This is a genomic window from Saccharopolyspora oryzae (genome assembly GCF_027853915.1).
Lineage (GTDB): Bacteria > Actinomycetota > Actinomycetes > Mycobacteriales > Pseudonocardiaceae > Saccharopolyspora > Saccharopolyspora oryzae.
On the sequence record NZ_JAQGLA010000037.1, the window covers coordinates 1 to 56,878 of the forward strand.

Genomic DNA, 56,878 nt, shown 5'->3' on the forward strand with positions numbered 1-56,878 from the left:
ATGCGCCGCAGGCGCATAGCCCACCCTCGGCGCTTGCACCGCCGCGGGTTCTCAGCGTTCGCCTGGCGAGGACGGCCCAGCCGCCGTGTATTGGCATACATAAGGGTGGGCACCCGGAGTCCAGGCGGGCGCTGAGGTTCCGCTACCGGCACCGCCACGCAAAACGAGTGCGTCAGACAGTCTTTGAAAACATGGAGGCATGTTGACGAGTTTGTTGCCCTCCACCCAGCGCGCCCTGCTGCGGCGTCTGGCCGTGGAGCAGCGCGAGAACCGGATCCCGTCGCTGATCGCGGGGTTGGTCCGGGACGGCGAGACGATCTGGGTCGACTCCCGCGGCAAGGTCGGCGGCGGGCCGTCCACGACCGACACCCAGTACCGGATCGGTTCGATCACCAAGACCTTCGTCGCCGTGATGGTGATGCGGCTGCGCGACGAGGGGAAGCTCGACCTGGCCGACAAGCTCGACGAGCACGTGCCGGGCACCGCGATCGGCAACCGCAGCATCGGTTCGCTGCTCTCGCAGTCCAGCGGCCTGACCGCGGAGCCGGCCGGCGAGTGGTGGGAGCGGACTCCGGGCGGCAGCGCGGAAGAACTGCTGAAGAGCATCGACGAATCCGCCGTGCGCCCCACCCCGCACCACGGCTTCCACTACTCCAACGTGGGCTTCGGCGTGCTGGGCGAGCTCGTGGCGCGGCTGCGCGGCGCGCCGTGGCACGAGGTGGTGCAGCGCGAGATCTTGGATCCGCTGGGCATGAAGCGCACCACGACGGCGCCGGTCGCCCCGCACGCCGAGGGACTGGCCGTGCACCCGTGGGCGGACGTCGTGCTGTCCGAACCGGCCGAGGACGCGGGCGCGATGGCCCCGGCGGGCCAGCTGTGGTCGACCTTCGACGACATGGTCCGGTGGGTGCGGTTCGTCGGCGGCGACACCGGCGAGGTCCTGCACCCGGCCACGGTCCTGGAGATGCGCTCGCCCGGCTCGGTCGACGACGGGCCGGAGTGGCGCGGCGGCTACGGGCTCGGCCTGCAGCTGATGCGGCACCGCGGGCGGCGGCTGGCCGGGCACACCGGCTCGATGCCCGGGTTCATCGCGAACCTCTGGGCGGACCCGGAGGACGCCACCGGGGTGATCTTCATGGCCAACACGACCGCGGGTGTCGGCGCGCTGTCCACCGACCTGCTCGACCTGCTCGCCGAGCACGAGCCGCGGATCCCGGAGGCCTGGGAGCCCAGCGCGGACGTGGACATGGCGCTGCTCGAGCTGACCGGGCAGTGGTACTGGGGTCCGAGCCCCTACGTGCTGCGGATCCTCCCCGACGGTCTGCTCGACCTCGCGCCGTCGCGGGGCCGGGGCCGGGCGTCGCGGTTCCGCCCCAACGCCGACGGCACCTGGACCGGCCTGGACGGCTACTACTCGGGCGAGCCCCTGCGGATCGGGCGGGACGCGGACGGCGTTCCCACCCACCTCGACCTGAACACCTTCATCTTCACCCGCACCCCGTACGCACCAGAAGCCCCGGTACCGGGCGGTGTCGCGGGCTGGCGGCCCGGCCAGTGATCTGAAGCACGGGAACCTCCCCGTCGTCGAAGGTGGGGAGGTTCCCGCGCGGCAAATCGGTGGTGAGCGGCGCAGGGGGTTGAGGCATGCTGTTCTGCATGTCCGGAGACCTCCGCATCACCAGCCGCTGGCAGATCCCCGCGGCCGAGCTCTCCGAGCGCTTCTCGCGATCGTCCGGGCCCGGCGGCCAGGGCGTGAACACGACCGACTCCCGCGTCGAGCTGTCCTTCGACCTCGCGGGCTCGGCCTCCGTGCCCGAGCCCCTCCGGGAGCGGGCCGCGGACCGACTTGCGAAGCGGCTCGTCGGTGGTGTGATCACTGTCGTGGCGTCCGAACATCGCGCGCAGCTGGCCAACCGCGAGGCGGCGCGGGAGAGGCTGGCCGCGCTGCTGGCCGAGGCGGTGGCCCCACCGAAGCGCGCCCGGCGCAAGACCAAACCGACCCGGGGCTCCCAGCAGCGCCGCCTGAACAGCAAGAAGCAGCGCTCGCAAGTGAAGCGCCAGCGCCGCCGCGGAGATCCGGGGGATGGCTGAGCCGTCGATGATCAACAGCACAACCAGAGTGGGAGGGCACTGCTGATGCGCACAGCGTGGGTTCTGCCGGGTGGTTCCACCTTCGGCGCGATCCAGGCCGGACTGGTCACCGCGCTCTTCGAGGCCGGGGTGGAACCGGACCTGCTCGTCGGCACTTCGGCCGGTTCGCTCAACGCCGCTTGGCTGGCGGGCGACCCCACCCCGGGCGGCGCCGAGAAGCTGCGCGAGATCTGGACGTCGATGCGGCGGACGGACGTGTTCCCGATCCAGCCGACGCGGATCCTCGCCGGCAAGCTCGGCCTGTCCAACCACGTGATGGGCAACCACGGGCTCGCCCGCTGGCTGCACAACAACCTGCCGTTCCGGCGGTTGGAGCAAGCGCAGATCCCGGTGACGGTGACCGCGACCGACATCGACAGCGGCGACGCCGTCTACTTCGAGTCGGGGCCCGCGCTGCCGCCGCTGGTCGCGTCCTGCTCGATCCCGGGGATGTTCCCGCCGGTGAAGATCGGCGACCGCTGGCTCGTCGACGGCGGCCCGGCGGTGTTCATGCCGATCAGCCGCGCCGTCGAGCGCGGTGCGGAGCGGGTCTTCGTGCTGCCGTGCGGCGGGACCGAGCGCTTCGAGTACAACCAGACCAGGCGCGGCATCGGCTCGATCGCGACCTGGCCGGCGCCGCGGGTCCCCCCGCGTTCGGTGGGCGGCGTGAACGGTGCGGCGCTGGGTTCGGCGATGGTGTCGGCCGCGCGGCTGGACATGCAGCTGAACGCGACGCGCTGCGAGCTCTACGTCCTCCCGGCGCCGTCGGTGGTGGGGCTTTCGCCTTACTCCTTCGGGCACGCCAGCGCGCTGATCGACGCGGCGTGGGAGATCGCGCGCCGCTGGTACCCGTCGGCGAAGCCGGTGCCGGAAGGTCCGGTCGACATCGGCGGGAACCCGATCGCGAGCGGCCAGTTCGGCGTTTCCGCGGTCGCCCCGCCGATGCCGTGACGCGGCGCTGAAGCCGGACGTCACACCCCCGCGCCGGAAGATCGGGTCTCGGCCAGCTCGTCGACCGCCAGCCGCTCGGCAGGTGCCGTCGCCGGGCGGGCCAGGCTGATCGCCACGTTCACCGCGACGTTCGCCGCGAGCCCGATCAGACCGGCGTTGATGCCCAGCCACGGGTCGTTCCCGGTGGCGACCAGCACCGACACCACGACCACGCCCACCGCGAGCCCGCCGGCCGCACCGGCGACCGTCATCCGCTTCCACAGCAGGCTGATCAGCACCACCGGCAGCAGCTGCGCCAAACCCTGGTACGACAGCACCGAGAGCTGCACCAGCGTGGTCGGCGAGACGAAGGTGAACAGCAGCGCGACCAGCCCGACCAGGAACGTGACCAGCTGCGAGAGCTGCTTCTGGCGCGGCGCGGTCCTCGGGTGCACGCCCAGCACGGAACGACCCCACATCGTCCCGATCACGAGCATGAACACCGCCATCGGCACGATCGACGAGAGCGCCCCGGCAACACCGACCAGCCCCACCATCCACGCCGGCATCGAGTGCACGACCAGCTCGAACATGGCCAGGTTCGAGTCGGTCAGACCCGGCACCACGAACACCGCGGCCAGCCCCAGCAGGATCGGGACGAACAGCAGGACCTGGTAGAACGGCATGATGATGGCGTTGCGCCGCAGCACACCGGGGTTCTTCGCGCCGAGGTAACCGGCGACGGTGGTCGGGAAGATCGTGTAGACCACGCCGTTGAGCAGCCCGGTGGTGGCGAACCACATCATGCCCAGCGACTCCTTGCCCTGACCGGGCAGCACCAGCCACTGCGGGCGCTCCGCGACGAGCCGCTCCAGCATCGGCCCGACCCCGCCGAAGTAGTGCACCGGCACGTAGGCGAACACCGCCAGCAGCGTGATGATCACCAAGCTGTCCTTGAGGATCGACACCCAGGCGCTGCCGCGCAGCCCGGAGAAGATGATGAACGCCTCGGTCACCACGAACGCGATCACGTACCCCGCGCCCAGCCCGATCGTCCCGTAGCTGATCGTCGAGACGACCACGCCCATCCCGGTGATCTGCAGCTGGATGTAGGGCAGCAGGAACGCGGTGGTCAGGATCGCCACCGCCGCCCCGAACCACGGCGAGTCGAACCGGAAAGCCGTGATGTCGGTGATGTTGTGCAGGTTGTTGCGGTGCGCGTAGTGCCACAGGACCGGACCGACGACGTAGCCGACGGCGAACCCGATCGCCAGGTAGGCCAGCAGGTAGAACACCGGCATCCCGTAGTCGTAGGACCAGCCGGCCGCGCCGAGGTAGCTGAAGCTCGTGTACGTCTCACCGGCCATCAGCACGAAGATCAGCACCACGCCGAGGCTGCGGCCGCCGATCGACCACTCGGCCAGGTTCGCCCGGTCCCGGCCGCGCAGCGAGAGCAGGCCCAGCACGATCGCGCCGAGCATGAAAACACCGAAGATGCCGATGGAAACCGCTGCGTCGGGGCTCATCCCGCATCACCCCGCTCGCGGTCCCGGTCGGCTCGCCACAGCGGATCCCGGCGCGCGGCCAGCCAGATGCAGACCGGCGTGAGCAGGGTCGCCAACAACGTCCAGAACATGAAGAACGGCAGGCCCAGCACCACGGGCTCGACCCGGTTGTACAGCGGGAGCGCCACCACGTAGAGCAGCACCGGCCCCAACAGCCACCACAGCGATCTGCGTTCCTTCAGCACTGGCCACCCCGCAACGGTGTGAGGAAACAAGAGGACCCTCCCATCAACGACAGGAGGGTCCTCATGGTTGCAGCCGAGATCAAGCGGTGCGCTGGAGCCACCACTTCATCGCGACGGCGCCGAATTCGTCGCTCCACGTCGTGAGCAATGAGGCACACCGCACACGCGGCGTCATCTGCCGGAAACACCGGTCGATCTCCCGCGCAACATCGATGACCAACACTCCGACTCGCATGCCCCGGCATGGGAGGGAGCTTTCGATGGTCGTCCAGAGTGTGCGCGGAGCGCCGAAGAACCAGGCGGTGCAGGAGACGCTGGAGGACTACACCCTCCGCTTCGCCCCGCGCAGCTACCGGCGCTGGAAGCCAGCGGTGGTGGGATCGACGGCGCTCGGCGGCATCGCCTACCTCGCCGACTTCTCCATCGGCGCGGGCATCGGCCTGAGCTACGGCACGCTCAACGCACTGGTCGCGATCCTGGTGGCCGCGATCATCATCTTCGTCACCGGCCTCCCGCTGGCCTACTACGGCGCGCGGTACAACATCGACCTCGACCTGATCACCCGCGGTTCCGGGTTCGGCTACTACGGCTCGGTGCTGACCAGCGTGATCTTCGGCAGCTTCACGTTCATCTTCTTCGCCACCGAGGGTGCGATCATGGCGCAGGGCCTCAAGGTCGGCCTCGGCGTGCCGCTGTGGCTCGGCTACCTGATCACCACGCTGATCGTCGTACCGCTGGTCATCTACGGCATGAAGGCGCTCAGCCGCCTGCAGGTCTGGACGACGCCGCTGTGGCTGCTGCTGATGGTGGCGCCACTCGGATATCTGGTCGTGGTCGACCCGGACTCGGTGTCGTCGTGGCTGGCGTTCGCGGGCGAAGAGGGCGCCGGGCTGAACGCGGCGTCGGTGATGCTCGGCGCCGGGGTGGCGCTGTCGCTGATGGCGCAGATCGGCGAGCAGATCGACTACCTGCGGTTCATGCCGCCGCGAACTGCGGAGAACAAGCGGTCGTGGTGGGCGTCGGTGATCACCGCCGGTCCGGGCTGGGTGTTCTTCGGCGCGATCAAGCAGGCCACCGGCGCGTTCCTGGCCTTCTACATCATGGGTGCGGCCGGTGCCGCGGCGACCGAGCCGGTGCAGCAGTTCATGGGTGTGTACGAGCTGTTCATGCCGGTGTGGCTGGCGATCCCGCTGGCGGTGGTCCTGGTGGTGCTCAGCCAGGTGAAGATCAACGTCACCAACGCGTACTCGGGCTCGTTGACCTGGACGAACTCGTTCACCCGGATCACCCGGCGCTACCCGGGCCGGATCGTGTTCGTGCTGCTCAACCTCATCGTGGCGCTGGTGCTGATGGAGGCGAACATGTTCGCCTTCCTCAATTCGGTGCTCAGCTTCTACGCCAACTGCGCGATCGCCTGGGTCGTCACGGTCGCCGCCGACATCCTGATCAACAAGTACCTGCTCAAGCTGTCGCCACGGGAACCCGAGTTCCGCCGCGGCATGCTCTACCCGGTCAACCCGGTGGGCGTGGTGGCGTTCCTGGCCGCGGCGATCATCTCGATCGCGATGTACTTCGGCGCCCTCGGCCCGGTCGTGCAGCCGTACTCGCCGATCGCCGCCGTGGTGATCGCCGCCGTGCTGACACCGGTCATGGCCATCGTGACTCGCGGGCGCTACTACCTGCGGCGCACCGACGACGGCATCGAAGAACCGAGGTTCGACGCCGAGGGCACCCCGGTGGCCACTGTGTACACCTGCCACGTCTGCGAGCAGGACTTCGAACGCCCGGACGTGCTCGCCTCCGGCTCCACCGGCGAGGTCATCTGCTCCCTCTGCCTCACCACAGACCGCACGGGCGAGCACGTCCTCCCCGCGTAGTCACATGCCTGTGGTGCGTTCTGGGTGAAACGTCCTCCAGGCGCTAGAGGACCCTCCCGTCAACGACAGGAGGGTCCTCGTGGTTGCAGCCGAGATCAAGCGGTGCGCTGGAGCCACCACTTCATCGCGTACTCGACGAGGGTGATCAGCGCCTGCTTGGTGGAAGCGCGGTCGCGGGCGTCGCAGGGCACGATCGGCACGTCCGGCGGGATCGCGATGGCCTCGCGGACCTCCTCGATGCGGTGGCGCAGCGTGCCGTCGAAGCAGTTCAGACCGATCACGTACGGCAGCTGGCGGTCCTCGAAGAAGTCGATGGCCGAGAAGCAGTCCGCCAGCCGCCGGGTGTCCACCAGCACCACGGCACCGATCGCGCCGCGCACCAGGTCGTCCCACATGAACCAGAAGCGCTGCTGACCGGGCGTGCCGAACAGGTAGAGGATCAGGTCGGCGTCGAGGGACAGCCGGCCGAAGTCCATCGCCACCGTGGTGGTGTTCTTGTTCGGGGTCGCCTTCAGGTCGTCGATGCCGCTGCTGGCCTCGGTCATCACGGCCTCGGTGGTCAGCGGCACGATCTCCGACACCGAGCCGACGAACGTCGTCTTGCCGACGCCGAAGCCGCCTGCGACGACGATCTTCGCCGAGGTCGCGGTTGCGGGCCTGGTGGAGGAGGGGTGACCAGGTCGGGAACGCGTTTCGGGGGTCATTTCTGCCAACCTCAGGTGTCGAATGAGCTGGTGTCCTGCGCGCGGGGTGGATGCGCGGGGGAGAGGTCAGAGGCGCCGGAGCCCGCTCAGAACCCTCTCCATCAACATGAAGTGAGATGTGCTGCCGGATTCGCTGACCGTTCGGTGCACCGTGACCAGGCCCAGATCGGCCATGTCGCCGAGCAGGACCTTCGCCACCCCCAGCGGAACGCCGAGCAGCGCGCCGACCTCGGCCACCGAGCGGGGGTGGCGGCAGATCTCGGCGATCGAGTGGTGCTCGATGCGCTGCAGCCGGTTCGGCTGGCAGAACTCGCTGGTGGAGACCAGGGTTTCCAGCTCCAACCGGTGGTTCGAGCGAGTCCGCCCGCCGGTCCAGGCGTACGGCCGGATGTAGGTGGCCGTGCCGCCGTCCGGGGAGTCACCGTCCTGGACCGGTGCCTGGTCGGGCACCTCCGCATCGGATTCCCGCGGCCAGGGCGGCGGTTCCGGCGCGGGGGGCTGCGCCGGTTCGGGCTGCTCGGGCACGGGGGGCTGCGCCTGAGCTCGCTGCTCGTCCTGTTCGCGGGCGCGTTTGCGCCTGCGGCCGCGTCGTCCGCTGTCGAGGGTGAAGCGGTTGAAGACGTCGGCGAAGGCGTCCGCCTCGGGTGACCCGTGGTCGTCCCAATGGTGTCGCCCGGATGAGTCCGGACCTGTGCTCATGGAGTCCTCACACCGACTGGCCGGTCATCACCCGACTCGATCCTTGCAGCTGGGAGCGCAGTTCGGGGGTCAGGATCTGTCCGACTCGTTCGACCAGCAACGCCATCTCGTAGGCGATCAGCCCCATGTCGCACTGCGGGGCGGCGAGCACCGTGAGGCACGAGCCGTCGCTGATCGCCATCTGCAGCATGAGGCCGCGTTCCATCTCGACCACGGTTTCGTTGACCGCACCGGCTTCGAAGCACCGCGCGGCTCCTTGCGTCAGGCTGAGCAGCCCGGACGCGACGGCGGCGAGCTGGTCGGCGCGGTCGGTGGGCAGCTTCGCCGACGCCGTCAGCAGCAGGCCGTCCGCCGAGACGACCACGGCGTGCGCCACCCCGGGGACCCGTTCGGTGAAATCGGTGACCAGCCAGCCGAACTGGTTCGGTTGGGAGTTGTTGGTGTTCATGGGCGTTTCCTGTCCTCCTCACTGACGCGGAATGTCACAGCCGTTCGTCGGCCGAACGCTGTGGGTCGCGGAGGCTGTGCTTGCCCTCGCGGACACCGCGTTGGAAGCTGGCCAGTCGGCCGCGCATCAGGTCTGCGTCGCGGCGGGGCTGGGCGTCCTCGGTGACTGTTCCCGGTAGTACCTGGGTTCTGGGGACCCGTCGGGGCAGTCCGGCGGGGGTGTAGTCGGGGGTTTCCGGTGCGGGCGCGGGAGGTCCGGCCGGTTCGGGCGGCTGGTCCTCCTGCCCGTCCTGCCTGCGGTGGTGCCTGCCGCGCTGGATCCCGGCCTGGAAGCTGGCCAGCCGACCGCGCGCGACTTCCGGGTCGCGGGTCGGCCGCGGCCGGTCGTCGCCGGAGGTCTCCGCGCTGCCCGCGAGCAGGTTCGCCAGCGGAACCCGTTGCGGGAGCCCGGCGGAGGTGCGGCCGGCCGGTTCCGCCGACGCGATCTCCTGCGCGCGCTGCCCCGCTTCGTCGCTGGGGAAGGACCAGACCTGCCCGTTGCGGCTGCCGGGATTCCCCTGCGCAGGCGGGAATTCGCCCGTCGGCTGGGGCTCTTCGCCGGTTTCGGGCCAGGCCGGGGTGTGCTCGGCGGTGGGCGCCGACTGGAACCAGACCGAGGAGAGGTCGTCGAAGATCGGGGCCGGTGCCGCGGTGCCGTTGGTCCGCTGCGCGGGTGGTGCGCTGTCCGGAACGCCGGCACCGTCCGGGACGTGGGGCAGGTCCTGGGTGTTGGACAGGTCGCGCTGCTCCGGGACCGGTGCGTCCTCGGTCGGCGGCCGCAGCAGGTGGTAGCCGTTGCGGACGGGGCTCGCCGCGTCCTGCTCGGCGGCCTCCCAGTCGAAGGCCTCGACGAGGCTGTCCTGGCTGCGGCCGTGGGTGGCGATCCCGTTGGTCCGCGGCTGCGGCATCTGCACCGCGTCCGCCAGGAGTTCGGGCGCGATGGTCACCGCCGCGCGCAGGCCGACGCCGTCGCGACCCGGGTGCAGCTCGACCTCGATGCCGTGGCGGGCCGCCAGCCGGCCGATCACGAACATGCCCATGCGCCGCGACGTGGACAGCGTGAGCTCACCGTCGGCGGACAGCCGCTCGTTGGCGGCTTCGCGGTCGGCGTCGCTCATCCCGATGCCCTGGTCGACGATGTCGACGACCAGCGCGCCGTCGCCGCGCCGGTGCCCGGAGACGGTCACCTGGGTGTGCGGCGCGGAGAAGTTGGCCGCGTTGTCCAGGAGTTCGGCGAACAACCGCACCAGGTCGCTGGCGGCGTAGCCGACGACCTTGACGTCGGGCAGCGGCTGCACGATCACTCGCGGGTAGTGCTCGATCTCGGAGACTGCGGCGCGCACCAGGTCGGCCGGGCTGGTCGGCTGGCTGAAGCGGCGCGCCAGGTCGGTGCCGGAGAGCACCATCAGGTTCTCGTTGTTGCGGCGCATCCGGGTGGCCAGGTGGTCCAGCTGGAACAGGGTGGCCAGCTGGTCGGGGTCCTCCTCGTCGCGCTCCAGCTGCTCGAACAGGCGCAGCTGGCGCTCCAGCAGGCCCTGGCTGCGGCGGGAGACGTTGACGAAGGAATCGCTGTAGCTGCGGCGCAGCTCGGCCTGCTCGGTGGCCAGGTTGACCGCCTGGGTGTGCACGTCGTCGAAGGCGCGCGCCACGTCACCGATCTCGTCGGCGGTGTCCACCGGCACCTGCTCGACCGGGGCTTGCGGGGCGTGCCCGGCGCGGATGTCGGCGACGGCGTTGGGCAGCTGGTGGTTCGCGGTGTCCAGCGCGCTGCGCCGCAGCAGGTCCAGGGAGCGCAGCAGGTGCCTGCCGATGAACACCACGATCAGGCTGGCGATCAGCAGCGCGGTCAGCAGGATCACCGCTTCGAGACCGGCGAGGTTGCTGGCGCTGTCCTGCAGGCCGAACGCGGTGGCGTGCAGTTCCTGGTCCAGGTCCGCGCCCAGACCACCGAGCGCCTCCAGCGCGTTCTGCGACTGGTGGTGCCAGGTGTCGGGCGTGACCAGCGCCGAGGACAGCTGGGCCCGCGCGTTGTTGCGCTCGGCCATCGCCAGCTGGACCGTGGTCTCCCGCGCGGGGAACAGCGGGTCGGCGTAGAGCTGGTCGTAGCGGATGCGGTGGTCCAGGGAGGCCGCGGCGCGGAAGTCCTTGGCGGCCGCGGTGCGCCGGGATTCGCTGGCGTCCAGCCGGGTGAGGGCGTCGTCCTCGAACTTGCCGCGGACCAGCCCGGTGAGCACCAGCGCCTGCTGCAGCTGGACCTCTTCCCGGATCTTGGCGAGCTCGTGCGCGCTGGTCGCGGGGGAGACCAGCTGCGACGACGAGAGCTGGCTGAGCAGGGTGCGGTCCAGCGCGAGCAGGTCGCCGACGACCTCGCTGTAGGCCTGGATCGCGCTGTCGGGGGTGATCTGGCTGCGCAGCACGCGGTTGCGGGTCGGGGCGAGTTCGGCGATCTGCCGCCCCGTTTCCTGCTGGGCGAACCGCGCCGCGTCGCTGTCGGGGGCGGCCCCCAGCGCGCGGCGGGCCGCGTCAAGGGACCGGTCCGTGGCGGTCATCCGCTCCCGGACCTGCTGTTCGGAGGTCTGCCCGCGCACCAGGAACTCGGTGGCATCGCTGCGTTCCCACTGCAGGTCCTCGACCGCCTTGCGCACCGCGCTGCCCGCGGTGACGACCCGGTCCATCGCTTCGTACTCGTCGGCCTTGGCGATCTGGCCGCGAATCTGAAGCACCCCCAGCACGAGCGCGAAGATCACCGGTACGAGCACGACGGCCCCGATCTTGATCGGGAGCTTCCAGTCGCGCCACTCGGTGATCCGTGCGGCGAGTCTCGTGGTGGCGCGCGGCCACGTGGACGCCCTTGACACGTGCGTGGGCGTGTCCTCGAGTCCGCTGCTCACGACGCAGTCCTTTCCCGCGCCGTCGGACGTTTCGTCGGCCGACTGCGCGTTCGTGTGGTGGGCAGGCTGCGCCGGTCGGTGGGGGTGTGCGGCGGGGTCACGATGGCTGGCGGCGCTGCCTGCGTTCGGGGTTTTTCGCGGGTGGCCGGTGCGGTCTTCGACTTCGGCGTCCGCGCGGCCTGCGATGTTTCGGGGGATCGCGGCCGGTGTCGGGCGTGGTGCGCCGTTCGTCGGTGGCAGAACACTATCTCATTCGGACGATCTTCCTCTGCGTCTGAATTTGGCGCGCTGACCTGCGGATATTCCCATTTTAAGATCATCAGGACCGGGGTGGGGACGATCGTGAACACTGATCGTGTTCACTTCCGAGGCGCGCTCAAGTGCTTTAGTCACCCGATAGGTAGACATTGCCTCCGCGTTCCGGAGTGGCTCCTCGTCGACGCGCCAACTTTCCGCTATGAGCGCCGAAAGGCGTCGTTATCCTGCTGAAATAATGGCTGGCAGAAGGAATTTCCGGGGTGGATCAGTCGGATTCGGGTCCTTCTGGGGGAGTTTTCGGCGGTTCCTCGGGCACATTCCGTGATCGACAGATTCATCAATGTGTGTGCTGTGTCGTTCAGGGGGTCTGCGGTCGCTCGTTCGCTGATTAGACTTCCGGCCCGGTTGGCATCGCGGGCAGCAGTGCGGTCGCCGCGCCCCGGTTCGCGGACTTCGCGAATTCCGAGGTGCGGTCGGTGAACGTGGGGGGACTTCGAAACGTCGGTGGGAATCCGCACGTCGGTTGACATCCACGCGCGCGCAGATCTGCTTTGGAAGGACGAATGCCCAACGCAACCCAACGGCCGCCCGCCCCGCCGGCGGCCACCTTCGGCCAGATAGACAAGTCCGCCCCCGCACCCCAGCGCCCCGGGCCCCCCGACTACGTCGAGATCGCGCAGCGCCAGGACTTCCAGGAGCTGCGGTCCAGCCTGCACCGCTTCGTCTTCCCGATGAGCGCTGCGTTCCTCCTCTGGTACGTCGGCTACGTCGTGATGGCCGCCTACCTGCCGGAGTTCATGGCGATCCGCCTGGTCGGCGAGATCAACGTCGGACTGGTGCTGGGCATCGGCCAGTTCGCCACCACGATCCTGATCACCGCCCTGTACCTGCGCTACACCGCGCGCCACGTCGACCCGCGGATCCGCCAGCTGCACCTGGACGTCACCGGGGAGGAACCGCGATGACCGGCGCCAACCCGGTGCTCAACATGAGCATCTTCGGGGTGTTCGTGCTGCTCACGCTGTACCTGGTGTACCGGGTGAGCAGCAGCGGGACCACCTCCGACTACTTCGCCGCCGGTGGCGGTTTCACCGGCGCGCAGAACGGCATCGCGCTGTCCGGCGACTACCTGTCGGCGGCGTCGTTCCTCGGCATCGCCGGCGCCATCGCGGTCTACGGCTACGACGGCTTCCTGTACTCGATCGGCTTCCTGGTCGGCTGGCTGGTGAACCTGCTGCTGGTCGCCGAGCTCCTGCGCAACACCGGCCGCTTCACGATGGGCGACGTGCTCAGCTTCCGGATGCAGCAGCGTCCGGTGCGCGCCGCCGCTGCGGTGTCCACGCTGGTCATCTCGTTCGTCTACATGATCGCCCAGATGGCCGGCGCGGGAAGCCTCGTCGCGCTGCTGCTGGACGTGCACAGCGCCGGCGGCCAAGCGCTGGTGATCGCCGCCGTCGGCCTGGTGATGATGGTGTACGTGCTGGTCGGCGGCATGAAGGGCACCACGTGGGTGCAGATCATCAAGGCGGGCATGCTGTTCCTGTGCGCCTCGATGCTGACCCTGTTCCTGCTGGGCAAGTTCGGCTTCAGCATGACCTCGCTGATGCAGCACGCCGCTGAGCGGAACCCGTTGGGCGACAAGATCTTCGCGCCGGGCGCGAAGTACGGCGGGAGCGGGATGTCCAAGTTGGACTTCGTGTCGCTGTCGCTGGCGCTGGTCCTCGGCACCGCTGGTCTGCCGCACGTGCTGATGCGCTTCTACACGGTGCCGAACGCGGTGCAGGCGCGCCGCTCGGTGGTGTGGGCGACGGTGACGATGGCCGGTTTCTACCTGTGCACGCTGGTGATCGGCTTCGGCGCGGGCGCGGTCAACGGCACCGAAGCGATCCTCGCGGCCCCCGGCGGCGAGAACTCCGCCGCGCCGCTGCTGGCCTTCCGCGTCGGCGGCACGGTGCTGCTCGGGATCGTCGCGGCGGTCGCGTTCGCCACCATCCTCGCGGTGGTGGCGGGGCTGACGCTGACGGCTTCCGCGTCGTTCGCCCACGACGTGTACGCCAACATGATCCGCCGCGGCGAGGCCAAGTCCGACGACGTGGTGAAGGTGGCCCGGTTGACCGCGCTGGTGATCGGCGGTGCGTCGATCATCGGCGGAATCCTGGTCAACGGCCAGAACATCGCGTTCCTGGTGGGCCTGGCGTTCGCCTTCGCGGCCTCGGCGAACCTCTCGACGCTGCTGCTCTCGCTGTTCTGGAAGCGCTTCAACACACGCGGCACGCTGTGGGGAATCTACGGCGGCCTGTCGTCCTGCCTGGTGCTGGTGATCTTCTCGCCGGTGGTCTCGGGGGCTCCGGGCTCGATCCTGCCGCACGCGGACTTCGCCTGGTTCCCGCTGAGCAACCCGGGCATCGTGTCGATCCCGATCTCGTTCCTCTGCGGGGTGGTCGGGACCCTGCTCGGCGGTCCGCCGAACAACCCCCGCCGGACCGCGGAGATGGAGGTCCGCTCCCTCACCGGAATCGGTTCGACCTGAACGCGGTGACCTGAGCGATCGCGGGCCCCGGGGGAACTCCTCCGGGGCCCGCGCCCGTCAGTCCGAAGTGCTCGATTCGGTTGCGTTGAGCGAGGTTTCGAGTTTGGCGAGGACCCCCGCGAGGTAGGAGTGGTCTTCGTCGGCGAGCGCGGCGATCAGATCGGCTTCGTGCTCGAGCAGTTCCCGCACCGTGGACTCAATGAGCTGGTGCCCGGCGTCGGTCAACCGGACCGCGACCGCGCGGCGCGATGCCGTCGACGGCGACCGCTCGACGAGCCCGGCCCGTTCGGCGCGGGTGATGCGCTGCGAGATGGCCCCGGCGGTGACCAGCGTCCGGCGGGTGATCTCGCGGGTGGTCAGCTCGTAGGGCGGTCCGGCGCGGCGGATCACGCTGAGCAGGTCGAGCGTCGACGGGTCGATGTCGAGCCGGGCCAGGGTGCGCCGACGTTCGTCGGCGAGGAGCTTCGCGATGCGCCAGATCGGCGTGATGACCTCGATGGACTCGGTGCGCACCCCGGGCAGCTCGCGCCGCCAGGCCGCGGCGATGTCGGCCGACGGCCAGGTGGTGGCCTGTCCGATCGGGTAGCTCTCGGCATTGGACATCGGGCGCCTCCCAGCGTTACGTTTAGCACTAAACGTATCAGCGATGGGGAGTCAGCAGTGAATCGAATCGTGCTCGTCACCGGCGGTAGCAGTGGCATCGGCAAGGCGGTAGCGGGCCGTTTCCGCGCCGACGGTGACACCGTGATCATCACCGGCCGCGGCGCCGAGCGGCTGAAGACGGCGGCCGCCGAGATCGACGCCCAGCCGATCCCGTGCGACGCGTCGGACCCGCAGCAGGTCGCGGAACTGGCGGCGGAGCTCACCGATGGCCTCGACGTGCTGGTCAACATGGCGGGCGGCAACACCGACCTGCAGCGCGACGAGCCGGCGAACCTGGCGCAGGTCGCGGAGGCCTGGCGAGCGAACCTGGACGCCAACCTGCTCGGCGCGGTGCTCACCACCACCGCCGTGCTCGACAAGATGCGCCCCGGCGGCACCATCGTCAACGTCGGCTCGATCGGCGCCGAATACGCCTCGAGCTCCTACGGCGCGGCGAAAGCGGCAGTCGCGGCCTGGAACGCGGGCCTGTCCGCGCAGGTCGGCCCGAAGGGCCTGACGGCCAACCTGATCGCACCGGGCTACATCGAGGAAACGGAGTTCTTCCACGGCCAGCTCAGCGAACAGCGCCGAACCGCCCTGATCGACGCGACCCACAATGGCCGCCCAGGCCGCCCGAACGACATCGCCGACCTCGCCCACTTCCTGGCCTCCGAAGGAGCCCGCCACCTCACCGGTCAAACCCTCCACGTGAACGGAGGTGCGCACACCACGCGCTGACCGAGATCTTCTCGGCGCGCAAAAAGATCCGCCCCTGGCGGCGGTTGCCGAACCAGGGGCGGATCTCGTCCAGTGCGCCCTCGGCAGGACTCGAACCTGCGACACCTGCCTCCGGAGGGCAGTGCTCTATCCGCTGAGCTACGAGGGCTTGTCGCTGCGGACGATCGTTAGCCTATCGCACTCGCCGCAACGGTTTCGCGGGGGGTGTGCCGGATTGCGGCATCTCAGATGCCGGGCCCTATCGCCTCCGCCCGCCTATTCATGCATACTTCACTATGTATTGAGGTCAGGTGGACGTAGGAGGGCAGATGGGTCAGGGCCACGGGCACGGGTCCGCAGCCGACGCGGTCAGCGCCTCGGGGCGCTACGTGCGGCGGCTCGGCATGTCGTTCGCGATCCTGCTCGCGTTCCTCGTGCTCGAAGCCGTCGTCGGGTTCATGACGTCCTCGCTGGCGCTGCTCTCCGACGCCGGGCACATGCTCACCGACGTGCTCGGCGTGGGCATGGCGCTCGCCGCGATCACCGCGGCGCGGCGGCCGGTGGGGGACAAGCGGACCTTCGGGCTCTACCGCATGGAAGTCCTGGCCGCGCTCGCCAACGCCGTCCTGCTGTTCGGCGTGGCCGCCTACATCCTCTACGAGTCGATCTCCCGGCTCCAGGACCCGCCGGAAGTCGCCGGGCTGCCGATGATGCTGACCGCGGCGGCCGGGCTGGGCGCCAACCTCGTGGTGTTCGCGCTGCTGCGCCAGGGCGCCAACGAGAGCCTGAACGTGCGCGGCGCCTACCTGGAAGTCCTCGCCGACACCATCGGTTCGGTCGGGGTGCTGATCGGCGGTCTGCTCACCTGGCTGTTCGGCTGGTACCTGGCGGACCCGATCGTCGCCGTCGCGGTCGGCCTGTTCGTGCTGCCGCGGACCTGGAAGCTCGCCCGCCAGGCGCTGCGGATCCTCGTCCAGCAGGCCCCGGAAGGCGTCGACGTCGGCGAGCTGCGCGCGGACCTGACCGCGCTGCCATCGGTCACCGAGGTCCACGACCTGCACGTGTGGACCCTCACCTCCGGAATGGAGGTCGCCTCGGCGCACCTGACCACCGGTTCCGACGCGGACCACGGCGGGGTGCTGGTCGCGGCGCAGCGCCTGCTGTCCGAGCGCTACCGCATCGACCACGCGACCCTCCAGGTCGAGCCCGCCGAGTGCGCCAAGCGCTGCCAGGCGCTGACCTGGTGAGCCGCGCCGACTAGATCGGCCGAGCGCCGCGCTCCTGGAGCATGGTGCGCATCAGCTGGCTCTCGCTGGCCTGCGAACCGAGCATGTTCTTCGCCAGCTCGCGCACCGCCGGAACGGCCGCGTGGCGCGCGCCGTAGTCGGCCATCGGGGCGCCGCCCTCGTGGTGGCGCAGCATCAGCTGCAGGAAGTAGACGTCGAACTCCGGGCCGCGCAGGTCCTGCAGGTGCGCCATCTCCGCGCTGCTGGCCATGCCCGGCATCAGCCCGCCACCGCCGGTGGACATGGCCATCCCGCCGTGGTCGTGGCCCTCGGACTTCATCCACTCCATCAGCGGGCCGACGGCCTGCGAGGACTGGTGCCACAGGCTCAACCAACCCTGCATCCGGCCGATCTGGTCGCGCTGGTTGGTCTCGATGTCGAAGGCCAGCTGCCGCACCGCGACGTCCGAGGCGCGCTCGCGGGCCAGCGTGGCCATGGTCACCGCTTGCTGGTGGTGCACGCTCATGTCCTGCGCGAACCCGATGTCGACCGGGGTCGGCCCGGGTTCCGCGCGGTCGAGGGACGGCACCCGGATCAGCAGTCCGAGCGCCGCCCCGAGCAGCAGCAGCGCCAGGGCTGCTGCGACGGCCACGAAGATCCGCGCGGCCAGTGGACGTTCGGTGCGCACGGCTTACTGCCCCTGACCCATTTCGCCGGCCGCCGCGTTCGCGCCCTTGCCGTCCATGGTGACCGCGTCCGGGCCGGGCGGGGTCGCGTCGAACTTCGGCGGGTTGTTGGTGTCGAACGCACCCGGGTAGGCCTGGCAGGAGCCGCCGATCTCCGGGTAGACGCCGTTGTTGTTCAGCCGCAGCGCGGTGATGAACTGGTCGATGCGCGGGTCCTCGGCGTTGTCGACCTTGAGCTGGTGGCCCCAGGACTGCAGCGAGATCGGGCTGTCCAGGCCCGGGTACGGCGACATCATCGTGTAGGGCTTGCCGTCGGCGCGGGCCTTGAGGCGCTCGATGCCGGCCTCGTCGACCTTGTCCGGGTTGTAGGCGATCCACACCGCGCCGTGCTCCAGCGAGTGGACCATGTTCTCGGTGCGCACGGCCTCCGGGTAGACCACGCCGGTGCAGTCGGCCCAGATGCCGTCGTGCGGGCCGCCGAACGGCGGGGACTGGTCGTAGGCCACCCGCTGCGTCGGGGTGATGTGCAGCTGGCCCTGGTACTCGACGGTCTTGACCCCGGGGATCTTCTTGGACGGGTCGGGGTTCTCCGGCGACGGCTTGAACGGCTCGGCGGCCTTCTCGGCCTGGGCCTGGGCTTCCCGGATGTCCGAGGTTTCGGAGTACCTCATGAACGTGAAGCCGAAGACCACGGCTGCGAACACCGCCACGGCCGTCACGCCCGAGATCAGCATCCAGGGGATTTGCCGCTGGTGCACCACGGTGTTGCGCACCGCTTTGCTCTTCTTGTTCGCCATGCTGTTCGAAAACCTCGTCTCACCAAGAACCACCGGGGGATCCGGCCCGCCAGTGTAGAGATTGCCGACGCCGCGAGAGCCCTCTCGGCCAATGCTCGCCACCACACGTTCTCACACTGCTGTGACCGGTCGATCACTCCCCGTGGTCTTGCCTGCTGGGAACTGGCCAACCCGTTGGCTGAGCAGCGCGGACTCTTCCTTAGACTCCATAAGGTGACTCCCGCCGTGCTCGCAGAACTGGTCCGCAACACCGCCGTCGAGGTGCTTTCCGACAAGCAGCTGGACACCTCCGTCCTGCCCGAGGTGGTGACCGTCGAGCGCCCCCGCAACCCGGAGCACGGCGACTACGCGACCAACCTCGCGATGCAGGTGGCCAAGAAGGCCGGCGTGAACCCGCGCGAACTGGCGACCTGGCTGGCCGAGGCGCTGACCGGCAAGGACGGCATCGACTCGGTCGACGTCGCCGGCCCCGGCTTCCTGAACCTGCGGCTGGCCGCGGACGCGCAGGGCCAGATCGTGCGCGAGGTCATCACCCGCGCCGCCGAGTACGGCAACGGCGACCGCTACGACGGCCTGAAGGTGAACCTGGAGTTCGTCTCGGCCAACCCGACCGGCCCGATCCACCTGGGCGGCACCCGCTGGGCCGCGGTCGGCGACGCGCTCGGCCGCGTGCTGAGCGCGCAGGGCGCCGCGGTGACCCGCGAGTACTACTTCAACGACGCAGGCGCGCAGATCGACCGGTTCGTGCGGTCGCTGATCGCCGCGGCCAAGGGCGAGCCCGCCCCGGAGGACGGCTACGGCGGCGACTACATCGGCGACATCGCCGGTGCGGTGATCAAGGCCGAGCCCGGGGTGATGGAGCAGCCCGAGGAGGAACGGCACGAGACGTTCCGCCGGATCGGCGTCGGGCTGATGTTCGACGAGATCAAGCAGAGCCTGCACGACTTCGGCACCGACTTCGACGTGTACTTCCACGAGGACTCGCTGCACACCTCCGGTGCCGTGGCCGAGTCCCTGGAGGCGCTGAAGAAATCCGGTCACGTGTACTTCGCCGACGGCGCCTGGTGGCTGCGCTCCACCGAGTTCGGCGACGACAAGGACCGGGTCGTCATCAAGAGCGACGGCGCCCCCGCCTACATCGCCGGTGACGTCGCCTACCTGCTGGACAAGCGCAACCGCGGCTTCGAGCTGTGCATCTACATGCTCGGCGCCGACCACCACGGCTACATCGCCCGGCTCAAGGCCGCGGCCGCGGCGCTGGGCGACGACCCGTCGGTGGTCGAGGTGCTGATCGGGCAGATGGTGAACCTGGTGCGCGACGGCAAACCGGTGCGGATGAGCAAGCGCGCGGGCACCGTCGTCACCCTGGAGGACCTGGTCGAGGCGGTCGGCGTGGACGCCGCCCGCTACTCGCTGATCCGGTCCTCGGCGGACTCCGCGGTCGACATCGACCTGGACCTGATCAGCAAGCGCACCAACGAGAACCCGGTGTTCTACGTGCAGTACGCGCACGCCCGCCTGTCGTCGTTGCAGCGCAACGCGGTCTCGCTGGGAATCGAGCGCGGCACCGTGGACAATGCCGACCTGTCGCTGCTCACCCACGAACGCGAGGGCGACCTGATCCGCACCCTCGGCGAGTTCCCGCGCGTGGTGAACTCGGCCGCCCAGCTGCGCGAACCGCACCGGGTGGCCCGCTACCTGGAGGACGTGGCCAGCGCGTACCACAAGTTCTACGACGCTTGCCGCGTGCTGCAGCCCGGGGACGACGAGGCCAGCGCGCTGACCATCGCCCGGCTGCAGCTGTGCGAGGCGACCCGCCAGGTCATCGCCAACGGCTTGGGGCTGCTGGGCGTCAGCGCACCCGAGCAGATGTGACAACGCGGCACCAGGTGCCGCGACGATTCGCCTGTCCAGCGGCAGGCTGCGCGAAGGAGTTCTAGATGCGCGCCCATCCCGCCGGGCCCCGGCACGCCGATGTCGTGCTGCCCGGCAACACCGCGGGACCGGTTCCGGCCACCGCGGAAGACGTCGACCACCTGCACCCGCAGGTCTGGCCCCGCAACAGCGAGCGCGGCACCGACGGTGCCCTCCGGGTCGCCGGCATCGACGTCCGAGAACTGGCGGAGCGCTTCGGTACCCCGCTGTTCGTGCTGGACGAGGACGACTTCCGGTCCCGCTGCCGCGACTACGCCGAGGCCTTCGGCGACCCGACCGCGGTGCACTACGCTTCGAAGGCGTTCCTGTGCACCGAGGTCGCGCGCTGGGTGGCCGAGGAGGGCCTGAGCCTGGACGTGTGCAGCGGCGGCGAGCTCGCCGTGGCGCTGCGCGCCGGGTTCCCGGCCGAGCGGATCACGTTCCACGGCAACAACAAGTCCGTCGCCGAGCTGACCACCGCGGTGGAGGCCGGTGTCGGATCGGTGGTGCTGGACTCGTTCCACGAGATCGCCCGGCTGGCGCACATCGCCGCCGAGCGCGGCGTCCAGCAGCACGTGCTGGTGCGCGTCACCGTCGGCGTGGAGGCCCACACCCACGAGTTCATCGCGACCGCGCACGAGGACCAGAAGTTCGGGTTCTCGCTGGCCGGCGGCCAGGCCGCGGAGGCGGTGCACCGGGTGCTGAAGTCCGGTTCGCTGGTGCTGGCCGGGCTGCACAGCCACATCGGCTCGCAGATCTTCGACGTGGACGGCTTCGAGCTGGCCGCGCACCGGGTGGTGCGGCTGCTGGCCGACCTGCGCGCCGAGCACGGCGACGAAGCGCTGGCCAGCGCGTCCACTGTGGACCTCGGTGGCGGGCTGGGCATCGCCTACACCGGCGACGACGACCCGCTGCCGCCGGACCAGCTGGCCACCAGGCTGCGCGAGATCGTGGGGAAGGAGGCCGACAACGCCGGCATCCCGGTGCCCAAGATCGCCGTGGAGCCCGGCCGCGCCATCGTCGGCCCCGGCATGATCACGGTCTACGAGGTCGGCACCATCAAGGACGTCGCGCTCGGCGCCGAGGTGCAGCGCAAGTACGTCAGCGTCGACGGCGGCATGAGCGACAACATCCGGACCTCGCTCTACGACGCGGTCTACGACTGCCGGCTGGTGTCGCGCAGCGCCGAAGCACCGGCCGTGCTGTCCCGCATCGTGGGCAAGCACTGTGAATCCGGTGACGTAGTGGTGCGCGACTGCTGGCTCCCGGAGGACATTGCTCCAGGAGACCTGCTCGCAGTGGCCGCCACCGGCGCCTACTGCTACGTGATGGCCAGCAACTACAACCGCCTGCCCAAGCCGCCCGTGGTGGCGGTGCGCGATGGTCAGGCGCGGTTGCTGCTGCGCAGGGAGACCGAGGACGACCTGCTCCGGCTGGAGGTGTGAGTGAACCAGGACCGTGAACCGATCCGGGTCGCGCTGTTGGGGTGCGGCACGGTCGGTACCGAGGTGCTGCGCCTGCTGAGCGACCAACCCGACGAGTTCGCCGCTCGGACGGGGGCTCCGATGCTGGTCACCGGGGTCGCGGTGCGCCGCCCGCACAAGCACCCCGAGGTGCCCGAACACCTGCTCACCACCGATGCCCAGGCGCTGGTGGAGGGCGACGTCGACGTCGTGGTGGAGCTGATCGGCGGCATCGAGCCGGCCCGCTCCCTGCTGCTGACCGCGCTGCGGTCCGGCAAGTCGGTGGTGACCGCGAACAAGGCGCTGCTGGCCGAGCACGGCTCGGAGCTGTACGCGGCCGCGGACGCCTCCGGCGCCGACATCTACTTCGAGGCGGCGGTCGCCGGGGCCATCCCGCTGCTGCGGCCGCTGCGCGAGTCGCTGGCCGGTGACCGGATCAACCGGGTCATGGGCATCGTCAACGGCACGACGAACTTCATCCTGTCGGCGATGGACTCCACCGGCGCCGGCTACGCCGAGACGCTGGACGAGGCCGGTCGCCTGGGGTACGCCGAGGCGGACCCGACCGCGGACGTGGACGGGTTCGACGCCGCCGCGAAGGCCGCGATCCTGGCCTCGCTGGCGTTCCACACCAGGGTCACCGCCAGCGACGTGCACCGCGAGGGCATCTCGGCGGTCACGCCCGGCGACCTCGCCGCGGCGCGCACCCTGGACCGCACGGTGAAGCTGCTGGCGATCTGCGAGCGGGTCGTCGACGAGGACGGCAGCGAGTCGGTGTCGGCCCGCGTGCACCCGGCGATGATCCCGCGCAGCCACCCGCTGGCCGGGGTCGGCGACGCCTTCAACGCGGTGTTCGTGGAGGCCGAAGCGGCCGGGCAGCTGATGTTCTACGGCCAGGGCGCCGGTGGTGCGCCCACCGCCAGCGCCGTGCTGGGCGACCTCGTCGCGGTCGCCCGCAACCTGGTCGTGGCGGGCAAGGGGCCCCGGGAGTCGGCGCACGCGCAGCTGCCGGTGCGCGACATGGGGCAGACCCCGACCCGCTACCACATCAGCCTCGACGTGGCCGACAAGCCGGGCGTGCTCTCGCAGGTCGCGTCCATGTTCAACGAGCACGATGTGAGCATTTCGGTGGTGCGTCAGCAGGGCAGGGGCGAGGAGGCCAGCCTCGTGGTGGTCACCCACACCGCTGCCGACGCGGCACTCAGGTCCACAGTGGACAAGATCGCGCAGCTACCGGTGGTGCGCGAGGTGGTCAGCGTGATGCGCGTGGAAGGTGAACCGTCGTGACGAACATCCAGGGCACTCCGGTGCGGGCCGGGTGGCCCGGCCTGATCGAGGCCTACCGGGACCGCGTGCAGGTCCCGGACGGGGCTCGCATCGTGACCCTGCAGGAGGGCAACACCCCGCTGGTGCCCGCCCCCCACCTCTCCGAGCTGACCGGCAGCACCGTCTACCTCAAGGTCGAGGGCGCCAACCCGACCGGCTCGTTCAAGGACCGCGGCATGACCGTGGCCATCACGCACGCGCTGGCCGAGGGCAGCAAGGCCGTCATCTGCGCCTCCACCGGCAACACCTCCGCCTCGGCCGCCGCCTACGCGGCGCGCGCCGGGCTGACCTCGGCGGTGCTGGTGCCGCAGGGCAAGATCGCGCTGGGCAAGCTCGCCCAGGCGGTGGTGCACGGCGCGAAGATCCTCCAGGTCCAGGGCAACTTCGACGACTGCCTGGAGCTGGCCCGCAAGACCGCGGCCGAGCACCCGGTGAGCCTGGTCAACTCGGTCAACCCGGTGCGCATCGAGGGGCAGAAGACCGCGGCGTTCGAAATCTGCGACGTGCTCGGCCGCGCGCCCGACGTGCACTGCCTGCCGGTCGGCAACGCGGGCAACATCACCGCCTACTGGAAGGGCTACACCGAGTACGCGGGTGACGGCGTCATCGACGCCGCGCCGCGGATGTTCGGATTCCAGGCCGCCGGTGCCGCGCCGCTGGTGCACGGCCAGCCGGTCGGGAACCCGGAGACCATCGCGACCGCGATCCGCATCGGCAGCCCCGCCTCCTGGCGCGGCGCGGTCGACGCGAGGGACGAGTCCGGTGGTCTGTTCGCCGCGGTGACCGACGAGGAGATCCTGACCGCCTACCGGCTGCTGGCCTCCCGCGAGGGCGTGTTCGTCGAGCCGGCGTCGGCGTCCAGCGTCGCCGGGCTGCTGGCCACCGCCGCCGACGGGCGCCTGCCCGCCGACTCGGTCGTGGTCTGCACGGTCACCGGGCACGGCCTGAAGGACCCGGACACCGCGCTGTCCGGCATGGTCGAGGTCGAGCCGCTGCCGGTGGACCCGGGCGCGGTCGCCACCGCGCTGGAACTCGCATGAGCACCTTGCCGGTTTCGGCCGTCCGGGTGAAAGTTCCCGGTTCCACCGCGAACCTCGGATCCGGATTCGACGCCCTGGGCATGGCGTTGTCCTTGTACGACACCGTTTCCGCCCAGGTCGTCGACGGGCCCGAGGGTTCGGCGAGCGTGCAGGTCGAGGGCCAGGGCGCCGGTTCGGTTCCCACCGACGGGCGTCACCTGGTCGCGCGGGTGATCCGCGAAACCTTGGCGGAACTGGGTTTTGCCGCTCCGGCGCTGCGTTTGCACTGCGAGAACAGCATTCCGCACGCTCGCGGCCTGGGCTCCTCCGCGGCGGCCATCGTCGCCGGGGTCGCCGCCGCCTTCGGCCTCGCCGGAATCGACTTGCGGGACAAGGAGAACACCGAGCGCGCACTGCACCTCGCGGCGGCGCGCGAGGGGCACGCGGACAACGCGGCGGCGAGCCTGCTGGGTGGATTCGTGGTGGCCTGGCAGGAAAACGGCCGCTTCCGGGCGGTCCGGATGCGACCGCACGCGGACGTGTCGCCGGTCGCCTTCGTCCCCCAGGTGGAGTCCGCCACCGACGCCACCCGAGGCCTGCTGCCGGAACGGGTTCCGCACGCCGACGCCGCGTTCGCGGCCGGTCGTGCGGCGTTGGCGGTGCACGCGGTGACCAGCGCGCCCGAGCTGCTGCTGGACGCCACCGACGACCGGTTGCACCAGGACTACCGCGAAGCGGCGTGGCCGGAAACCGTCGCGCTGGTCCGCCGCCTGCGCGAGGCCGGTGTGGCGGCCGCGGTTTCCGGTGCGGGGCCGACCGTACTAGCCCTGCCCGCCGGTGGGGAGCTCCCCGCCGACATTGCGCCGAACGGCTTCCAGGTGCTGCGCCTTCCGGTCGACGACGAGGGCGTGCGGATCGTCGAGCAGTCCTGACCCCGGGGTGGTGAACCGGGTGCGAACGCCCAGTTCACCGCCCCGCCGCAGGCACCTCCACCCGAAGTGGTACAAAGGAGGTGTCGCAGGTGGTGAGCAGCGGATTCGCTGGGAGGCCGCCGACGGCGAGATCTGCAAGGGCGGGCCACACGCCCAAGGGGGTTGTTGCACCCGAACTGCGGGGCGTCTACCCTCAAGGTCAATCAGTCACCGCACCAAGCGTGCCGGTGCCGCATCCGGGACATCGTTTTCCGGAGCGCATCTCCCGCCGTGAATTGAACTCCGCCCGTCACGGGTGAAGATCAACTTAGGCGGGTTCGGCTAATCGCGGTGACCGAGGCAGGAGTTGTCAACTCAATTGAGTTTCGCTTCGGGCGATCGGCGGTGCACGTCGTTGCCGTGGTCGGGGTGGGGGCCTCAAGTTCCAGGAAAGGCCCTCGAACAAGCATCCGGGGCGTCAATCTGAGTCGGGGATTCCTGAATGTGGCGGCAGGGCGTGCATCGGCACGTGTGGATCGGAGTGGATGCGTCGCACATGGACCACGCGAGCCGGGTGCCTCCCACTGCCCGGTGCTGCTGGTTCCCGAGCCAATGCCGAATCCGGTCGCGCAACGCGCGGAGGGAAGCCGATCGGCGTCAGAGCTGGTAGCACACACCGGCCGCCCGCACTCCAGAGCGGGCGGGCAATCCGCTGGGTCGCGTAGGAGGCGCGGTCCGGTCAGGAAGGACATTCGTGAGCAACACCGAACTGTTGAGCAGCGAGGCGGCCAACGGCGCCTCTCCCGCTGGCCAGCAGGATTCCGAGGCCAACGGCACCCCGCGTCGACGGGGTGGGCTTTCCGGCATGGTTCTCGCCGAACTGCGCCAACTCGCGGGGGAACTGGGGATCGAGACCGGCGGTCTGCGCAAGGGCGACCTGATCGCCGCCATCAAGGAGAAGCAGGGCGGCACGACCGCTCCGCGCACCCGCTCCACCAAGAAGTCGTCGGCCCGCAGCGCTGAAGAGGCCCCCGCGGCCAAGGCGCACCAGCCGGCCCTCGACGAGGCCGAGAGCGCGCCCGCGGCTCGCGAGACCCGCGAGGCCCCCGCCGAGCAGAGCACCACCAACGGTGCTGCTCCGGCCCGCACCCGCTCCCGGCGGCAGCAGGCTGCCGAGACCGGCGGCGAGGGCGAGGACAACCGTCGCGGCGGCAACCGCCGGCGTCGTTCGTCCAGCCGCACCGGCGCCGAGTCGGGCGGTGCCGACGAGCAGCGCGGCGAGCGCAAGCAGGACAACCGCCAGGAGCGCGACAACAACCGCCAGGACCGGCAGGACAACCGGCAGGAGCGCGGCAACCGGCAGGACCGGGACCGCGACAACCGGCAGCAGGACGACGACGATGACGAGGGTGGTCGTCGGGGTCGTGGCCGCCGGTTCCGGGACCGCCGCCGCAACCGCGGCCGCGGCGAGGGCGGCGAGCCCGAGGTCCGCGAGGACGACGTCCTGCTGCCCGTCGCGGGCATCCTGGACGTGCTGGAGAACTACGCGTTCGTGCGCACCTCCGGCTACCTGGCAGGCCCGAACGACGTCTACGTGTCGCTGTCGCTGGTCCGCAAGTACGGGCTTCGCCGCGGTGACGCGATCAAGGGCGTCATCCGGCAGCCGCGCGACGGCGAGCAGCAGCGCCAGAAGTTCAACCCGCTGGTGCGGGTGGACTCGATCAACGGCCTGGAGCCGGAGGCGGCGAAGAACCGCGCCGAGTTCCACAAGCTGACCCCGCTCTACCCGAACGAGCGGCTGCGCCTCGAGACCGAGCCGCAGAACCTGACCGGCCGGATCATCGACCTGGTGATGCCGGTGGGCAAGGGGCAGCGCGCGCTGATCGTCTCCCCGCCGAAGGCAGGCAAGACGATGGTGCTGCAGGCGATCGCCAACGCGATCACCACCAACAACCCCGAGTGCCACCTGATGGTCGTCCTCGCCGACGAGCGTCCGGAAGAGGTCACCGACATGCAGCGCTCGGTGAAGGGCGAGGTCATCGCCTCGACCTTCGACCGCCCGCCGTCGGACCACACCACGGTCGCCGAGCTGTCCATCGAGCGGGCCAAGCGGCTCGTCGAGATGGGCCACGACGTGGTCGTCCTGCTGGACTCGATCACCCGACTGGGCCGCGCCTACAACCTGGCCGCCCCGGCGTCCGGGCGCATCCTGTCCGGTGGTGTCGACTCGACCGCGCTGTACCCGCCGAAGCGCTTCCTGGGTGCGGCCCGCAACATCGAGAACGGCGGCTCGCTGACCATCTTCGCCACCGCGCTGGTGGAGACCGGTTCCACGATGGACACCGTGATCTTCGAGGAGTTCAAGGGCACCGGCAACGCCGAGCTCAAGCTGGACCGCAAGCTGGCCGACAAGCGCCTGTTCCCGGCGGTCGACGTGGACTCCTCCAGCACCCGGAAGGACGAGATCCTGCTCTCGCCCGACGAGCTGGCGGTCACCCACAAGCTGCGCCGAGTGCTCGCCGCGCTCGACGCGCAGCAGGCGCTGGAACTCCTGCAGGACCGGCTGCGCAAGTCGCGCACCAACATCGAGTTCCTGATGCAGGTCGCCAAGACCACCCCGGGCAAGGACGACGACTGATCGTCGCTAGCTCGATCAGGGCCCGCACCACACCGGTGCGGGCCCTGCTGTCTTAGGAATTCCAGACTCAGCTTGCGTGGCGGTGCGGGTGGCGGAACCTCAGACGCCGCCTGGCTGTGGGATCCCGTTTTTATGTATGACCAATACACGGCAAACGGGCTGTCCTCGCCAGACGACGTCTGAGAACCCGCGGCGGTGCAAGCGTCGAGGGTGGGCTAAGCGGCTACGCCGCTTCAAGACAAAGAAGAGGCGCTTCGCAGCGTGCTTCACGCGTGCGAGCACTCGGCGTGGTCCTGGTAGGCGCGGACCAGCGTGATGATCAGCAGCGCGGCCGACACCGGGCCCGCGACGAGCGCGGCCACGAGCGGCACCTCCAGCCCGTCGACGGCCAGCGCGCACGCCACCAGCAGCAGCGGGTAGGCGAACCGCAGGACGTTGCGCTGCCAGCGGGTGCTCCAGCGCACGTGGCCGGAGCTGAGAGCGGTCAGGGCGGCGGCGAAGCCGAACAGCAGCGGCGCGGACAGGTCCAGGTCCTGGGTCATCGGTGAGTGCGGCTGCAGGGCCAGCTGCAGCAGCGCGGCCACCCAGGCGGCGCTGCCGAGGAAGAGCAGGGGGAGCAGCACCCACGACCGGACCGCGAGCCTCCCCAACACCGAACACAGCAGCACGCGTAGAAGGATGAACGGCGCGCCCAGCCGTCGGCACCCTTCGCGAAGGGTGGCGCGCCGGGCGGTGCGTTTGGTGCGTTGGGCGGTTGCGGACCGGTCGACAAGAGCTCGGAATACCCGACGGGGGGTCTGCGTTGCAGGGGGCGGACCGCCCCTGCGGTGCAGGTCATGTGCTGCGGTCTGGCAGAATGCAAGGCTGATTCCGGCTCCGGTTCACCGCGCGGCAGCGGCCGCGTGGACCCGGCGGCCAACGAGAGAGGACGAGCCGTTGAAGAGTGGCATTCACCCCGAGTACGTGGAGACGCAGGTCAACTGCGGCTGCGGCAACAGCTTCACCACCCACAGCACCCGCAAGAGCGGCCAGATCACCGTTGAGGTCTGCTCCAACTGCCACCCGTTCTACACGGGCAAGCAGAAGATCCTGGACACCGGCGGTCGCGTGGCGCGCTTCGAGGCCCGCTACGGCAAGCGCAAGAAGTAGCTGTGACGACGGCGCCCGCCCCGCGAACTCGTGGGGCGGGCGCCGTCTCTTGTTCAGTGCCGTTGCCGTCCGCCAGCCAGTGAAGAAGGTCCGCCAGTGGAGACGTCGAAGCTCGAATCGCTGCTCGCCGAGTACCAAGAGCTGGAGCAGCAGCTGGCCGATCCCGGCGTGCACGCCGACCAGGCGCGGGCCCGCAAGCTCGGCCGCCGGTACGCGGAGCTGACCCCGATCGTGCGCACCTCCCGCGAGCTGGACCAGGCGCGATCCGACCTGGAGGCGGCCCGGGAGTTCGCCGCCGAGGACGCCGGGTTCGCCGAGGAGGCCGACCGGCTGGCCGAGTCGCTGCCCGCGCTGGAGGCCAAGCTCACCGAACTGCTGCTGCCGCGCGACCCGCACGACGGCTCCGACGTGCTGCTGGAGGTCAAGTCCGGGGAGGGCGGCGAGGAGTCCGCGCTGTTCGCCGGTGACCTGCTGCGCATGTACCTGCGCTTCGCCGAGCGCCGCGGCTGGCGGGCCGAGGTGCTCGACGCCACCGAATCCGACCTGGGCGGCTACAAGGACGCCACGGTCGCCATCAAGGCCAAGGCCGGCGACACCAGCCCCGACGGGGTGTGGTCGCAGCTGAAGTTCGAAGGCGGCGTGCACCGCGTGCAGCGGGTGCCGGTCACCGAGTCGCAGGGCCGGGTGCACACCTCGGCGGCCGGGGTGCTGGTCTACCCCGAGCCGGAGGAGGTCGAGGTCGAGCTCGACGAGAAGGACCTGCGCATCGACGTCTACCGGTCCTCCGGGCCGGGCGGGCAGAGCGTGAACACCACCGACTCCGCGGTGCGCGTCACCCACCTCCCGACCGGCATCGTGGTGTCCTGCCAGAACGAGAAGTCGCAGCTGCAGAACAAGCAGCGCGCCATCCTGGTGCTCAAGGCCCGCCTGCAGGCGCTCGCCGAGGAGGAGGCCGAGCGGGAGGCGTCCGAGGCGCGGCGCAGCCAGGTGCGCACGGTGGACCGCTCCGAGCGGGTCCGCACCTACAACTTCCCGGAGAACCGGATCTCCGACCACCGGGTCAACTACAAGGCCTACAACCTGGACCACGTGCTCGACGGGGACCTGGACGCCGTGATCGGTGCGCTGCTCGCCGCCGACCGGCAGGAACGCCTGGCGCTCTAAGCTGGCGACGTGACCCGACAGCCCTTGCGCCTGGCCATCCTCGAGGCGGAGCGAATGCTCGCCGCTTCGGGTGTGGCGAGTCCGCGCACCGACGCCGAGCTGCTTGCCGCGCATCTGCTCGGCGTCGAGCGGACCAAGCTGATGATGGTGCCGCTGGTGGATCCGCCGGTGGTCCAGGCGCTGCACGACCTCGTGCGCCGTCGGGCGGCCCGCGTTCCGCTGCAGCACCTGACCGGCAACGCCTCGCTCGGCGCTGTGACCTTGTCCGTGGGGCCGGGCGTGTTCGTGCCCCGCCCGGAGACCGAGCTGCTGCTGGAGTGGGGCGCGAGCATCCTCGAAGGCATCGACAAGCCGGTCGTGGTGGACCTGTGCACGGGTTCCGGTGCGTTGGCGCTGGCGATGGCCAACGCCCGCCCGGACGCCGCCGTGCACGCGGTGGAGAAGGACCCGGCCGCGCTGTCCTGGGCCCGCCGCAACGCCGACCAGCAGGCGGAGGCCGGTGACACCCCGATCCAGCTCTACGCCGGGGACGTCACCGACCCGCTGCTGTTCATGGAGCTGGAGGGCCTGGTCGACCTGGTCCTGTGCAACCCGCCGTACGTCCCAGAGGGCACCCCGGTGCCGCCAGAGGTCCGCGACCACGACCCGCACGCCGCGGTGTTCGGCGGGCGCGACGGGCTGGACGTGGTGCGCCACGTGGTCAGCTGCGCGGCCCGCCTGCTCCGCCCGGGCGGCGGGGTGGCGATCGAGCACGACGACACCCACGGCGGCTCCGTGCCCGCCCTGCTGCGCGCCCGCCGCGTCCTCACCGACGTCCAGGAGCACGCCGACCTCGCCGGTCGTCCTCGCTTCGCCACCGCCCGCCGCACCCTCCCGGAGAACAGCACCCTCCCGGAGTGATGCTCGGCTAGCGGTGGGTGTTGACGAACTCGCGGAGCAGGGCGTTGAACTCGGTCGGCCGCTCGCGGTTCGGCCAGTGGCCCGCTTCCGGCAGCACCCGCAGCATCGAACCGGGGATCGCGCCCGCCGCGTCGCGGGCGGCCTGGACCGGCACGATGGCGTCGCGCTCGCCGTGGATCACCATCACCGGGCACTGCAGCTGCCCGAGGTGGGGCAGGTGGTTGATGTTCATCGACTTGCGGCCGACCGCGTCGTGGTGCCAGTCGGCGAACACCGAACCGCGCGCGGCGGCCTCGGCGCTGACCTCGTCGACAATGGACTCCAGGTCGGACACCGGTTGGCCACCGGTGAAGAACAGCTTGGTCAGCGCGTAGCGGACCAGGGACCGGTTGAGCCGCAACAACTTCGCGGCGAACGGCCCGGCGAACTTGGACCGCAGCGCGAGGTGGGCGAGCAGGTGCCGGTGCATCCGGTGCTGCATCCCGGTGCTGTCCACAAGCACCAGTCCGCGCACCCGCTGCGGGTGGCGCAGCGCGAACCCGGCCGCGATGCTGCCGCCCATCGACAGGCCCACCAGCGTCGCCTGCGGCACCTGCCAGGCGTCCAGCAGCCAGCGCAGCACCTCCTCGAAGGTGCGCTGGTTGGCGCTCCCGCGCCACGGCATGCTGCCGCCCTGACCAGGCAGATCGGGTACGAAGACCCGGTGGTCGGCCGCGAGCACCCCGATGGCGTGGCGCCAGCTGATCAGCGCGTTGTCCGGCCCGCCGCCGTGCAGCAGGACGATCGCCGGTCCGCTGGTCCCGGCCCGGAAGAACCGGATCCGGCCGGCCGGGAACTCGATGTGGTCGACCTCGACACCCTGGGGTGGGGCGGTCATCTTCTGCTCTCCTCGCGTTCGATCTTCACGGTGCCCGCTCAGGAAGACGCGCGAACGCCGCGGGCGTTGCCGTGTTCGCGAGCACACTGAACGGATCTCGGTCCGGGGTCGCGGCGTTACTCGCTGCGCATCGTCCCGGACGGTGATCTCCTGCACCACTCGAACGGGCAGCGCTTGCAAGCGGCACGACCGGGCGTGCCAGGATCGGGGTGTGAGCACCGTCTATGACTGCACTACTCCGGACAGCCGCGAGCAGGGTCTGGCCGCCGCGGCCAACATCGTTCGCGCCGGTGGGCTCGTCGTGCTGCCCACCGACACGGTTTACGGCATCGGCGCGGACGCCTTCGACGCCAACGCGGTCCGCGCGCTGCTGGCCGCGAAGGGCCGCGGCCCGGACATGCCGGTCCCGGTGCTGGTCGGCTCCTGGTCCACTGTGGACGGACTGGTGATGTCGGTCCCGCAGCAGGCGCGGGCGCTGATCGAGGCGTTCTGGCCGGGCGGGCTGTCGCTGGTGCTGCCGCAGGCACCGTCGCTGAACTGGGACCTCGGCGAGACCCGCGGCACGGTGAACCTGCGGATGCCGCTGCACCCGGTGGCCCTGGACCTGCTGCGCGAGGTCGGCCCGATGGCGGTGTCCAGCGCGAACCGCACCGGTCGGCCGCCGGCCTCCAACGCCACCGAGGCGCGCGAGCAGCTCGGCGACTCCGTGCAGGTCTACCTCGACGGCGGGCCGTCGGGGGAACCGGTGCCCTCCACCATCGTCGACCTCACCCAGGGCGCGCCGCGCGTGCTGCGCGAGGGCGCGGTGAGCCTGGCGGACCTGTCCGACGTGCTCGGGACGGACCTGACCGCGGAGAGCTGACGCTCGGCGAGGACCGGTGGTCGAGGCCTCGGCGAAGGCCGATAGCGTAATACTCCGGATCCGCAACGTGGAATGCGACGAGGAGCGCTGGGCTTGAAGAATCCGTTCTGGGGGCTGGACGTCGACCACCCGCGACCGGGTGCGTGAGCCACCGGCATGGACAGCGAATCCTGGGCTCCAGCCGGGCTTCCCGCCCGTGAGTACCTGCTGGTCCTGCTCACCGCGGCGGCGACCACGTTCCTGCTGACCGGATTGGTGCGCCTGCTGGCGTTCCGGGTCGGCGCCGTGGCCTACCCGCGGCAGCGCGACGTGCACGTCGAACCGATGCCGCGGATGGGCGGCGTCGCGATGTACGGCGGGGTGCTGGCGGCGATCTTCCTGGCCTCGAACCTGCCCGCGCTCTCCCGCGGCTTCACCTACTCCAACGACGCCTGGGCCGCGGTCGCGGCCGGTGGGCTGATCGTGCTGGTCGGCGCGCTGGACGACCGCTTCGAGCTGGACTCGCTGACCAAGCTGGCCGGGCAGGTCACCTCCGCCGGGATCCTGGTCATCGCCGGGGTGCAGTGGTTCGTGCTGTGGGTGCCCTGGGGCGGTTCCGAGGACTCGGTCGGCCAGCTGATGGTGCTCAGCAGCAACCAGGGCCAGCTGCTGACCGTGCTGCTCACCGTCGCGATGATCAACGCGATGAACTTCGTCGACGGGCTCGACGGGCTGGCCTCCGGGATCGGCCTGATCTCGGCGACCGCGACGTTCGTGTTCTGCCTGGGCGTGCTGGACCGGCAGAACGGCGACGTCAACGCCTACCCGCCGGCGCTGATCGCGGCCGCCATCGCAGGCGCCTGCCTGGGCTTCCTGCCGTACAACTTCCAGCCCGCGAAGCTGTTCATGGGCGACTCCGGCTCCATGCTGATCGGGTTGATGCTGGCCACCGCCAGCACCTCGGCGTCCGGGCGGATGCTCACCAACGACGTCGACCCGAGCGACACCATCGCGCTGCTGTCCCCGCTGCTGGTGGTCGCGGCGGTGCTGTTCGTCCCGCTGCTGGACCTGATCATGGCGGTGGTGCGGCGCACGAAGGCGGGCAAGAGCCCGTTCCACGCCGACAAGATGCACCTGCACCACCGGCTGCTGGAAATCGGGCATTCGCAGCGCCGCGCGGTGCTGCTCATCTACCTGTGGGCGGCGGTCATCTCGTTCGGCGCGGTGTCGTTGACGCTGTTCAACGCCGTGGTTGTGGCGTGGGTCGTAGGCCTCGGGGTGCTGCTGGCGGCTATCATCTCGGTGATTCCGCGTATGCGAGCCCGAGCTGAACGAGAGTCCTGATGAGCGAAACCACCGATGAGCCGACCGTGAACCCGCACGCCGAGACGGTGCGCAGGCTCGCATCGGCCATGCTGCGCACCGCGGTGTGGCCGGGCGTCGCGACGGTGGTGGTCGCGGCGGTCGTGGCGACCGCTCTGGTCGGTACCCCCGGGCTGCTCGGAGCGCTGGTCGGCGGTGTCGTGGCGTTCGGCTCGTCGCTGCTGACGATCTGGTTGATGCGCTTCACCGGCGGCATGAACCCGCACTTCGTGATGGTCGCCGCGCTCGGCGGCTACGTCGGGAAGATGCTGGTGCTGCTGGTGGTGATGACGTTGCTCGGCGGTGTCGAAGCGCTGCACCGGGAGTCGCTGGCGTTCACCATGCTGGCCACCGTGATGGTGTGGGCGGGGGCCGAGGTGGTCGCGTTCAAGCGCACCAAGATTCCCACGATCGTGCCAGGGTCCTGACGGTCCCGCGGGCTGGGCATTTTCGGACCACATGTCGGTTGCCTACCTACCCGCTGGTATCGTCTCGCACCAGATTCCTTCCCCGCGCAGCGCCGGGCCTCGACTCTTCGGAGTTCACGCGGTCGCAGGCGGCGGGGAGGGCCCCTCCTCGTGCCCGATCGCGTATCAGGTACGTTAAGTGCAAAACGTGACGATTCCCCCGGTGGAGTGAAGTTCCGCTGGGAGAACCGGAAGGAGCCCAGTTGGGCGCGCTGATGCTGGCTGAGGGCGGAACTTTCACACCGCCGGGTGCCGATAGCTTTGTCCTTCCGCCGATCTTCGGCGGAGTCACCAAGCCGATGCTCCTCGTCGTGCTCTCGGCGATCATCGTGGGCGCCTACTTCGTGATCGCCACCCGGAAGCTGAAGCTGGTTCCGGGCAAGGGGCAGTTCGTCGCGGAGTTCATCTACGAGTTCAGCCGCAACAAGATCGCGCGGGAACACATCGGGGCCAAGGACTTCCGCCCGTTCGTGCCGCTGATCTTCACGCTGTTCACCTTCGTCCTGGTGAACAACATCTTCGGCATCATCCCGATCATCCAGTTCCCCACCATGTCCCGCATCGGTTTCCCGATCGCGCTGGCGCTCATGGTGTACCTGGTGATGCACGGTGTCGGCTTCGCCCGGCACGGGTTCCTGGGCTACTTCAAGCACATCATGTTCCCGCCCGGGGTGCCGAAGCCGATCTACGTGCTGCTGTCGCCGATCGAGCTCTTCCAGAAGTTCATCGCGCAGCCCGCTGCTCTGGCGATCCGAGTGTTCGCCGCGATGTTCGCCGGCCACCTGATCCTGCTGGTGTTCACCCTCGGAGGTGAGTACCTGCTGACCGAGGCCAGCGCCATGTTCAAGCCGATCTCGATCGTCGGTTTCGCCTTCGCGATCGCGCTGACCTTCGTCGAGGCCCTGATCCAGGTGCTGCAGGCGTACATCTTCGCGTTGCTGACCGCGAGCTTCATCGGCGCAGCGCTGTCCGAAGGCCACTGACGAGTGTCCGAAGGCCACTGACCAAAAGACTTCGTTCCGATAAAAGGACCTGTCGATCCGCGCCGAGAAGCGGACCGAGTGAAAGGTAGTGACAGTGAGCAACATCGTTCTCGCGCAGGCAGCTGAGGCCGCGGGCTCCATCAACCCCGGTCTGGCCGCCATCGGCTACGGCCTGGGCGCTATCGGCCCGGGTGTCGGCGTCGGCCTGATCTGGGCCGCGGTCATCAACGGCACCGCCCGCCAGCCGGAGGCCCAGGGCCAGCTGCAGGGCATCGCCTGGATCTCCTTCGTTCTGGTCGAGGTGCTGGCGCTGATCGGTCTGGTCGTTTACTTCATCGCTTCCGCTGCCTGAGTTAACGGCTCAACGCGTTGGGAGACGTTGTGGTGAAGACGCAGATGCTGCTGGCCGCGGAAGGCGAGCACAACCCGATCATCCCCGAGCCGGCGGAGATCGTGGTCGGTCTGATCGCGTTCTTGCTGCTGCTGTTCGTGCTCTGGAAGTTCGCGGTTCCGCGCTTCGAGAAGGTCTACGCGGAGCGCAGCGAACGGATCGAGGGCGGTATCGCCAAGGCCGAGGCCGCGCAGGCCGAGGCCCAGCGGACGCTGGAGCAGTACAAGGCTCAGCTGGCTGAGGCTCGCGCAGAAGCGGCCCGGATCCGCGACGACGCCCGTGCTGAAGGCCAGCAGATCCTGGAAGAGATGCGCGCCCAGGCTCAGGCCGAGTCCGAGCGGATCGTCAACCAGGGCCAGACCGCGCTGGCGCACCAGCGGGCGCAGATCGTCGCCGAGCTGCGGTCGGACCTCGGCCGCCAGGCGGTCGAGCTGGCCGGCCGGGTCGTCGGCGAGTCCCTGGAGGACGAGGCCCGTCGGCGGGGCACCGTCGACCGGTTCCTGGACGAGCTGGAGGCCACCTCGGCCCCGGCTGAATCTTCCAAGGCCTAACCGAGTGAAAGGCGCTGAGAGTTGAGCACCCTCGTGAACGCCGCGAGCCGCGAGGCACTGGCAGCCACCGAGCTGCAGCTGCTGCAGGCCACTGACGGGGCCTCGGCCGCGGAGATCACCGGGCTCGCCGACGAGCTGTTCGGCGTGGCCGCTCTGCTGGGCGGGGAGTCCACGCTGCGGCGGGCGCTCGCCGACGCCTCCATCGACCCGCGGTCCAGGGAAGACCTGGCCCGCGGGCTGCTGGCGGACAAGCTCGGCGCGCGGTCGCTGCCGGTTGTCGTCGAAGCCGTCCGGTCCCGCTGGTCCGGGGCGAACGACCTGGTCGACGGTCTGGAGCGGTTGGCCCGCACCGCACTGCTGGTGCAGGCCGAGCGCGCCGGTCGCCTCGACGCCGTCGAGGACGAGCTGTTCCGGCTGGGCCGCATCGTCGGCTCGCAGGTCGACCTGGAGCGGTTGCTGTCGGCCCCGACCGGGGACCCCGCGGGCAAGGACGCGGTCGTCGACCAGCTCGTCGCGGGCAAGGTCGAACCGGTCACCTTGAACCTGGTCCGCCAGCTGGTGGCCCGGCCGCGCGGCCGTCGGGTCAGCGAGGGTCTGGAAGAGCTGGCCGAGCTGTCGGCGAAGCGCCGCGAACGCTCGGTGGCCCACGTCCGCTCTGCGATCCCGCTCAGCGAGGAGCAGCAGCAGCGGCTGGCGCGCACCCTGCAGCGGATCTACGCACGCCCGATCGCCCTGCACCTCGAGGTTGATCCCGGGGTCGAGGGCGGGCTGCTGATCCAGGTCGGCGACGAGGTCATCGACGGCAGCATCACGGGACGCCTGCAGTCCCTTCGACGCGACCTCGCCAACTAGCTGAGGCTCGTGGCGACCACGCGTCGAACACCCACTCCCTTCCAAGAACGAACCGAGGGCAGGAACGAGACATGGCGGAGCTGACGATCTCGTCGGACGAGATCCGCAGTGCGATCGAGAAGTACGTCTCCAGCTACTCCCCGGAGGTCAGCCGCGAGGAGGTCGGGGTCGTCACCGATACTGGTGACGGCATCGCCCATGTCGAGGGCCTGCCTTCGGTGATGACCGAGGAACTGCTGGAGTTCCCCGGCGGCATCTACGGTGTCGCGATGAACCTGGAAGCCCAGGAAATCGGTGCGGTCATCCTGGGCGAGTCCGAGAAGATCGAGGAGGGCCAGGAGGTCAAGCGGACCGGCAAGGTCCTCTCGATCCCGGTCGGCGACGGCTTCCTGGGCCGCGTGGTCAACCCGCTGGGTGACCCGATCGACGGACTCGGCGAGATCGAGGCCGAGGAGCAGCGCCCGCTGGAGCTGCAGGCGGCGACGGTCGTGCAGCGCAAGGGCGTGCACGAGCCGATGCAGACCGGCATCAAGGCCATCGACTCGATGACCCCCATCGGTCGCGGCCAGCGCCAGCTGATCATCGGTGACCGCAAGACCGGCAAGACCACGGTCGCGGTCGACACGATCATCAACCAGAAGAAGGCCTGGGCCACCGGCGACCCGGACAAGCAGGTCCGCTGCATCTACGTCGCGATCGGCCAGAAGGGCTCCACGATCGCCGGCGTGAAGCGGTCCCTCGAGGACGCCGGTGCGATGGACTACACCACCATCGTCGCCGCCCCGGCCTCCGACTCGCCGGGTCTGAAGTGGCTGGCGCCGTACGCCGGTTCGGCCATCGGTCAGCACTGGATGTACCAGGGCAAGCACGTCCTGATCATCTTCGACGACCTGACCAAGCAGGCCGAGGCGTACCGCGCGATCTCGCTGCTGCTGCGTCGTCCGCCGGGCCGCGAGGCCTACCCGGGTGACGTCTTCTACCTGCACTCGCGCCTGCTCGAGCGCTGCGCGAAGCTGTCGGACGAGATGGGCGCCGGTTCGATGACGGGTCTGCCGATCATCGAGACCAAGGCGAACGACGTGTCGGCCTACATCCCGACCAACGTCATCTCGATCACCGACGGTCAGTGCTTCCTGCAGTCCGACCTGTTCAACGCCGGTCAGCGCCCCGCCATCGACGTCGGTATCTCGGTGTCGCGCGTTGGTGGTTCGGCGCAGATCAAGGCGATGAAGGGCGTCACCGGTTCGCTCCGGCTCGACCTGGCCCAGTACCGCGAGCTGGAGGCCTTCTCGGCCTTCGCCTCCGACCTGGACGCCGCGTCGAAGGCGCAGCTGGACCGCGGTGCCCGCCTGATGGAGGTCCTGAAGCAGGGCCAGGGCGAGCCGCTCCCGGTCGAGGAAGAGGTCGTCTCCCTCTTCATCTCCACCAAGGGCCACCTGGACTCGGTGCCGGTCGCCGACGTGCGCCGCTTCGAGACCGAGTTCCTGGCGCACATGCGCCGGACCCACGAGACGACGCTCAAGGACATCGTCGAGACCGGCAAGCTGTCCGCGGACGGCGAGAAGTCGATCGTGGACGCGGTCGAGGACTTCAAGAAGCAGTTCACCGCCTCGGACGGCGCCTCCGTGGCGCCGAGCGAGCCGGACGCCGAGGCGCTGGCCGCGGACGAGGTGGGCCAGGAGACCGTGAAGGTCAACCGACCCGCACCGAAGAAGTGACGTAATGGCTCAACTTCGGGAACTCCGGAACCGCATCCGGTCGATCAAGTCGACCCGGAAGATCACCAAGGCGCAGGAGCTGATCGCTACCTCGCGCATCATGAAGGCGCAGGCCAGGGTGGAGGCTTCGCGGCCTTACGCCACGGAGATCACCAACGTCCTGTCCGCGCTGGCCGACGTGAGCACGTTGGACCACCCGCTGCTGACCGAGCGCTCGAACCCGAAGCGCGCCGGCGTGCTGGTCGTGACCAGCGACCGGGGTTTCTGCGGTGGCTACAACGCCAACGTGATCAAGGCGGCCGAAGAGCTGCAGTCCCTGCTGCGCGAGCAGGGCAAGGACCCGGTGCTGTACGTCATCGGCCGCAAGGGCGAGTCGTACTACCGGTTCCGGCAGCGCAAGATCGAGGCGAGCTGGACCGGGTTCAGCGACCGCCCCGAGTACTCCGACGCGGCCGAGATCGGCGAGACGCTGGTCAAGGCCTTCCTGGCGGGTGCTGACGACTACCTCGACGACGGTGGTCCGGACGGTAAGCTGGGCGTGGATGAGCTGCACCTGGTGCACACCGAGTTCGTCTCGATGCTCACCCAGCGGCCGGCGGTCCGGCGGATCGCTCCGCTCGAGGTCGAGTACTCCGACGAGCCGGTGCAAAAGACGCTCAAGTCCGCTTACGAGTTCGAGCCGGACGCCGAGACGTTGTTCGCCGCGCTGCTGCCGAAGTACATCAAGACCCGGCTGTACGCGGGTCTGCTGGACTCGGCGGCCGCGGAGCACGCGGCCCGGCGGACGGCGATGAAGTCGGCGACGGACAACGCGGACGAGTTGATCCGCAACCTCAGCCGCGAAGCCAACCAGGCCCGCCAGGCCCAGATCACCCAGGAAATCAGCGAGATCGTCGGCGGTGTCGAGGCGCTCTCGTCCGCAGGAAGTGAGTGACATGACTGCTGCTACTGCCACCAGCACTGGCACCGGCCGCGTCGTCCGGGTGCTCGGCCCGGTCGTGGACGTCGAGTTCCCGCGCGACCAGGTGCCGGACCTGCTCAACGCCCTCACGGTGGACATCACCGCCGAGGGCATGGCCAAGACGCTGACGCTCGAGGTCGCCCAGCACCTGGGCGACAGCGTCGTGCGGACGATCTCGATGCAGCCGACCCAGGGCCTGGTCCGCGGCGTGACCGTGACCGACTCCGGCGCGGGCATCTCGGTGCCGGTCGGTGACGTGGTCAAGGGCCACGTGTTCAACGCGCTGGGCCACTGCCTGGACGAGCCGGGCTACGCGGCCGACGCCGAGAAGTGGACGATCCACCGCAAGGCGCCGAGCTTCGACCAGCTCGAGGGCAAGACCGAGATGCTGGAGACCGGCATCAAGGTGATCGACCTGCTCACCCCGTACGTGCAGGGTGGCAAGATCGGTCTGTTCGGTGGCGCCGGTGTGGGCAAGACGGTGCTCATCCAGGAGATGATCCGCCGAGTCGCCAAGAACTTCGGTGGTACCTCGGTGTTCGCCGGTGTCGGTGAGCGAACCCGCGAGGGCAACGACCTCTGGGTCGAGATGGACGAGTCGGGCGTGCTGGCCGACACCGCGCTGGTGTTCGGTCAGATGGACGAGCCGCCGGGCACCCGCATGCGGGTGGCGCTGTCCGCTCTGACGATGGCGGAGTACTTCCGCGACGTGCAGAACCAGGACGTGCTGCTGTTCATCGACAACATCTTCCGGTTCACCCAGGCGGGCCAGGAGGTGTCGACCCTGCTGGGCCGCATGCCGTCCGCGGTGGGTTACCAGCCGACGCTGGCCGACGAGATGGGTGAGCTGCAGGAGCGCATCACCTCGACCCGGGGCCGTTCGATCACCTCGATGCAGGCGATCTACGTGCCGGCGGACGACTACACCGACCCGGCGCCGGCCACCACCTTCGCCCACCTGGACGCGACCACGGAGCTCTCCCGTGCGATCTCGCAGAAGGGCATCTACCCGGCGGTGGACCCGCTGGCCTCCACCTCCACCATCCTCGACCCGGCGATCGTCGGCGAGGAGCACTACCGGGTGGCGCAGGAGGTCAAGCGGATCCTGCAGAAGTACAAGGAACTGCAGGACATCATCGCCATCCTCGGTATGGACGAGCTGTCCGAAGAGGACAAGGTGACGGTGCAGCGGGCGCGTCGCATCGAGCGCTACCTGTCGCAGAACTTCTTCGTGGCCAAGCAGTTCACCGGCCAGGAGGGCTCCTTCGTTCCGCTGAAGGAGACCATCGAGGCGTTCGACAAGCTGTGCAAGGGCGACTTCGACCACTACCCGGAGCAGGCCTTCCTGTCCATCGGTGGTCTGGACGACCTCGAAGCGGCTTACAAGAAGCTCACCGAGAAGTGAGCGCACGACCCCGCTAGGGGTCCGCACGAACCGGCAACGGGGTCGAGGTCCGACGGGCCTCGACCCCGTTGCCGCAAGCAAGCCTTCCCGCCCGGCCAGTCACGATCGCCCTGGTGGCACCGGATAGACTGCGGGCAAACACCCGACAAAGGAGACGCGCGTGGCCAACATGTCCGTCCAACTGGTCGCCGTCGAGCGCCGCCTGTGGTCCGGGGAAGCGACCGCTGTTGTCGCGCAGACCACCGAGGGAGAGATCGGTGTCCTGCCGGGGCACGAGCCGCTGCTCGGTGAGCTGATCGAGGGCGGTGTGGTGCGCATCACCACTGCCGACAAGGAGACCGTGACCGCTGCGGTCCACGGCGGGTTCCTGTCGGTCACCGCGAACGGTGTGAGCGTGCTGGCCGAGTCCGCGGAGCTGGCCGACGAGATCGACGTCGCGCAGGCCCGCCAGGACGCCAAGAGCGAGGACGAGCAGGCCCGAGCACGGGCTGCGAGCCGATTGCGAGCAGCCGGTCACGCGGCCTGATCCGGGCCTGGCATGGGCTCCCCGGTCGTGTGGTTCGTGGTGGCGTTAGGGCTGCTGCTGGTGGCAGCCCTGGTCGTTGCCGGGCTCGCCTGGCGGCGGCTCCGGGAACTGCGCGCCGGGGGCATCGACGTGGCGCTGCGTATCAGCAAGGACGGCGCGGGTCGGGGCTGGCACCTGGGTGTGGCGCACTACCGGGGCGAGGAGTTCGCCTGGTACCGCGTGCTGAGCCTGCGGTCGGGGCCGAACTGGGTGATCAACCGCCGCAACGTGGAGATCGCCCAGCGGCGCGAGCCGACGACGGCGGAGGCGTACGCGATGCCCGCCGGTTCGACCGTGCTGGACCTGACCGGTCCGGATCTGGAGCTGGCGATGGGGCGCGATGCGCTGACCGGTTTCCTGTCCTGGCTCGAGTCGGCGCCGCCCGGCCATTCGGTGCCGTGGGCGTCCTGAGCGCCGGTCGAAGAGCTTTTCAGCGGGGTCCGCTTTCCGGGCCCCGCTTTTTCACGCCCTGCTCAAGTCGTGGCTGATGTCGTGGAGCAGTTGGAGGAACACCTCGGTCAGCGGTGCGTGCCTGGTGCTGGTCGGCACGGCGGCGTGGATGCGCCGGTGCAGCCCGGACGCGAGCGGCCGGTGGGTGGTGCCCGGAGCGCCTGCGATGGCCAGGCGCGGGATGAACGAGACGGCCACGCCGGCTGACACCACGGCCTCGGCGACGGCGTAGGACTCGAACTCGAACGCGACCCGCGGAGCGAAGCCCTCGGCGCGCGCGGCGGTTTCGAGCTGCTGGCGGTTCGGGAGGTCCATCGGCGCGCTGGCCCAGGTGTCGTCGCGGAAGTCCACGAGCTGCGGCGAGGTGTTCCCGGCGCGCGGATGGTCGGTGGGGAGCACCGCGTGGACCGGGTCGTCCAGCAGGTGCACGAGGCGGACGCCTGGTTGCGCCTCCAGCGGCTCGGTGTACTCGCCGACCAGTGCGAGGTCCAGGCGGTGCTCCGCGACCCGCTCGATGCCGTTGGCCGGGCCGAGGTCGACGACGGACAGCTCGGCGTCGGGGTGGCGGTGGCGCATCGCGGCCAGCGCCTCGGGGAGCAGTGCGAGCCCCGCGGTGGGGAAGGCGCCGAGGCGGAGCCGGTTGCGGTGCTCGTCGCGGAAGCGCTGGGCGTCGCTGGTGGCGTCGTGCAGCGCGGCGGCGATGCGTTCCGCGCGTTCGGCCATGCGGGAGCCCAGCGGGGTCAGGCGGACGCCGTGGGGGAGTCGCTCGACCAGTTGGGCGCCGACCTCGTCCTCCAGGCGGATCAGCTGCTGGGACACCGCCGGTGGGGTGCGGCCGAGCTGTTCGGCGGCGCGGGTCACGCTGCCGTGTTCGCGCAGCGCCAGCAGGACGAGGAGCCGGGACGGGTCGAGCATGAAGGTTCACTTTACGCGCCCCAAGAATCGATAACTGGATGTGAACGGGCGGTCGGGGAAAGACTGGGGGCGTGACCAAGCAGGCCAGTTTCACGATCGAACTCGAACCCATCGACAGCCCGGACGCGCAGCAGGCGCTCGGCGAGTACGTCGCCGAGCTGGACCGGCGCTTCCCGAGCGGGTTCGACACCTCCCGCGCCGCCCCACCGGCCAAGAGCGACTTCGTCCCGCCCGCGGGGGCGTTCCTGGTGGTGCGCGTCGACGGGCGGGTCCTCGGCTGCGGCGCGGTGCGCACCGAGCCGGACGGCGTCGGGGAGATCAGGCGCATGTGGATCTCGCCGGAGCTGCGGGGGAGAGGTGCCGGGCGGGCGCTGCTCGCCGAGCTGGAGGAGCAGGCCCGGCAGCTCGGCTGCGACCGGGTCCGGTTGGACACCGCGGCGGAGCTGCGCGAGGCACGAGCCCTCTACGACTCGGCGGGATACCGGGAGATCCCGGCCTACAACGACAACGAGTACGCGCGGCACTGGTACGAAAAAGCGCTGGGGTGATCCGAAGGCGTCGAACTACTCTCCCGGGGTGCGCATCGAGATCGTCGACTACGACCACCCGGACTCCCAGCAGCTGATCGAGGTCCTGCAACAGGAGTACGTCGACCGCTACGGCGAGGAGGACGTCACCGCGGTCGATCCGGCCGAGTTCCGGCCACCGCAGGGGCTGTTCCTGCTCGGCTACTCGGACGGCCGCCCGGTCGGTTCGGGCGGGTGGCGCGCCCGCGAGGGCGATGAGCCGGGACTCCAGGACGGCGATGCCGAGATGAAGCGGCTGTTCATCGTGGCCGAGGCGCGTGGCAGCGGCCTGTCGCGGCAGCTGCTCGCCGAGCTGGAGCACACCGCCGCGAAGGCCGGCCGCAAGCGCATGGTGCTGGAGACCGGTGAGCGCCAGCCGGAGGCGATCGGCCTCTACACCTCCGCCGGCTACGCGGAGATCGAGAAGTTCGGCGCGTACCGGGACGATCCGCTGAGCCGCTGCTACGCCAAGGAGCTGTAGCTAGGCGTTCCCGCCCGGCTTCCAGAGCACGTCGCCGTCCGGGTTGGCCACGCGCGCCAGGATGAACAGCAGGTCCGACAGCCGGTTCAGGTACTTCGCCGGCAGCGGTGAGGTGCGCTCCTCGTCGGCTTCCTGCAGCGCCCACGCAGAGCGCTCGGCCCGACGGGCCACGCAGCGCGCCTGGTGCAGCAGCGCCCCGCCCGGAGTGCCGCCGGGCAGGATGAACGAGTCCAGCTTGCCGAGCCGCTCGTTGAACTCGTCGCACCAGCCCTCGAGCCGGTCGACGTAGTTCTGGGTGATGCGCAGCGGCGGGTACTTCGGGTTCTCCGCGATCGGGGTGGACAGGTCCGCGCCCACGTCGAACAGGTCGTTCTGCACCGCGCGCAGCACCGCGACGACGTCTTCGCCGAGGTCAGCGGTGGCCAGTGCCACGCCGAGCACCGAGTTGGTCTCGTCCACGTCGGCGTAGGCGACCAGCCGCGGATCGGTCTTGTGCACCTTGGAGTTGTCCGACAGCCGGGTCGTGCCGGAATCCCCGGCCCGCGTGTAGATCTTCGTGAGGTGGACAGCCATGCCGACAGCCTAGGCGGGCGGGCCGGGGAGGTTCCCGGTTTGTCGGCCTCCCGGCGCACCCGCCCCGATGGCGGTGGTGGGCGGGCCGTAACCTCGATGCTCGTGAGTGAGCACTTCCGGGTACACGGCGGAGCGCGTCTCGTCGGCGAGGTCGACGTGGTCGGTGCGAAGAACAGCGTGTTGAAGCTGATGGCGGCCGCGCTGTTGGCGGAGGGCACGACGACGATCGTCAACTGCCCGGAGATCCTCGACGTTCCGCTGATGGCCGACGTGCTGCGCAGCCTCGGCTGCGACGTGTCGATCGACGGCGGCACGGTGAACATCACGACGCCCGCGGAGATCAGCCACGAGGCGGTTTCGCCGTCGATGGGCAAGCTGCGCGCCTCGGTGTGCGTGCTCGGACCGCTGGTGGCCCGCTGCCGCCGCGCGGTCGTGACGCTGCCGGGCGGCGACGCGATCGGGTCCCGGCCGCTGGACATGCACCAGAACGGTTTGCGGCAGCTGGGCGCGACCAGCCACATCGAGCACGGCGCGGTGGTCGCCGAGGCGGAGAACCTGCGCGGCGCCCAGATCTGGCTGGACTTCCCGAGCGTGGGCGCGACGGAGAACATCCTGATGGCCGCGGTGCTGGCCGAGGGCACCACGGTGATCGACAACGCGGCCCGCGAGCCGGAGATCATCGACCTGTGCGTGATGCTGCAGCAGATGGGCGCCAAGATCGAGGGTGCCGGCACGTCCACGCTGACGGTGCACGGCGTGACCGCGCTCAAGGCGGTCGAGCACCGCGTGATCGGCGACCGGATCGTCGGTGCGACCTGGGCTTTCGCCGCTGCGGCGACCCGCGGTGACATCACGGTGCGCGGGGTGGACCCCGGCTACGTGAACCTGGTGCTGGAGAAGCTGCGCAGCGCTGGTGCGGAGGTGACCACCGGCGAGGAGAGCTTCCGCGTGGTGATGCACGGCCGCCCGCACGCGGTGGACTTCGTCACCCTGCCCTACCCGGGCTTCCCGACCGACCTGCAGCCGATGGCGCTGGCGCTGTCCGCGGTGGCCGACGGCACGTCGATGATCACCGAGAACCTGTTCGAGTCCCGGTTCCGGTTCATCGAGGAGCTCGTGCGGATGGGCGCCGACGGGCGCACCGACGGCCACCACGCGGTCGTGCGCGGGCTGGACCGGCTTTCCAGCGCCCCGGTGTGGGCGACGGACATCCGCGCCGGTGTGGGCCTGGTGCTGGCGGGTCTGTGCGCGGACGGCGTGACCGAGGTGTGGGACGTTTTCCACATCGACCGCGGTTACCCGAACTTCGTGGAGAACCTGCGCAGCCTGGGCGCGGACATCGAGCGCGTGACCGACTGATCTCGCGCGGTCACGCCGGGTTCCGGCGTTCGTGCAGCAGGAGCAGGGTGTAGGCCGCGATCGACTGCGCGTCGGTGATCTCCTCCGCGGCGATCATCTTCTCGAATTCGGTGCGGTTGAACCACGCGGTGCGCATGTCCTGTTCCTCGTGTTCCCGTTCGTGCGCGCCGGTGGTCAGGCCGGTCGCGAGGTACACGCGTCCGCGTTGGCTGGACATGCCCGGTGCGACGTCCAGGGTGCCGAGGTCGACCATGTTCGCCGCTCGCAGGCCGGTTTCCTCGCGGAGTTCGCGGGCGGCGAGTTCGGCGGTGTCGATGTCGATCCGGTCGGGTGCGGTGCCTTGCGGGAATTCCCAGCGGCGCAGGCCCAGCGGGTAGCGGTACTGCTCGACGAGGTGGAGCCGGTCCCCGTCGAGCGGGATCACCAGCGCGTAGTGGGGTTTGTCGACGACCCCGTAGATCCCTTCGGAGCCGTCGTCCCGGCGCACCCCGTCTTCGCGCACCGACATCCACGGATTCGCGTACACCTCGCGGCTGCTCGTCTGCTCCATGCCGCCATGGTGCCGGAAGGCAGGCGCGCGGGGTCGACGCGCCTGCTCAGCCGGCAAGCGCGTGCGCGGGTCCGCGCGGTCTCGGCAGGTGCCGTTCGATGAGCGCGCGGTGCTGGGCCGGTGTCGCCCGGCCGCCTGGTCGCGGTGTTCGTGACGGGTCCACTGTGGATGGTGGGGTGAAGGTGGGGCGCCCGTCGTGCACGGCGATCTCCCACCGCTGGCCGTGCACCGTGCGGTGGTGGTGTCCGCAGAGCATGACCAGGTTCGACAGGTCGGTGGGCCCGCCGTCGATCCAGGACACGATGTGGTGCGCGTCGGGTGCCCCGGGCGGTCGATCGCAGCCGGGGAAGGCGCAAACGCCGTCGCGCTGGAGCAGCGCGGCACGGATGTGGGCGGGCGCGGTGCGCTTGGTCCGGCCCATGTCGAGGGGGATCCCGTCGCTGTCGAGGACCATCGGCAGCACCTCGCAGTCGCAGGCGATGCGGCGGATGTTCTCGGCGGTGATCGACCGATCGGTGGCGTCCAGGGTCCCGGGCATGCCGTCTTCGTCGCCCCGGTCGAGGCCGCGCTTGAGCTCGTCGAAGTCGACGGTGACGGTCAGGTGCGGGCGCTGGCCACCCGCTCGCGGCATCTCGTCGGAACCCGCGGCCAGGTCCAGGATCGCGCCGAGCGCATCGGCGTTGCGCTGACCGGCGGTGCGGGGGTCCTTCTCGCCGTCGAGCTCCGGTCGGGGCGCGGCCAGCGGCTCGACCAGGGCGGCGAACTTCGCCCCGGTCTCGCGGTCGAGGCGCGCTTTGATGACCATCATGCCGTCGCGCGCGGTGGTGTAGTGCAGTTCCCGCGCTTCGTGCTGGTTCTCCTCGTCGCGGTAGGCCCCGTCCTGGTCCAGCAGGTAGCGGAGCCGCTCGGCGATGATCGCCAGCTCCCGCGGCGGCATCTGCCGCGCCCATCCGGCCAGCATCGAATCGACCTCGGCCAGCCTGTGGCACCGCGCGTGCTCAGGGAGCTTCTTGATCCCGGCGACGATCACGCGTGCGTGCTCCAGGCCGATCGCACCTTCGGCCATGGCGGCTGCGGTGGCGGGGAGATCGGCGGCGACGGGCTCGCCGTGGAGCGTCGCGCGGTCCTCGACGTTGTGCGCAACGGCGACGCGCCCCCTGGCATCGCGGTAGTCGATGTTGAGCAGGCCCTGCAACCAAGCAGGCATCGACCGCGCCCCGTGCTCCCCGAACAGCCCGCGACATTCGGCCTCGGCGATCAGCCGGAGCTGCTCGAACATGGCCGCCCGCATGGACTCCTCCAGCTCCTGGATCCGGGCGACGACGTCGGCATCAGTCCAGGACACCGGAGCCGACCGCGCACCGGCCTCGGCGCCCTCGGCGGCGTCGGAAACGCTCATCAACGGTGTCATGCCTCAATGATCCCGAATCGAACAATCGTTCGCATGCGATTTACGATCGCTTGATCAGGTGAAAACTCGCATGCAAACGCGAAAACCGTTACAGGACAGGGGTAAACGACCCGCGTTTGATCTAGGCCTGCCGCTAGGTCGACGAACGCTCCAGTCCCGGAGATCAGCTTCCGAAGACCGCTCTTCAAGCTCGGAGATGACGTCCGCGCGACAACGACACCCCCCGCACGTTCCGCTGCAACCGACGCGTATCCCCAAAAACGCGTTCAGCCGCGATCGAGAACCCGAGCCAACCCCAGCCATCCCCCCGCATCGTTCAGCCGAGCCGCACCACGCCCGCTCGCACGGCGAAACCACCCACGCCCCACCCGCCCCCCACGGTCAGCCCCCGCGAGCGAAGCGCAGCAATCCCACAACGAGCCATCCCCGCGACCCAAAGCCAAACTGGGGGCTGCGGGCCGGATGTCAAGCCTGAAACCCCGAAGGGGCGGCCGTCAGGCCGGGCTTGACATCCGGACCGCGGCCCCAAAAATCCGACCAAGCGGGGATGGCCCAGCACGGCGGAACATCCACCAGCCCCAACCACGACCAATCCCGAAACGCAAGGAACAAACCCGAAAACCCCAACCCAGGCCGAACGAGAAACCCGAGGAGGAGACCCCAGTGCCAACCCCCTGGTGGCGAAACGCGGTCGTCTACCAGGTCCTCCCGCGCAGCTTCGCCGACGCCAGCGGAGACGGAATCGGCGACCTCCCCGGCCTGACGTCCAAACTGGACCACCTCACCGACCTCGGCGTGGACGCCCTCTGGCTGACCCCCTGCTACCGGTCCCCGTGGACGGACGCGGGCTACGACATCACCGACCACCGCAAAGTGGATCCAGCCCTCGGCACGCTCGCCGACTTCGACCGGATGCTCGCCGAAGCCCACGCCAGAGGCCTCCGCGTCCTCCTCGACGTGGTCCCGAACCACACCTCGGACCAGCACGAGTGGTTCCGCCGAGCACTGGCCGCCACCCCGGGTTCCCCGGAGCGCGATCGCTACGTCTTCAAGGACGGCAGGGCCCCGGACCGTCCGCCGAGCAACTGGGAGTCCCGCTTCGGCGGTTCGGCCTGGACCCGGACCTCCGACGGGCAGTGGTACCTGCACCTGTTCGCCCCGGAACAACCGGACCTGAACTGGCGCGACCCGCGAGTCCGCGAGGAGTTCGCCGGCATCCTCCGCTTCTGGGGCGATCGGGGCGTGGACGGATTCCGCATCGACGTGGCCGCAGCCCTGGTCAAGGACCTGCGAGAACCCCTCCGGGACGTGGTGGGCGGCGAGGGCTGCGAGGGGCTCGACGATTTCGCGGCCAACCCGGACCACCCGTTCCTGGACCGGCCGGAGGTCCACGAGATCTACCGCGAGTGGAACCGGATCTTCCACGAGTTCGATCCGCCGCTGATCGGCGTGGCCGAGGCGTGGGTCCGGGGCGATCGCCGGGTCCGCTACATCCGCCCGGGCGAGCTCCAGCAGGCGTTCAACTTCGAGTTCCTGCGGGTGCGCTGGCGGGCCGCGGACTACCGCCGGGTGGTGGCGGAGTCGATCGCGGCAGCGCGTTCGGTGGGCCGGACGGCGACGTGGGCTCTGAACAACCACGACGTGGTGCGCCAGGTGTCGGTGCTCGGCCTGCCTCGTGGCGTCGACCCGCGCGTGTGGCTGACGACGAACGGCACCGACCCGCCCGCCGACCTGGAGCTCGGCACCCGCCGGGCGAGGGCGGCGATCATGCTCGTGCTGGCGTTGCCCGGATCCGCCTACCTGTACCAGGGCGAGGAGCTGGGCCTGCCGGAAGTCGCCGACCTGCCAGCGCAGGTGCTGGGGGATCCGAAGCGCAGCGGCAAGGACAAGGGCCGCGACGGCTGCCGGGTCCCGCTGCCTTGGACCAGGGGCGGACCGTCGTTCGGTTTCGGCGGCCCCCGGCCGTGGCTGCCGCAACCCCGCGACTGGGGCGACTACTCGGTCGAGGCGCAACGAGGAGACCCCGACTCGATGTTGGAGCTCTACCGCTCAGCTCTGCGGCTGCGCCGGGAGTTCAGCGGTAATGAGTCGTTCAGCTGGGACGACGACCGGAACGTCGGCGACGTCCTGGCCTTCCGGCGCGGCGAGGTCCTGGTCCTGGTGAACACCGGCAGCACCACCGCACCGCTCCCCGCCGGTTCGGTCCTGCTGGCCAGCTCCCCGCTCGAGGACGGCCTCCCCGCCGACACCGCCGTCTGGCTGCGCCGCGAATGAGAACGGGGACCTCCCGACCATTCAGGTCAGAAGGTCCCCGTGCGCGGTTCTCAGCTGCTCGCGCCGTTCAGCTTGGACTTCCGGCGCCCGTACCCGAAGTACACCGCCAGTCCGATCGCCGTCCACACCGCGAAGGTCAGCCAGGTGACGGTGTCCAGGCCGAAGATCAGGTACACGCACAGCGCCAGGCCCAGCAGCGGGATCCACGGCATCAGCGGCGTCCGGAAGCTGCGCGGCAACTCCGGCCGGGTCCGGCGCAGGACCAGGACGCCGATGTTGACCAGGCTGAACGCGACCAGGGTGCCGATGCTGGTCGCCTCGGCGAGCTGGTTGAGCGGCACGACCGCGGCCAGCAGCGCCACCACGACGCCGACCAGGAGGGTGTTGCGGGCCGGCACCGCGCGCCTGTTGACCTGCGACAGCATGCCCGGCATCAGGCCGTCCCGGGACATCGAGACCAGGATCCGGGTCTGGCCGTACAGCACGGTCAGGACCACCGAGGCGATGGCGACCACCGCGCCGAACGCGAGCACCACCGAGGCCCAGCCCTGCCCGGTCACGATGCGCAGCGCGGTGGCCAGCGAGGCGTTGGAGTCGGCCAGCGCGTCGACGCCGACCGCGCCCACCGCGGCGAAGGCGACCAGCACGTAGATCGCGGTGACGATGGCCAGCGACAGGATGATCGCGCGCGGCAGGTCCCGCTTCGGGTTGCGGGCTTCCTCACCTGCGGTGGAGGCCGCGTCGAAGCCGATGAAGGAGAAGAAGACGGCCGAGGCGCCCACCGAGATGCCGGCGAAGCCGTACGGGGCGAACGGCGCCATGTTGTCCGAGTTGAACGCGGTGATGGCCACCGCGACGAAGAACACCAGGACCGCGATCTTGAGCAGGGTGGTGATGGTGGTGACCCGCGCGCTTTCCCGCACGCCGCGCAGCAGCACGGACGTGGCCAGCAGCACGATCAGCGCGGCCGGGATGTTGACCACGCCGCCTTCGCCGGGTGGTGCGGACAGCACGTCCGGGATGGTGACACCGACGGTGCCCTGCAGGAACTCGTTCAGGTAGCCGCCCCAGCCGACGGCGACCGCTGCGACGGACACGCCGTACTCCAGCAGCAGGCACCAGCCGCAGATCCAGGCGACGAGTTCGCCGAGCGTGGCGTAGGTGTAGGAGTAGGCGGAACCGGACACCGGGACGCTGCCGGCGAGTTCGGCGTAGGCCAGGGCGGAGCACAGCGCGGCCAGGCCGGCCAGCACGAAGGACACGACCACCGCGGGTCCGGCGGCCGGGGCGGCTTCGGCCAGCACCACGAAGATCCCGGTTCCGAGCGTCGCGCCGACCGAGAGCGCCACCAGGGGGACCAGGCCGAGGGTGCGGCGCAGCTGGGTGTGCGAGCCCTCGTCGGCGAGTTGCTCAGCGGGTTTGACGCGCATCAGGGTTCGGGCGAATGACACGAGCGGTAACGTTATCTCGCCCAGCGGGAACATCGAGGTCCGACCTGGCTCGACCCGCCGGTGGACACGGGGGTGCTCGGCTTCTCGATCGGCGCCCGTACGCTGTGCCGGGTGCGACTCGTCATTGCCCGCTGCCAGGTGGACTACATCGGCCGACTCACCGCGCATCTGCCCATGGCGCAGCGCTTGCTGCTGGTGAAGTCCGACGGTTCGGTGTCGGTGCACTCGGACGACCGGGCCTACAAGCCGTTGAACTGGATGAGCCCGCCGTGCTGGCTGATCGAGGATCCGGGCGTGTGGACGGTGCAGAACAAGGCCGGCGAGAAGCTGGTGATCACCGTCGAAGAGGTGCTGCACGACTCCAAGCACGAGCTGGGCGTCGAGCCGGGCCTGGTCAAGGACGGCGTCGAAGCGCACCTGCAGGAGCTGCTGGCCGAGCACGTGACGACGCTGGGCGAGGGGTGGTCGCTGGTGCGCCGCGAGTACCCGACCGCGATCGGCCCGGTGGACCTGATGTGCCGGGACGCCAACGGCGCGAGCGTGGCGGTGGAGATCAAGCGGCGCGGCGAGATCGACGGCGTCGAGCAGCTGACCCGCTACTTGGAGCTGCTCAACCGCGACCCGCTACTGTCCCCGGTGACCGGCATCTTCGCGGCGCAGCAGATCAAGCCGCAGGCCCGCACGTTGGCGGAAGACCGGGGCATCCGCTGCGTGGTGCTCGACTACGAGAAGCTGCGCGGCATCGAGCCGGACGAGTACCGGCTGTTCTGATCTTCTGCTGAGAAGGGGCGCTTCCCGGGCATCGGTGCTGGGAGGCGCCCCTTCTCGCGTCAGGCGGTCTTGATCGCGCCGCCGTCGACGAGGTGGTCGGCGCCTGCGGTGCTCGCCGCGTGCGGGGAAGCGAGGAAGGCGACCAGCGCCGCGACTTCGGTCGGTTCGACCAGGCGTCCGGTGGTCATGCCCGCTTCCGCCGGGAGCTGGGCGAGCAGGTCGGCCAGCGGGATGCCGAGCGCGTCCGCGAGCTGTGCGCCGTGCCCGTCGGCGCCCTCCCACATCGAGGTGCGCACCGGGCCGGGGGAGATGGTGTTGACCCGCACGCCCTGCGGTCCGACTTCGGTGGACAGGGCTTTGCTGAACGCGGTCAGCGCTGCCTTGGCGGTGGTGTAGGGCATCGGTCCGGAGTGCGGCAGCCGGGCGCCGACCGACGAGATGTTGACGATGGCGCCCTTGCGGTCGAGCAGGCTCGGCAGTGCTGCGCGGGTGGTGCGCACCGCGCTGAAGAAGTTCAGCTCGAAGGTCTGCTGCCACTGCTCGTCGGTGAGCTCGGCGAATCCGGCGACCAGGCCGCCGTCGCCGCCTCCGACGTTGTTGACCAGAAGGTCTAGCGGTCCTGCCTCGGCGATCGCCCGGTCGACCAGGTGCTTCGGCGCGTCGGGCTCGGACAGGTCGGCGGGGATTCCGATGGCGCCCGTCGCCGCCAGTTCCGGCGAGATCGTGCGCGCCGCTGCGACCACGCGCATGCCTTCGGCGGTGAGCGCGGATGCGATGGCCAGGCCGATGCCGCGGCTGGCGCCGGTCACGAGGGCGGTCTTGCCGGAAAGCTGCAGGTCCACGCCTGCCTCCTCTGTTGCGTCGAGAGTGACGCGACAAACTATAGAGATGCAACATAGATGTTGCAACTAATAGTTCAGCTGGGACAGTGCTGTAGTGTTCGCCGGGTGACGCGAGCGATGCGGGCGGACTCGGAGCGGACGGTTCAGGTGATCCTGGAGGCCGCTGAGCGCGTGCTGCGCGCAGATCCGGGAGCGTCCATGGCGCAGATCGCCGAGGCCGCGGGGGTCGCGCGCACCACGGTGCACCGCCGGTTCGCCAGCCGGGAGTCGCTGGTGGAGGCGATGGCCGTCTGGGCGGCCGAGCAGTTCCGCGACGCCGTCGCGACGGCCCGCCCGGACACTGCTCCGCCGCTGGTCGCGCTGCACCAGGTCACCGCCAACGTGCTGCGGGTGAAGGTCGACTGGGGTTTCGCGATGAGCCGGACCGCAGGTGGCGAGGTCGAGCGCATCCACGAAGAGGTGCGGCAGTCCTGCATCGACCTGTTCGGCCGCGCTGCGGATTCAGGTGTGCTGCGCGCGGACGTGGACCGGGAGTGGGCTCGGCGGGTCTACTACGCGCTGATCCACGAGGCCGCCGAAGCCGGCTGGGACGGCGGCGACGTCGACGAGCTGGCGGCGCGGGTGGTCGACACGCTGCTGAAAGGCGTCGGGGTCTGAGCTCAGGTGCCGTCGGGCTCGCCCGTGCGGCAGGTGTTCAAGTGCAGCGCCGGCCACGGCGCGATGAGGTCGGCGAGATGTCGCAGGAATGCGGTCGACCGGTCTTGTCCGGTGCCGGCCTTTCCGGCGGAGTCGATCGGGGCCTCGGCGAGTCCGGCGATGATGGCCAAGTCGATTCGGGCGTTCACGGCTCCTCCCCCTGGACCGCTGCGCGTGTACCTGATGTGACGGTACCGGTCACAATCCGTCGCAGGTGGGTTGCGCTTCGCATATCACTCGCTTGGCCCCGCCTCTCGGCGCCGATGATCGATTCAGTTGCGGATCCAACGAATTGATATCGGGTCGGTGTGAGCTGCTGCACTGTGCGGTACTGTCCGGCTGCGGTTGCCGAGTGGTGGTTGTCGTTGGACTTTGTTGGGTCTGGAGGTGGGGTAGCGGTGCTGCTAGCCCAGGGGCGGTTGCTGGATGCGAATCCCGTCGACTACGTGCTGTTGGCGTTGTACTTCGCGTTCGTGCTGGGTATCGGGTATTTGGCTCGGCGGGCGGTGTCGACGAGCCTGGACTTCTTCCTGTCGGGCCGGGCGCTGCCGGCGTGGGTGACCGGGTTGGCGTTCATCTCGGCGAACCTGGGCGCTATTGAGATCATCGGCATGTCGGCCAATGGTGCTCAATACGGAATGCCGACGATGCATTATTTCTGGGTCGGCGCGGTGCCCGCCATGCTCTTCTTGGGCGTGGTGATGATGCCGTTCTACTACGGCTCGAAGGTGCGCAGTGTTCCCGAGTTCATGTTGCGGCGTTTTGGTCGTGCCGCGCATTTGGTGAATGGTATTTCTTTCGCGGTCGCGCAGGTTCTGATCGCCGGCGTGAACCTGTTCCTGTTGGCCAGCATCGTGAATGCGCTGCTGGGTTGGCCGTTGTGGGTTTCGGTGTTGATCGCGGCGGCGATCGTGCTGTCGTACACGGCGCTCGGCGGTTTGTCGGCGGCGATCTACAACGAGGTCCTGCAGTTCTTCGTGATCGTGGCGGCGCTGCTGCCGCTGACGATCGTGGGCCTGATCAAGGTCGGTGGCGTGCAGGGCCTGATCGACAAGGTCACCGCTGGTCCGGGCGGTGCGGAGCAGCTCTCGGCCTGGCCGGGCACCGAGCTGACCGGCTTCTCCAACCCGGTGTGGAGCGTGATCGGGCTGGTGTTCGGTCTGGGATTCGTGCTCTCGTTCGGGTATTGGACGACGAACTTCGTCGAGGTGCAGCGCGCGATGGCCTCGAAGAGCATGTCGGCCGCCCAGCGCACGCCGATCATCGGTGCGTTCCCGAAGATGTTCATCCCGTTCATCGTGATCATTCCGGGCATGATCGCCGCGGTGGTGATCCCGGAGATGAGCGAGTACAAGGCCGCCGGTGGACCGGAAGGCGGATCGCTGAGCTACAACGACGCGATCTTGTTGTTGATGCGGGATCTGCTGCCCAACGGAATCCTGGGCATCGCGCTGGCCGGTTTGCTGGCGTCGTTCATGGCGGGCATGGCGGCGAACCTGTCGTCGTTCAACACGGTGTTCACCTACGACATCTGGCAGACCTACATCGTGCGGGACCGGCCGGACAGCTACTACCTGAACATGGGCCGCTGGGTGACCGTCGGCGCGACGCTGGCGGCGGTGGGCACCGCGTTCATCGCCTCCGGCTACTCGAACCTGATGGACTACTTGCAGCAGCTGTTCTCGTTCTTCAACGCGCCGCTGTTCGCCACGTTCATCCTCGGCATGTTCTGGAAGCGGATGACCCCGCACGCCGGTTGGGCCGGTCTGGTGCTGGGCACGGTGTCCGCGGTGGTGGTGTTCGCGATGTCCGAGACCGGGGTGCTGGACCTGCCGGGCCAGGGCGCGAGCTTCGTGGGCGCCGGCGTGGCGTTCGTGGTCGACATCATCGTCAGCGTCGTGGTGTCGTTGGTGACCAAGCCGAAGCCGGAGACCGAGCTGGCCGGGCTGGTGTACTCGCTGACGCCGCGGTCGAGCCGCCAGGCGGCGACCAGCGGCGAGGACGCCGGCTGGTACCGCCGTCCGGGTCTGCTGGCCGGTATCGCGCTGGTCCTGGTCATCGCCCTCAACATCATCTTCGCCTGACCGAGGAGGTCTTCCCATGCCAGGACAGGGTTCCGGCCATTCCGCGGGTGCCTTCGACATCCGCACCGTCATCGCGCTGCTGTTCGCCATCTACGGCGTGGTGATCACCGTCGTCGGCGTCGTGCAGCCGCAGTCCGAGATCGACAAGTCGGCGGGCGTGAACATCAACCTCTGGGCGGGCATCGGCATGCTCGTCTTCGCCGCGGTCTTCATCGCCTGGGCGCGCCTGCGCCCGATCCGGGTCCCGGACGAAGTCGGCGAGCAGTAAAACCTGTCTGACGCACTCGTTTTGCGTGGCGGTGCGGGTGGCGGAACCTCAGACGCCGCCTGGCTGCGGGATCCCGTTCTTATGTATGTCCGATACACGGCGAACGGGCTGTCCTCGCCAGGCGACGTCTGAGAACCCGCGGCGGTGCGAGCTGCGGGGGTGGGCTAAACGCCTCCGGCGTTTCAAAGCCAAAGACGGGTTCTGAGAGCCCGCACCACGACGACGGCGTCCGCACTCCACGGTGCGGGCGCCGTCGTCGTTGCAGCAGAACGACCGGTTCCCGTCTCGGAGCCGCGGGTCGATCGCTAATGTGAGCGACGTGTTCCGTCCCGTGCACCTGATCGTCGCCCTGCTCAGCGCGCTGGCCGTGGCCGGCTGCGCCGCCCCCGGGGTCGAGCCGACCGTTT

General features: G+C 69.7%; 56 protein-coding genes and 1 tRNA gene (1 of these 57 cut by a window edge). 38 read left to right on the top strand and 19 right to left on the bottom strand.

The window, feature by feature from the left end; genetic code table 11:
* The first annotated feature begins 199 nt into the window (after positions 1-199).
* From OU415_RS21250 to OU415_RS21260, 3 genes are all read left to right on the top strand, one after another.
* The gene (locus OU415_RS21250) at positions 200-1,558 is read left to right on the top strand and encodes a serine hydrolase domain-containing protein (RefSeq protein ID WP_270950678.1); all 1,359 of its coding nucleotides are present in this window, start codon (positions 200-202) and stop codon (positions 1,556-1,558) included.
* Positions 1,559-1,656: 98 nt separating this feature from the next.
* On the top strand, positions 1,657-2,091 hold the full coding sequence (gene arfB / locus OU415_RS21255; protein ID WP_270950679.1) for an alternative ribosome rescue aminoacyl-tRNA hydrolase ArfB: 435 nt from the start codon (positions 1,657-1,659) through the stop codon (positions 2,089-2,091).
* A gap of 45 nt (positions 2,092-2,136) precedes the next feature.
* Positions 2,137-3,081 (top strand): patatin-like phospholipase family protein, encoded by a 945-nt coding sequence (locus OU415_RS21260; protein WP_270950680.1) that lies wholly within the window; start codon positions 2,137-2,139, stop codon positions 3,079-3,081.
* Positions 3,082-3,101: 20 nt separating this feature from the next.
* On the opposite strand, the gene OU415_RS21265 is transcribed toward OU415_RS21260, so the two are convergent.
* Together OU415_RS21265 and OU415_RS21270 are read right to left on the bottom strand one after the other, a co-directional pair.
* Positions 3,102-4,586 carry a sodium:solute symporter family protein gene (locus OU415_RS21265; protein ID WP_270950681.1) on the bottom strand — a complete coding sequence of 495 codons (1,485 nt, stop codon included), beginning with the start codon at positions 4,584-4,586 and terminating at the stop codon, positions 3,102-3,104.
* Positions 4,583-4,810: a DUF3311 domain-containing protein gene (locus OU415_RS21270; RefSeq protein ID WP_270950682.1), complete on the bottom strand. Its 228-nt coding sequence runs from the start codon at positions 4,808-4,810 to the stop codon at positions 4,583-4,585. Before OU415_RS21270 ends, OU415_RS21265 begins: the two co-directional genes overlap by 4 nt.
* Positions 4,811-5,070: 260 nt before the next feature.
* Here OU415_RS21270 and OU415_RS21275 point away from each other — a divergent pair, with 260 nt between their 5' ends.
* The gene (locus OU415_RS21275) at positions 5,071-6,687 is read left to right on the top strand and encodes a purine-cytosine permease family protein (RefSeq protein WP_270950683.1); all 1,617 of its coding nucleotides are present in this window, start codon (positions 5,071-5,073) and stop codon (positions 6,685-6,687) included.
* Between the two features lie 95 nt (positions 6,688-6,782).
* On the opposite strand, the gene OU415_RS21280 is transcribed toward OU415_RS21275, so the two are convergent.
* The 4 genes from OU415_RS21280 to OU415_RS21295 all read right to left on the bottom strand — a co-directional run bounded on the left by OU415_RS21280 (position 6,783) and on the right by OU415_RS21295 (position 11,467).
* Positions 6,783-7,391 (bottom strand): GTP-binding protein, encoded by a 609-nt coding sequence (locus OU415_RS21280; protein ID WP_270950684.1) that lies wholly within the window; start codon positions 7,389-7,391, stop codon positions 6,783-6,785.
* Between the two features lie 66 nt (positions 7,392-7,457).
* Positions 7,458-8,090 (bottom strand): DUF742 domain-containing protein, encoded by a 633-nt coding sequence (locus OU415_RS21285; protein WP_270950685.1) that lies wholly within the window; start codon positions 8,088-8,090, stop codon positions 7,458-7,460.
* Positions 8,091-8,097: 7 nt separating this feature from the next.
* Positions 8,098-8,538: a roadblock/LC7 domain-containing protein gene (locus OU415_RS21290; protein WP_270950686.1), complete on the bottom strand. Its 441-nt coding sequence runs from the start codon at positions 8,536-8,538 to the stop codon at positions 8,098-8,100.
* 34 nt (positions 8,539-8,572) lie between these two features.
* Complete coding sequence (locus OU415_RS21295; protein WP_270950687.1) at positions 8,573-11,467, bottom strand: nitrate- and nitrite sensing domain-containing protein; 2,895 nt, start codon at positions 11,465-11,467, stop codon at positions 8,573-8,575.
* An 821-nt stretch (positions 11,468-12,288) separates the two neighbouring features.
* Between OU415_RS21295 and OU415_RS21300 the strand changes: the two genes are divergently transcribed.
* Positions 12,289-12,690, top strand: a complete 402-nt coding sequence (locus tag OU415_RS21300; RefSeq protein WP_270950688.1) for a DUF485 domain-containing protein — start codon at positions 12,289-12,291, stop codon at positions 12,688-12,690.
* On the top strand, positions 12,687-14,255 hold the full coding sequence (locus OU415_RS21305) for a solute symporter family protein (protein ID WP_270950689.1): 1,569 nt from the start codon (positions 12,687-12,689) through the stop codon (positions 14,253-14,255). The genes OU415_RS21300 and OU415_RS21305 overlap by 4 nt, the downstream gene beginning before the upstream one ends.
* Positions 14,256-14,312: 57 nt before the next feature.
* On the opposite strand, the gene OU415_RS21310 is transcribed toward OU415_RS21305, so the two are convergent.
* Complete coding sequence (locus OU415_RS21310) at positions 14,313-14,858, bottom strand: MarR family winged helix-turn-helix transcriptional regulator (protein ID WP_270950690.1); 546 nt, start codon at positions 14,856-14,858, stop codon at positions 14,313-14,315.
* Between the two features lie 57 nt (positions 14,859-14,915).
* On the opposite strand from OU415_RS21310, the gene OU415_RS21315 reads away from it, so the two are divergent.
* On the top strand, positions 14,916-15,635 hold the full coding sequence (locus tag OU415_RS21315; protein WP_270950691.1) for an SDR family NAD(P)-dependent oxidoreductase: 720 nt from the start codon (positions 14,916-14,918) through the stop codon (positions 15,633-15,635).
* Positions 15,636-15,710: 75 nt separating this feature from the next.
* On the opposite strand, the gene OU415_RS21320 is transcribed toward OU415_RS21315, so the two are convergent.
* Positions 15,711-15,783, bottom strand: a tRNA-Arg gene (locus OU415_RS21320).
* 160 nt (positions 15,784-15,943) lie between these two features.
* On the opposite strand from OU415_RS21320, the gene OU415_RS21325 reads away from it, so the two are divergent.
* Positions 15,944-16,861: a cation diffusion facilitator family transporter gene (locus tag OU415_RS21325; RefSeq protein WP_270950692.1), complete on the top strand. Its 918-nt coding sequence runs from the start codon at positions 15,944-15,946 to the stop codon at positions 16,859-16,861.
* A 10-nt stretch (positions 16,862-16,871) separates the two neighbouring features.
* Here OU415_RS21325 and OU415_RS21330 read toward each other — a convergent pair whose 3' ends face one another.
* Positions 16,872-17,528, bottom strand: a complete 657-nt coding sequence (locus OU415_RS21330) for a DUF305 domain-containing protein (protein WP_270950693.1) — start codon at positions 17,526-17,528, stop codon at positions 16,872-16,874.
* A 3-nt stretch (positions 17,529-17,531) separates the two neighbouring features.
* Positions 17,532-18,323, bottom strand: coding sequence for a DUF3105 domain-containing protein (locus OU415_RS21335; RefSeq protein ID WP_270950694.1), 792 nt, complete (start codon positions 18,321-18,323; stop codon positions 17,532-17,534).
* Positions 18,324-18,536: 213 nt separating this feature from the next.
* Between OU415_RS21335 and argS the strand changes: the two genes are divergently transcribed.
* The 6 genes from argS to rho all read left to right on the top strand — a co-directional run bounded on the left by argS (position 18,537) and on the right by rho (position 27,594).
* Positions 18,537-20,198 (top strand): arginine--tRNA ligase, encoded by a 1,662-nt coding sequence (argS, locus tag OU415_RS21340; protein WP_270950695.1) that lies wholly within the window; start codon positions 18,537-18,539, stop codon positions 20,196-20,198.
* A 65-nt stretch (positions 20,199-20,263) separates the two neighbouring features.
* Positions 20,264-21,682, top strand: a complete 1,419-nt coding sequence (gene lysA, locus OU415_RS21345; RefSeq protein WP_270950696.1) for a diaminopimelate decarboxylase — start codon at positions 20,264-20,266, stop codon at positions 21,680-21,682.
* Positions 21,683-22,987 carry a homoserine dehydrogenase gene (locus OU415_RS21350; protein WP_270950697.1) on the top strand — a complete coding sequence of 435 codons (1,305 nt, stop codon included), beginning with the start codon at positions 21,683-21,685 and terminating at the stop codon, positions 22,985-22,987.
* A complete protein-coding gene (thrC, locus tag OU415_RS21355; protein WP_270950698.1) occupies positions 22,984-24,066 on the top strand; it encodes a threonine synthase in 1,083 nt (360 codons plus the stop codon). The genes OU415_RS21350 and thrC overlap by 4 nt, the downstream gene beginning before the upstream one ends.
* Entirely contained in the window at positions 24,063-24,977 is a 915-nt protein-coding gene (thrB, locus tag OU415_RS21360) for a homoserine kinase (protein ID WP_270950699.1), read from the top strand. Before thrC ends, thrB begins: the two co-directional genes overlap by 4 nt.
* Positions 24,978-25,710: 733 nt before the next feature.
* On the top strand, positions 25,711-27,594 hold the full coding sequence (gene rho / locus OU415_RS21365) for a transcription termination factor Rho (protein WP_270950700.1): 1,884 nt from the start codon (positions 25,711-25,713) through the stop codon (positions 27,592-27,594).
* A gap of 266 nt (positions 27,595-27,860) precedes the next feature.
* Here rho and OU415_RS21370 read toward each other — a convergent pair whose 3' ends face one another.
* A complete protein-coding gene (locus OU415_RS21370) occupies positions 27,861-28,262 on the bottom strand; it encodes a hypothetical protein (RefSeq protein WP_270950701.1) in 402 nt (133 codons plus the stop codon).
* A 268-nt stretch (positions 28,263-28,530) separates the two neighbouring features.
* Between OU415_RS21370 and rpmE the strand changes: the two genes are divergently transcribed.
* From rpmE to prmC, 3 genes are all read left to right on the top strand, one after another.
* A complete protein-coding gene (gene rpmE / locus OU415_RS21375; RefSeq protein ID WP_145737802.1) occupies positions 28,531-28,743 on the top strand; it encodes a 50S ribosomal protein L31 in 213 nt (70 codons plus the stop codon).
* Between the two features lie 96 nt (positions 28,744-28,839).
* Entirely contained in the window at positions 28,840-29,907 is a 1,068-nt protein-coding gene (gene prfA, locus OU415_RS21380) for a peptide chain release factor 1 (RefSeq protein ID WP_270950702.1), read from the top strand.
* A gap of 9 nt (positions 29,908-29,916) precedes the next feature.
* The gene (gene prmC, locus OU415_RS21385) at positions 29,917-30,807 is read left to right on the top strand and encodes a peptide chain release factor N(5)-glutamine methyltransferase (protein ID WP_270950703.1); all 891 of its coding nucleotides are present in this window, start codon (positions 29,917-29,919) and stop codon (positions 30,805-30,807) included.
* Positions 30,808-30,814: 7 nt separating this feature from the next.
* Here the strand turns inward: prmC and OU415_RS21390 are convergent, their stop codons facing one another.
* A complete protein-coding gene (locus OU415_RS21390; RefSeq protein WP_270950704.1) occupies positions 30,815-31,684 on the bottom strand; it encodes an alpha/beta fold hydrolase in 870 nt (289 codons plus the stop codon).
* 211 nt (positions 31,685-31,895) lie between these two features.
* Here OU415_RS21390 and OU415_RS21395 point away from each other — a divergent pair, with 211 nt between their 5' ends.
* From OU415_RS21395 to OU415_RS21450, 12 genes are all read left to right on the top strand, one after another.
* Positions 31,896-32,546, top strand: a complete 651-nt coding sequence (locus tag OU415_RS21395) for an L-threonylcarbamoyladenylate synthase (protein ID WP_270950705.1) — start codon at positions 31,896-31,898, stop codon at positions 32,544-32,546.
* Between the two features lie 156 nt (positions 32,547-32,702).
* Positions 32,703-33,869, top strand: a complete 1,167-nt coding sequence (locus OU415_RS21400; protein ID WP_270950706.1) for a glycosyltransferase family 4 protein — start codon at positions 32,703-32,705, stop codon at positions 33,867-33,869.
* Positions 33,869-34,315: a hypothetical protein gene (locus OU415_RS21405; RefSeq protein ID WP_270950707.1), complete on the top strand. Its 447-nt coding sequence runs from the start codon at positions 33,869-33,871 to the stop codon at positions 34,313-34,315. The genes OU415_RS21400 and OU415_RS21405 overlap by 1 nt, the downstream gene beginning before the upstream one ends.
* Before the next feature lie 242 nt (positions 34,316-34,557).
* Positions 34,558-35,337 carry a F0F1 ATP synthase subunit A gene (atpB, locus tag OU415_RS21410; RefSeq protein ID WP_270950708.1) on the top strand — a complete coding sequence of 260 codons (780 nt, stop codon included), beginning with the start codon at positions 34,558-34,560 and terminating at the stop codon, positions 35,335-35,337.
* A gap of 94 nt (positions 35,338-35,431) precedes the next feature.
* On the top strand, positions 35,432-35,689 hold the full coding sequence (locus OU415_RS21415) for an ATP synthase subunit c family protein (RefSeq protein WP_150067739.1): 258 nt from the start codon (positions 35,432-35,434) through the stop codon (positions 35,687-35,689).
* A 32-nt stretch (positions 35,690-35,721) separates the two neighbouring features.
* Positions 35,722-36,279, top strand: coding sequence for a F0F1 ATP synthase subunit B (locus OU415_RS21420; protein ID WP_270950709.1), 558 nt, complete (start codon positions 35,722-35,724; stop codon positions 36,277-36,279).
* Positions 36,280-36,300: 21 nt separating this feature from the next.
* The gene (locus tag OU415_RS21425) at positions 36,301-37,131 is read left to right on the top strand and encodes a F0F1 ATP synthase subunit delta (RefSeq protein ID WP_270950710.1); all 831 of its coding nucleotides are present in this window, start codon (positions 36,301-36,303) and stop codon (positions 37,129-37,131) included.
* Between the two features lie 71 nt (positions 37,132-37,202).
* Positions 37,203-38,849: a F0F1 ATP synthase subunit alpha gene (atpA, locus tag OU415_RS21430; RefSeq protein ID WP_270950711.1), complete on the top strand. Its 1,647-nt coding sequence runs from the start codon at positions 37,203-37,205 to the stop codon at positions 38,847-38,849.
* 4 nt (positions 38,850-38,853) lie between these two features.
* Positions 38,854-39,783, top strand: coding sequence for a F0F1 ATP synthase subunit gamma (locus OU415_RS21435; protein ID WP_270950712.1), 930 nt, complete (start codon positions 38,854-38,856; stop codon positions 39,781-39,783).
* A 1-nt stretch (position 39,784) separates the two neighbouring features.
* A complete protein-coding gene (atpD, locus tag OU415_RS21440; RefSeq protein ID WP_270950713.1) occupies positions 39,785-41,215 on the top strand; it encodes a F0F1 ATP synthase subunit beta in 1,431 nt (476 codons plus the stop codon).
* 160 nt (positions 41,216-41,375) lie between these two features.
* Positions 41,376-41,741, top strand: a complete 366-nt coding sequence (locus tag OU415_RS21445) for a F0F1 ATP synthase subunit epsilon (protein WP_270950714.1) — start codon at positions 41,376-41,378, stop codon at positions 41,739-41,741.
* A 12-nt stretch (positions 41,742-41,753) separates the two neighbouring features.
* Positions 41,754-42,191 carry a DUF2550 domain-containing protein gene (locus OU415_RS21450; protein ID WP_270950715.1) on the top strand — a complete coding sequence of 146 codons (438 nt, stop codon included), beginning with the start codon at positions 41,754-41,756 and terminating at the stop codon, positions 42,189-42,191.
* A gap of 51 nt (positions 42,192-42,242) precedes the next feature.
* Here the strand turns inward: OU415_RS21450 and OU415_RS21455 are convergent, their stop codons facing one another.
* Positions 42,243-43,145: a LysR family transcriptional regulator gene (locus OU415_RS21455; protein WP_270950716.1), complete on the bottom strand. Its 903-nt coding sequence runs from the start codon at positions 43,143-43,145 to the stop codon at positions 42,243-42,245.
* Positions 43,146-43,216: 71 nt separating this feature from the next.
* On the opposite strand from OU415_RS21455, the gene OU415_RS21460 reads away from it, so the two are divergent.
* Positions 43,217-43,693, top strand: coding sequence for a GNAT family N-acetyltransferase (locus OU415_RS21460; RefSeq protein ID WP_270950717.1), 477 nt, complete (start codon positions 43,217-43,219; stop codon positions 43,691-43,693).
* 28 nt (positions 43,694-43,721) lie between these two features.
* Positions 43,722-44,192, top strand: a complete 471-nt coding sequence (locus OU415_RS21465; protein WP_270950718.1) for a GNAT family N-acetyltransferase — start codon at positions 43,722-43,724, stop codon at positions 44,190-44,192.
* Here the strand turns inward: OU415_RS21465 and OU415_RS21470 are convergent, their stop codons facing one another.
* Entirely contained in the window at positions 44,193-44,765 is a 573-nt protein-coding gene (locus OU415_RS21470; RefSeq protein WP_270950719.1) for a cob(I)yrinic acid a,c-diamide adenosyltransferase, read from the bottom strand. It abuts the gene before it with no gap.
* Between the two features lie 102 nt (positions 44,766-44,867).
* Between OU415_RS21470 and murA the strand changes: the two genes are divergently transcribed.
* Complete coding sequence (murA, locus tag OU415_RS21475) at positions 44,868-46,124, top strand: UDP-N-acetylglucosamine 1-carboxyvinyltransferase (protein WP_270950720.1); 1,257 nt, start codon at positions 44,868-44,870, stop codon at positions 46,122-46,124.
* Between the two features lie 10 nt (positions 46,125-46,134).
* Here the strand turns inward: murA and OU415_RS21480 are convergent, their stop codons facing one another.
* The gene (locus tag OU415_RS21480; protein ID WP_270950721.1) at positions 46,135-46,674 is read right to left on the bottom strand and encodes an NUDIX domain-containing protein; all 540 of its coding nucleotides are present in this window, start codon (positions 46,672-46,674) and stop codon (positions 46,135-46,137) included.
* 46 nt (positions 46,675-46,720) lie between these two features.
* Entirely contained in the window at positions 46,721-48,085 is a 1,365-nt protein-coding gene (locus OU415_RS21485) for an HNH endonuclease signature motif containing protein (RefSeq protein ID WP_270950722.1), read from the bottom strand.
* A 663-nt stretch (positions 48,086-48,748) separates the two neighbouring features.
* On the opposite strand from OU415_RS21485, the gene OU415_RS21490 reads away from it, so the two are divergent.
* Positions 48,749-50,359: a glycoside hydrolase family 13 protein gene (locus OU415_RS21490; RefSeq protein WP_270950723.1), complete on the top strand. Its 1,611-nt coding sequence runs from the start codon at positions 48,749-48,751 to the stop codon at positions 50,357-50,359.
* Between the two features lie 50 nt (positions 50,360-50,409).
* On the opposite strand, the gene OU415_RS21495 is transcribed toward OU415_RS21490, so the two are convergent.
* Positions 50,410-51,810 carry an amino acid permease gene (locus tag OU415_RS21495; protein ID WP_408641884.1) on the bottom strand — a complete coding sequence of 467 codons (1,401 nt, stop codon included), beginning with the start codon at positions 51,808-51,810 and terminating at the stop codon, positions 50,410-50,412.
* A 111-nt stretch (positions 51,811-51,921) separates the two neighbouring features.
* Here OU415_RS21495 and nucS point away from each other — a divergent pair, with 111 nt between their 5' ends.
* Positions 51,922-52,581, top strand: coding sequence for an endonuclease NucS (gene nucS, locus OU415_RS21500; protein WP_270950724.1), 660 nt, complete (start codon positions 51,922-51,924; stop codon positions 52,579-52,581).
* 59 nt (positions 52,582-52,640) lie between these two features.
* On the opposite strand, the gene OU415_RS21505 is transcribed toward nucS, so the two are convergent.
* The gene (locus tag OU415_RS21505) at positions 52,641-53,423 is read right to left on the bottom strand and encodes an oxidoreductase (protein ID WP_270950725.1); all 783 of its coding nucleotides are present in this window, start codon (positions 53,421-53,423) and stop codon (positions 52,641-52,643) included.
* Positions 53,424-53,528: 105 nt separating this feature from the next.
* Between OU415_RS21505 and OU415_RS21510 the strand changes: the two genes are divergently transcribed.
* Complete coding sequence (locus tag OU415_RS21510; RefSeq protein ID WP_333778380.1) at positions 53,529-54,080, top strand: TetR/AcrR family transcriptional regulator; 552 nt, start codon at positions 53,529-53,531, stop codon at positions 54,078-54,080.
* A gap of 2 nt (positions 54,081-54,082) precedes the next feature.
* On the opposite strand, the gene OU415_RS21515 is transcribed toward OU415_RS21510, so the two are convergent.
* A complete protein-coding gene (locus OU415_RS21515) occupies positions 54,083-54,268 on the bottom strand; it encodes a hypothetical protein (RefSeq protein ID WP_270950726.1) in 186 nt (61 codons plus the stop codon).
* Positions 54,269-54,520: 252 nt separating this feature from the next.
* Between OU415_RS21515 and OU415_RS21520 the strand changes: the two genes are divergently transcribed.
* The 3 genes from OU415_RS21520 to OU415_RS21530 form a co-directional block, all read left to right on the top strand.
* On the top strand, positions 54,521-56,203 hold the full coding sequence (locus OU415_RS21520) for a sodium:solute symporter family protein (RefSeq protein ID WP_270950742.1): 1,683 nt from the start codon (positions 54,521-54,523) through the stop codon (positions 56,201-56,203).
* Between the two features lie 16 nt (positions 56,204-56,219).
* The gene (locus tag OU415_RS21525) at positions 56,220-56,471 is read left to right on the top strand and encodes a hypothetical protein (protein ID WP_270950727.1); all 252 of its coding nucleotides are present in this window, start codon (positions 56,220-56,222) and stop codon (positions 56,469-56,471) included.
* A gap of 319 nt (positions 56,472-56,790) precedes the next feature.
* A protein-coding gene (locus OU415_RS21530) for a hypothetical protein (RefSeq protein ID WP_270950728.1) crosses the window boundary here: on the top strand, positions 56,791-56,878 show its 5' portion. The gene runs 899 nt beyond the window's last position; only the first 88 of its 987 coding nucleotides appear in the window; its start codon is at positions 56,791-56,793; the stop codon falls past the right edge of the window.

Bases quoted from the DNA above. Each gene is read 5' to 3' on its own strand.
- OU415_RS21470 (WP_270950719.1), bottom strand. From the start codon at position 44,765: ATGGCTGTCCACCTCACGAAGATCTACACGCGGGCCGGGGATTCCGGC.
- OU415_RS21265 (WP_270950681.1), bottom strand. From the start codon at position 4,586: ATGAGCCCCGACGCAGCGGTTTCCATCGGCATCTTCGGTGTTTTCATG.
- OU415_RS21310 (WP_270950690.1), bottom strand. From the start codon at position 14,858: ATGTCCAATGCCGAGAGCTACCCGATCGGACAGGCCACCACCTGGCCG.
- OU415_RS21290 (WP_270950686.1), bottom strand. From the start codon at position 8,538: ATGAACACCAACAACTCCCAACCGAACCAGTTCGGCTGGCTGGTCACC.
- OU415_RS21325 (WP_270950692.1), top strand. From the start codon at position 15,944: ATGGGTCAGGGCCACGGGCACGGGTCCGCAGCCGACGCGGTCAGCGCC.
- OU415_RS21300 (WP_270950688.1), top strand. From the start codon at position 12,289: ATGCCCAACGCAACCCAACGGCCGCCCGCCCCGCCGGCGGCCACCTTC.
- OU415_RS21405 (WP_270950707.1), top strand. From the start codon at position 33,869: ATGAGCGAAACCACCGATGAGCCGACCGTGAACCCGCACGCCGAGACG.
- OU415_RS21480 (WP_270950721.1), bottom strand. From the start codon at position 46,674: ATGGAGCAGACGAGCAGCCGCGAGGTGTACGCGAATCCGTGGATGTCG.
- OU415_RS21250 (WP_270950678.1), top strand. From the start codon at position 200: ATGTTGACGAGTTTGTTGCCCTCCACCCAGCGCGCCCTGCTGCGGCGT.
- thrB (WP_270950699.1), top strand. From the start codon at position 24,063: ATGAGCACCTTGCCGGTTTCGGCCGTCCGGGTGAAAGTTCCCGGTTCC.
- OU415_RS21400 (WP_270950706.1), top strand. From the start codon at position 32,703: ATGGACAGCGAATCCTGGGCTCCAGCCGGGCTTCCCGCCCGTGAGTAC.
- OU415_RS21435 (WP_270950712.1), top strand. From the start codon at position 38,854: ATGGCTCAACTTCGGGAACTCCGGAACCGCATCCGGTCGATCAAGTCG.
- atpA (WP_270950711.1), top strand. From the start codon at position 37,203: ATGGCGGAGCTGACGATCTCGTCGGACGAGATCCGCAGTGCGATCGAG.
- OU415_RS21485 (WP_270950722.1), bottom strand. From the start codon at position 48,085: ATGACACCGTTGATGAGCGTTTCCGACGCCGCCGAGGGCGCCGAGGCC.
- lysA (WP_270950696.1), top strand. From the start codon at position 20,264: ATGCGCGCCCATCCCGCCGGGCCCCGGCACGCCGATGTCGTGCTGCCC.
- OU415_RS21450 (WP_270950715.1), top strand. From the start codon at position 41,754: ATGGGCTCCCCGGTCGTGTGGTTCGTGGTGGCGTTAGGGCTGCTGCTG.
- arfB (WP_270950679.1), top strand. From the start codon at position 1,657: ATGTCCGGAGACCTCCGCATCACCAGCCGCTGGCAGATCCCCGCGGCC.
- atpD (WP_270950713.1), top strand. From the start codon at position 39,785: ATGACTGCTGCTACTGCCACCAGCACTGGCACCGGCCGCGTCGTCCGG.
- OU415_RS21260 (WP_270950680.1), top strand. From the start codon at position 2,137: ATGCGCACAGCGTGGGTTCTGCCGGGTGGTTCCACCTTCGGCGCGATC.
- OU415_RS21525 (WP_270950727.1), top strand. From the start codon at position 56,220: ATGCCAGGACAGGGTTCCGGCCATTCCGCGGGTGCCTTCGACATCCGC.
- OU415_RS21335 (WP_270950694.1), bottom strand. From the start codon at position 18,323: ATGGCGAACAAGAAGAGCAAAGCGGTGCGCAACACCGTGGTGCACCAG.
- OU415_RS21275 (WP_270950683.1), top strand. From the start codon at position 5,071: ATGGTCGTCCAGAGTGTGCGCGGAGCGCCGAAGAACCAGGCGGTGCAG.
- OU415_RS21390 (WP_270950704.1), bottom strand. From the start codon at position 31,684: ATGACCGCCCCACCCCAGGGTGTCGAGGTCGACCACATCGAGTTCCCG.
- OU415_RS21285 (WP_270950685.1), bottom strand. From the start codon at position 8,090: ATGAGCACAGGTCCGGACTCATCCGGGCGACACCATTGGGACGACCAC.
- OU415_RS21455 (WP_270950716.1), bottom strand. From the start codon at position 43,145: ATGCTCGACCCGTCCCGGCTCCTCGTCCTGCTGGCGCTGCGCGAACAC.
- OU415_RS21305 (WP_270950689.1), top strand. From the start codon at position 12,687: ATGACCGGCGCCAACCCGGTGCTCAACATGAGCATCTTCGGGGTGTTC.
- OU415_RS21280 (WP_270950684.1), bottom strand. From the start codon at position 7,391: ATGACCCCCGAAACGCGTTCCCGACCTGGTCACCCCTCCTCCACCAGG.